Annotated in this window: 51 protein-coding genes and 1 pseudogene (2 of these 52 running past the window's edge); 29 read left to right on the top strand and 23 right to left on the bottom strand. The window is 68.9% G+C overall.

The window, feature by feature from the left end:
• Positions 1–142 carry the final stretch of a GNAT family N-acetyltransferase gene (locus NMI01S_RS07770; protein WP_157126080.1) on the top strand. The gene continues 683 nt to the left of window position 1, outside the view, so the window shows 142 of its 825 coding nt (coding positions 684–825); the start codon falls outside the window, past its left edge; it ends in the stop codon at positions 140–142.
• A 6-nt stretch (positions 143–148) separates the two neighbouring features.
• Here the strand turns inward: NMI01S_RS07770 and NMI01S_RS07765 are convergent, their stop codons facing one another.
• Together NMI01S_RS07765 and NMI01S_RS07760 are read right to left on the bottom strand one after the other, a co-directional pair.
• Positions 149–583, bottom strand: a complete 435-nt coding sequence (locus tag NMI01S_RS07765; protein ID WP_062995297.1) for a hypothetical protein — start codon at positions 581–583, stop codon at positions 149–151.
• A 54-nt stretch (positions 584–637) separates the two neighbouring features.
• Positions 638–2,206, bottom strand: a complete 1,569-nt coding sequence (locus NMI01S_RS07760) for an FAD-dependent monooxygenase (protein ID WP_245716757.1) — start codon at positions 2,204–2,206, stop codon at positions 638–640.
• 48 nt (positions 2,207–2,254) lie between these two features.
• Here NMI01S_RS07760 and NMI01S_RS07755 point away from each other — a divergent pair, with 48 nt between their 5' ends.
• Positions 2,255–3,004 (top strand): TetR/AcrR family transcriptional regulator, encoded by a 750-nt coding sequence (locus NMI01S_RS07755; protein ID WP_245716756.1) that lies wholly within the window; start codon positions 2,255–2,257, stop codon positions 3,002–3,004.
• A 12-nt stretch (positions 3,005–3,016) separates the two neighbouring features.
• Here NMI01S_RS07755 and NMI01S_RS07750 read toward each other — a convergent pair whose 3' ends face one another.
• The 4 genes from NMI01S_RS07750 to NMI01S_RS07735 all read right to left on the bottom strand — a co-directional run bounded on the left by NMI01S_RS07750 (position 3,017) and on the right by NMI01S_RS07735 (position 7,027).
• Positions 3,017–3,958: a hydroxymethylglutaryl-CoA lyase-like TIM-barrel protein gene (locus NMI01S_RS07750; protein WP_062995296.1), complete on the bottom strand. Its 942-nt coding sequence runs from the start codon at positions 3,956–3,958 to the stop codon at positions 3,017–3,019.
• The gene (locus NMI01S_RS07745) at positions 3,958–5,172 is read right to left on the bottom strand and encodes a CaiB/BaiF CoA transferase family protein (RefSeq protein WP_062995295.1); all 1,215 of its coding nucleotides are present in this window, start codon (positions 5,170–5,172) and stop codon (positions 3,958–3,960) included. The genes NMI01S_RS07750 and NMI01S_RS07745 overlap by 1 nt, the downstream gene beginning before the upstream one ends.
• Positions 5,173–5,205: 33 nt before the next feature.
• Positions 5,206–6,135, bottom strand: a complete 930-nt coding sequence (locus NMI01S_RS07740; protein ID WP_062995294.1) for a TauD/TfdA dioxygenase family protein — start codon at positions 6,133–6,135, stop codon at positions 5,206–5,208.
• 121 nt (positions 6,136–6,256) lie between these two features.
• Positions 6,257–7,027, bottom strand: a complete 771-nt coding sequence (locus NMI01S_RS07735; RefSeq protein ID WP_062995293.1) for a deoxyribonuclease IV — start codon at positions 7,025–7,027, stop codon at positions 6,257–6,259.
• A 151-nt stretch (positions 7,028–7,178) separates the two neighbouring features.
• Here NMI01S_RS07735 and NMI01S_RS07730 point away from each other — a divergent pair, with 151 nt between their 5' ends.
• The gene (locus tag NMI01S_RS07730; protein WP_062995292.1) at positions 7,179–8,411 is read left to right on the top strand and encodes a serine/threonine-protein kinase; all 1,233 of its coding nucleotides are present in this window, start codon (positions 7,179–7,181) and stop codon (positions 8,409–8,411) included.
• Here the strand turns inward: NMI01S_RS07730 and NMI01S_RS07725 are convergent.
• The gene (locus NMI01S_RS07725; RefSeq protein WP_062995291.1) at positions 8,347–9,105 is read right to left on the bottom strand and encodes a phosphatase PAP2 family protein; all 759 of its coding nucleotides are present in this window, start codon (positions 9,103–9,105) and stop codon (positions 8,347–8,349) included. The genes NMI01S_RS07730 and NMI01S_RS07725 overlap by 65 nt on opposite strands.
• Before the next feature lie 124 nt (positions 9,106–9,229).
• Between NMI01S_RS07725 and NMI01S_RS07720 the strand changes: the two genes are divergently transcribed.
• Positions 9,230–9,994 (top strand): ABC transporter ATP-binding protein, encoded by a 765-nt coding sequence (locus tag NMI01S_RS07720; RefSeq protein ID WP_051043039.1) that lies wholly within the window; start codon positions 9,230–9,232, stop codon positions 9,992–9,994.
• Between the two features lie 4 nt (positions 9,995–9,998).
• The gene (locus NMI01S_RS07715; protein WP_062995290.1) at positions 9,999–12,518 is read left to right on the top strand and encodes an ABC transporter permease; all 2,520 of its coding nucleotides are present in this window, start codon (positions 9,999–10,001) and stop codon (positions 12,516–12,518) included.
• 68 nt (positions 12,519–12,586) lie between these two features.
• Here the strand turns inward: NMI01S_RS07715 and NMI01S_RS07710 are convergent, their stop codons facing one another.
• From NMI01S_RS07710 to NMI01S_RS07690, 5 genes are all read right to left on the bottom strand, one after another.
• Positions 12,587–13,129 carry a hypothetical protein gene (locus NMI01S_RS07710; protein WP_036524139.1) on the bottom strand — a complete coding sequence of 181 codons (543 nt, stop codon included), beginning with the start codon at positions 13,127–13,129 and terminating at the stop codon, positions 12,587–12,589.
• A gap of 251 nt (positions 13,130–13,380) precedes the next feature.
• Positions 13,381–14,550 carry a VWA domain-containing protein gene (locus NMI01S_RS07705; protein WP_062995289.1) on the bottom strand — a complete coding sequence of 390 codons (1,170 nt, stop codon included), beginning with the start codon at positions 14,548–14,550 and terminating at the stop codon, positions 13,381–13,383.
• Between the two features lie 22 nt (positions 14,551–14,572).
• A complete protein-coding gene (locus tag NMI01S_RS07700) occupies positions 14,573–16,942 on the bottom strand; it encodes a DUF5682 family protein (RefSeq protein ID WP_062995288.1) in 2,370 nt (789 codons plus the stop codon).
• Positions 16,939–18,042, bottom strand: a complete 1,104-nt coding sequence (locus tag NMI01S_RS07695; RefSeq protein ID WP_062995287.1) for an ATP-binding protein — start codon at positions 18,040–18,042, stop codon at positions 16,939–16,941. The genes NMI01S_RS07700 and NMI01S_RS07695 overlap by 4 nt, the downstream gene beginning before the upstream one ends.
• Complete coding sequence (locus tag NMI01S_RS07690; RefSeq protein WP_063920675.1) at positions 18,039–20,903, bottom strand: SWIM zinc finger family protein; 2,865 nt, start codon at positions 20,901–20,903, stop codon at positions 18,039–18,041. The genes NMI01S_RS07695 and NMI01S_RS07690 overlap by 4 nt, the downstream gene beginning before the upstream one ends.
• A 370-nt stretch (positions 20,904–21,273) precedes the next feature.
• Here NMI01S_RS07690 and NMI01S_RS07685 point away from each other — a divergent pair, with 370 nt between their 5' ends.
• The 5 genes from NMI01S_RS07685 (at position 21,274) to NMI01S_RS07665 (ending at position 26,565) form a co-directional block, all read left to right on the top strand.
• Positions 21,274–23,679 (top strand): AAA family ATPase, encoded by a 2,406-nt coding sequence (locus tag NMI01S_RS07685; protein WP_062995587.1) that lies wholly within the window; start codon positions 21,274–21,276, stop codon positions 23,677–23,679.
• On the top strand, positions 23,664–24,083 hold the full coding sequence (locus NMI01S_RS07680) for a hypothetical protein (RefSeq protein ID WP_062995286.1): 420 nt from the start codon (positions 23,664–23,666) through the stop codon (positions 24,081–24,083). The genes NMI01S_RS07685 and NMI01S_RS07680 overlap by 16 nt, the downstream gene beginning before the upstream one ends.
• Before the next feature lie 24 nt (positions 24,084–24,107).
• The gene (locus NMI01S_RS07675; protein ID WP_062995285.1) at positions 24,108–24,521 is read left to right on the top strand and encodes a YchJ family protein; all 414 of its coding nucleotides are present in this window, start codon (positions 24,108–24,110) and stop codon (positions 24,519–24,521) included.
• Between the two features lie 144 nt (positions 24,522–24,665).
• Positions 24,666–24,938 carry an Rdx family protein gene (locus tag NMI01S_RS07670; protein ID WP_062995284.1) on the top strand — a complete coding sequence of 91 codons (273 nt, stop codon included), beginning with the start codon at positions 24,666–24,668 and terminating at the stop codon, positions 24,936–24,938.
• Positions 24,939–24,996: 58 nt separating this feature from the next.
• Entirely contained in the window at positions 24,997–26,565 is a 1,569-nt protein-coding gene (locus NMI01S_RS07665; RefSeq protein WP_062995283.1) for a carboxylesterase/lipase family protein, read from the top strand.
• A 6-nt stretch (positions 26,566–26,571) separates the two neighbouring features.
• Here NMI01S_RS07665 and NMI01S_RS07660 read toward each other — a convergent pair whose 3' ends face one another.
• The 3 genes from NMI01S_RS07660 to NMI01S_RS07650 all read right to left on the bottom strand — a co-directional run bounded on the left by NMI01S_RS07660 (position 26,572) and on the right by NMI01S_RS07650 (position 30,126).
• Positions 26,572–27,870, bottom strand: a complete 1,299-nt coding sequence (locus tag NMI01S_RS07660) for a cytochrome P450 (protein ID WP_062995585.1) — start codon at positions 27,868–27,870, stop codon at positions 26,572–26,574.
• 106 nt (positions 27,871–27,976) lie between these two features.
• On the bottom strand, positions 27,977–28,693 hold the full coding sequence (locus NMI01S_RS07655; RefSeq protein WP_062995583.1) for a TIGR03089 family protein: 717 nt from the start codon (positions 28,691–28,693) through the stop codon (positions 27,977–27,979).
• Complete coding sequence (locus NMI01S_RS07650) at positions 28,681–30,126, bottom strand: LCP family protein (RefSeq protein ID WP_157126078.1); 1,446 nt, start codon at positions 30,124–30,126, stop codon at positions 28,681–28,683. Before NMI01S_RS07650 ends, NMI01S_RS07655 begins: the two co-directional genes overlap by 13 nt.
• A gap of 275 nt (positions 30,127–30,401) precedes the next feature.
• On the opposite strand from NMI01S_RS07650, the gene rfbD reads away from it, so the two are divergent.
• From rfbD to NMI01S_RS07625, 5 genes are all read left to right on the top strand, one after another.
• Positions 30,402–31,265 (top strand): dTDP-4-dehydrorhamnose reductase, encoded by an 864-nt coding sequence (gene rfbD / locus NMI01S_RS07645; RefSeq protein WP_062995281.1) that lies wholly within the window; start codon positions 30,402–30,404, stop codon positions 31,263–31,265.
• Positions 31,266–31,394: 129 nt separating this feature from the next.
• Positions 31,395–32,306, top strand: coding sequence for a glycosyltransferase family 2 protein (locus NMI01S_RS07640; protein WP_062995280.1), 912 nt, complete (start codon positions 31,395–31,397; stop codon positions 32,304–32,306).
• Positions 32,307–32,367: 61 nt separating this feature from the next.
• Positions 32,368–33,441 (top strand): mannose-1-phosphate guanylyltransferase, encoded by a 1,074-nt coding sequence (manB, locus tag NMI01S_RS07635; RefSeq protein WP_062995279.1) that lies wholly within the window; start codon positions 32,368–32,370, stop codon positions 33,439–33,441.
• Positions 33,442–33,528: 87 nt separating this feature from the next.
• Positions 33,529–34,101 carry a TetR/AcrR family transcriptional regulator gene (locus tag NMI01S_RS07630; protein ID WP_062995278.1) on the top strand — a complete coding sequence of 191 codons (573 nt, stop codon included), beginning with the start codon at positions 33,529–33,531 and terminating at the stop codon, positions 34,099–34,101.
• 41 nt (positions 34,102–34,142) lie between these two features.
• Positions 34,143–35,594 (top strand): phytoene desaturase family protein, encoded by a 1,452-nt coding sequence (locus NMI01S_RS07625; RefSeq protein WP_062995581.1) that lies wholly within the window; start codon positions 34,143–34,145, stop codon positions 35,592–35,594.
• A 67-nt stretch (positions 35,595–35,661) separates the two neighbouring features.
• Here NMI01S_RS07625 and NMI01S_RS07620 read toward each other — a convergent pair whose 3' ends face one another.
• The 5 genes from NMI01S_RS07620 to NMI01S_RS07600 form a co-directional block, all read right to left on the bottom strand.
• The gene (locus NMI01S_RS07620; RefSeq protein WP_062995277.1) at positions 35,662–36,582 is read right to left on the bottom strand and encodes a cation diffusion facilitator family transporter; all 921 of its coding nucleotides are present in this window, start codon (positions 36,580–36,582) and stop codon (positions 35,662–35,664) included.
• Between the two features lie 92 nt (positions 36,583–36,674).
• Complete coding sequence (gene manA / locus NMI01S_RS07615; protein WP_062995276.1) at positions 36,675–37,910, bottom strand: mannose-6-phosphate isomerase, class I; 1,236 nt, start codon at positions 37,908–37,910, stop codon at positions 36,675–36,677.
• Positions 37,910–39,109 (bottom strand): amino acid adenylation domain-containing protein, encoded by a 1,200-nt coding sequence (locus NMI01S_RS07610; RefSeq protein WP_062995275.1) that lies wholly within the window; start codon positions 39,107–39,109, stop codon positions 37,910–37,912. The genes manA and NMI01S_RS07610 overlap by 1 nt, the downstream gene beginning before the upstream one ends.
• 92 nt (positions 39,110–39,201) lie before the next feature.
• Positions 39,202–40,584, bottom strand: a complete 1,383-nt coding sequence (locus tag NMI01S_RS07605) for a phosphomannomutase/phosphoglucomutase (RefSeq protein ID WP_062995274.1) — start codon at positions 40,582–40,584, stop codon at positions 39,202–39,204.
• Positions 40,585–40,659: 75 nt separating this feature from the next.
• Positions 40,660–41,049, bottom strand: a complete 390-nt coding sequence (locus NMI01S_RS07600) for a DUF3499 domain-containing protein (protein WP_040721378.1) — start codon at positions 41,047–41,049, stop codon at positions 40,660–40,662.
• 149 nt (positions 41,050–41,198) lie between these two features.
• Between NMI01S_RS07600 and NMI01S_RS07595 the strand changes: the two genes are divergently transcribed.
• Entirely contained in the window at positions 41,199–41,675 is a 477-nt protein-coding gene (locus tag NMI01S_RS07595) for a metallopeptidase family protein (protein WP_167354218.1), read from the top strand.
• 316 nt (positions 41,676–41,991) lie between these two features.
• On the opposite strand, the gene NMI01S_RS07590 is transcribed toward NMI01S_RS07595, so the two are convergent.
• Complete coding sequence (locus NMI01S_RS07590; RefSeq protein ID WP_030515006.1) at positions 41,992–42,225, bottom strand: WhiB family transcriptional regulator; 234 nt, start codon at positions 42,223–42,225, stop codon at positions 41,992–41,994.
• Between the two features lie 615 nt (positions 42,226–42,840).
• On the opposite strand from NMI01S_RS07590, the gene cofD reads away from it, so the two are divergent.
• From cofD to NMI01S_RS07555, 8 genes and pseudogenes are all read left to right on the top strand, one after another.
• Positions 42,841–43,821 (top strand): 2-phospho-L-lactate transferase, encoded by a 981-nt coding sequence (cofD, locus tag NMI01S_RS07585; protein ID WP_218020947.1) that lies wholly within the window; start codon positions 42,841–42,843, stop codon positions 43,819–43,821.
• 71 nt (positions 43,822–43,892) lie between these two features.
• Entirely contained in the window at positions 43,893–45,245 is a 1,353-nt protein-coding gene (locus NMI01S_RS07580; RefSeq protein WP_062995273.1) for a coenzyme F420-0:L-glutamate ligase, read from the top strand.
• Entirely contained in the window at positions 45,242–45,760 is a 519-nt protein-coding gene (locus NMI01S_RS07575; protein WP_062995272.1) for an NUDIX hydrolase, read from the top strand. The genes NMI01S_RS07580 and NMI01S_RS07575 overlap by 4 nt, the downstream gene beginning before the upstream one ends.
• Before the next feature lie 185 nt (positions 45,761–45,945).
• Entirely contained in the window at positions 45,946–47,172 is a 1,227-nt protein-coding gene (locus NMI01S_RS07570) for an alkane 1-monooxygenase (RefSeq protein ID WP_062995271.1), read from the top strand.
• A gap of 67 nt (positions 47,173–47,239) precedes the next feature.
• A pseudogene (locus tag NMI01S_RS33965) lies at positions 47,240–47,371 on the top strand (rubredoxin); the annotation flags it as partial.
• Entirely contained in the window at positions 47,362–47,550 is a 189-nt protein-coding gene (locus NMI01S_RS07565) for a rubredoxin (RefSeq protein ID WP_062995575.1), read from the top strand. The pseudogene NMI01S_RS33965 and the gene NMI01S_RS07565, both read left to right, overlap by 10 nt.
• Before the next feature lie 42 nt (positions 47,551–47,592).
• Positions 47,593–48,222, top strand: coding sequence for a TetR/AcrR family transcriptional regulator (locus NMI01S_RS07560; RefSeq protein WP_062995573.1), 630 nt, complete (start codon positions 47,593–47,595; stop codon positions 48,220–48,222).
• Between the two features lie 358 nt (positions 48,223–48,580).
• Positions 48,581–49,684, top strand: coding sequence for an alkane 1-monooxygenase (locus tag NMI01S_RS07555; protein ID WP_062995571.1), 1,104 nt, complete (start codon positions 48,581–48,583; stop codon positions 49,682–49,684).
• 8 nt (positions 49,685–49,692) lie between these two features.
• On the opposite strand, the gene NMI01S_RS07550 is transcribed toward NMI01S_RS07555, so the two are convergent.
• On the bottom strand, positions 49,693–51,051 hold the full coding sequence (locus tag NMI01S_RS07550) for a cation:dicarboxylate symporter family transporter (RefSeq protein WP_062995270.1): 1,359 nt from the start codon (positions 51,049–51,051) through the stop codon (positions 49,693–49,695).
• 158 nt (positions 51,052–51,209) lie between these two features.
• On the opposite strand from NMI01S_RS07550, the gene NMI01S_RS07545 reads away from it, so the two are divergent.
• From NMI01S_RS07545 to ahcY, 3 genes are all read left to right on the top strand, one after another.
• A complete protein-coding gene (locus NMI01S_RS07545) occupies positions 51,210–52,742 on the top strand; it encodes a sensor histidine kinase (RefSeq protein WP_062995269.1) in 1,533 nt (510 codons plus the stop codon).
• Entirely contained in the window at positions 52,739–53,443 is a 705-nt protein-coding gene (locus NMI01S_RS07540; protein ID WP_062995268.1) for a response regulator, read from the top strand. Before NMI01S_RS07545 ends, NMI01S_RS07540 begins: the two co-directional genes overlap by 4 nt.
• Positions 53,444–53,589: 146 nt before the next feature.
• A complete protein-coding gene (gene ahcY / locus NMI01S_RS07535; RefSeq protein ID WP_036504546.1) occupies positions 53,590–55,071 on the top strand; it encodes an adenosylhomocysteinase in 1,482 nt (493 codons plus the stop codon).
• Positions 55,072–55,140: 69 nt separating this feature from the next.
• On the opposite strand, the gene NMI01S_RS07530 is transcribed toward ahcY, so the two are convergent.
• Positions 55,141–55,350: a hypothetical protein gene (locus tag NMI01S_RS07530; RefSeq protein ID WP_062995267.1), complete on the bottom strand. Its 210-nt coding sequence runs from the start codon at positions 55,348–55,350 to the stop codon at positions 55,141–55,143.
• A gap of 164 nt (positions 55,351–55,514) precedes the next feature.
• Between NMI01S_RS07530 and NMI01S_RS07525 the strand changes: the two genes are divergently transcribed.
• Entirely contained in the window at positions 55,515–56,162 is a 648-nt protein-coding gene (locus NMI01S_RS07525; RefSeq protein ID WP_062995266.1) for a dTMP kinase, read from the top strand.
• 79 nt (positions 56,163–56,241) lie between these two features.
• Positions 56,242–56,894, top strand: the 5' portion of a protein-coding gene (gene mtrA / locus NMI01S_RS07520) for an MtrAB system response regulator MtrA (RefSeq protein ID WP_062995265.1). It continues 25 nt past the right edge of the window; 653 of the gene's 678 nt are visible here — the first part of the coding sequence; its start codon is at positions 56,242–56,244; the stop codon falls past the right edge of the window.

The following is a 56,894-nucleotide window of genomic DNA, read 5'->3' as shown; positions in this document are numbered from 1 at the left end:
GTCGAAAGCGCTGCGCGGCAGCGGCTCCCAGGTATGTCTGTACGCCGATCTCGACAACCCGACCTCGAACAAGATCTATCGGGACATCGGTTTCGAGCCGGTCGGCGATTTCCGGCGGTTCGTATTCGACGTGGCGGAATGACGGCGGCTAGGCGGTGCGCCGCAATGCCGACTTCTCCGGCTCGAACGGGGTGTTCTGAGCCGCCGCCAGCCACCACCGCCCGTCGCGTTCCACCAGCACATACATCGCCGTCTCGGAGAAACCGGCGGGATCGGCTGCCTGCCTGCGGATCTGGGCCACCACCACGCCCGGCGCCGGCGTGGTCGCGGCGACCACCTCGAAGGTCGAGGGCGGTGCCACCTGTCCGCTCATCAGGCGGTGGTGGATCGGATTGAGCCGGTCGTAGCCGACGACGGTGGCGCCGAACGGGCTGCCCCACAGCACATCCGCGGCGAAGGAGTGGTCGTAGAGATCGGCATCGCCGGTCTCGCCCGCGCGTTGCAGCTCCGCGGCGAAATCGGCGGCCACCCGCTGTGCCGTGGTGCGGGCCTCTGGGTCGTCGAGGGTGGGGCGCTGTGTCATGGCTGGCTCCTGTGTCGTCGGGTGCTCGGGCTACAGCCAACCTAGAAGCTCAACTCAACTCGAGGTCAAGTCGGCCGCACGGACCGCTGCCGGATCGATGGCGTGGTCGGTGCCGTCCAGGATTCGGGACCGAGCGCGGCGGAAGGCCGCGGCGGGATCGTCCGGTGCGACCGGGACCCGCCACGCGATCACCTGGTCCGGGCGGACCAGAAGCGCGCCCGTCGGTGTCGATCCGACGGTGTCGCACCACGATCGGTCCATGTGAACGATGTCGACGGGCTGATCGTCGAGTTTCCAGTCCGGCGACTCCGGTCCGACGAGCAGTGTGAACGTCGTTCCGATCAGATCGAGAGTGGAGCGGCCGTCGGCGAGGTAGCGGTGGGGCAGCCGGGTGCCCGGCTGCCCGGTCAGGTCCAGGTGGTCCATGGTGTGTGGACTGTCGTCGTCGATGAACGCGCCCGCGGAGTAACGGGTGCCGAGAATCAGGGCGATCGGGTCGGCGAGCGGCGTGCCGTCGGTGGATTCGCGAGTCATGGTGCGCAGGTTCGCGGTTCGGATACTGGATTGATCGGCGATGTACCGGCCGAGGGGGCGGCGCTCGCTGTCGTAGCTGTCGAGCAGGCGTGACGATGCCTCGCCACGCAGCACCAGCGCCAGTTTCCAGGCCAGATTGTGGCCGTCCTGGATGCCGGTATTGGCGCCCGCGGCCGCGTACGGCGGCATCACGTGCGCCGCGTCGCCGGCCAGGAACACCCGGCCCGACCGGAACGTGTCGGCGACGAACATCCCCGGCTCCCAGGGCAGGACGCTCAGCACCTCCACGTCGATATCGGGGACTCCGATGGCCTCTCGCAGCAGTTCGGGCCAGCGATCGGCGGAACGGTCCACCTCTGCCGAACTGGTGAAGATCCAGCGCTGTGCGCCGTCCACCGAGGCGAAAGCGCCGGGGATGCGGTCGTTCTCGATCTGGCAGAGGTTGAATTCGCGCCCGCGCACCAACTCCGCCAGATCCGCGCGGAAATACACGTTCACCGCGCGGCCGAGGGTGCCGCGGCCGTGGCGACCGATATTGAGCCGCTCGCGGAGCGGGCTGCGCGCGCCGTCCGCCGCGACGAGGTACGACGCTCGCACGGTGTCGACGCGTTCCGGCCCGGTGCGCAGTGTCGCGGTGAGACCCGCGTCGTCCTCGGCGATGTCGACGCATTCGACACCGAAGCGGATATCGCAACCGCGTGCCCGTGCCAGATCGCGCAGGACGGGCTCCAGCTGATCCTGCGCGCACAGGCAGGCCGACGCGGGCGTGATCGCATCCCAGTCCGGCAGACCGCCCGGAAATGTGAACGGCAGCCGCTCGGCCCGGGCCAGTGTGGGGCCCGCCGCCATCGCCTGATGCGCCGAGAGTCCACGGGCCGCGTCCTCGACCGCCTCGGCGATGCCGATGCGGCGGAACAGTTCCATCGTGCGGATATTGATCCGGCGTGCTTTCGGCTGGGCCGAGGTGGTGGTCCGGCGTTCGACCACTATCACCGGAACGCCCTGATGCCTCAGGAACAGTGCGGCGGTCAGGCCGGTCAATCCGCCGCCGACGATCAGGACCGGATTTTCGTGTACGTCGTACATCATGTGTACGTTGTACACCGATGGTTGAATTCCGGCAAGGAGGTGTGCACGGTGACCGAGGAAGTGCCCGGACCGCTCATCTGGTCCCTGCCGGAACCGCCCGGCCGGCCGACGACGAACCTGAGCCGGGCCGAAATTCTGCGCGCGGGAATGGCGATCGCCGATGCCGAGGGCGCGCGGGCGCTGACGATGCGCCGGGTGGCCCAAGCCGTCGGCGCGTCCACGCCGATGTCGCTGTATCGCTACGTGGGCAGCAAGGACGGGCTGGTCGACCTGATGATCGACGCTGTCTACGGCGAAGTACCGTTATCGGTGGGTTCGGACTCGGCAAGCACCGCGCAGTGGCGCGACGCGCTGGAGCATCTGGCGCTGGACACCTGGGCCGCGATCCGACGGCACCTGTGGTTCGGTGAACTCGTCCACACCCGCCCGCCTCTGGGCCCGAATGCGCTGCGCTACTTCGACTTCCGCTTCGCCATGCTCGAACCCCTGGGCCTGCCGGCCGACGATCTGTCACTGCTGACCGGTGCGGTGGACGGTCATCTGTTCGGCGCCGCCCTGCAAGCGGCGGAGGAGCAACGCATGCGAACCCGCGCGGGACTGGCCACCGACGACCAGCTCGCCCGGGCCGCGAAACCACTGGTGGAGCCGCTCTTGGAAGAGGGTCGCTATCCCGCCTTCGCGCGGTGGTTCCACGGCCGCACCGGCTCCGGCCCCGACGACCCCGTGGTGTGGACACTGCGGTGCCTGCTCGACGGCATCATCGCCCGCATGGGGCTCGACGAACCGGGTGGCCGATAGGGCCGTGCGCGCCTAATCCGGCAGGGGGACAACCCATTCGAAGGCGCGAGCCTCGGAACGAGCGCCTTCGGCGGTGCGGGAGCGATTGGGTTCGCCCAGGTCGGTCAGCAGCCGTTCGGTGAGGTCGACCATGGTCGCCAGGGTCGCGGGGGTGAACCAGCCGGGGCGGGTGGCGAACAGGATGTCCTCGCTGGCGGTGTTGCCACTCGCACCCGGCGCGAAGGGGCAGCCACCCAGACCGCCCAGAGAACCGTCCACCGCATCCGCGCCCGCCGCCAGCGCCGCCAGGGAGTTGGCGACACCCATGCCCCAGGTGTCGTGGCCGTGAAAGAGGATGCGGCGCCGCGGAGTTCCCGATCGCACCGCGGCGATCAGGGCGTGCACCTGCGCCGGATACGCCTGGCCCAGCGTATCGGCGATTACGACGTCGGCGGCGCCGTCGGTGCGTGGATCGGCGGCGATCGCCAGCACCCGCTCCGGATCCACCGGCCCGTCGAACGGGCAGGTGAAAGACGTTGCCAGACAGAGCTGAATCGACCCGCCGACCTCCTCGGTCAGCCGGATCGCCTCGGGCATCGCGGCCACGCTGTCCTCCGCCGTGCGGCCGATATTGGCCTTGTTGTGGGCATCCGACACCGACAGGCAGTACTGGAACTTCCGTACCCCCGCCTCGGCGGCACGCGCGACCTGCCGCGGTGTGGCCACCCACACCCAACAGCGTTGCAGCTCTTCGGGAGTCAGCGCGGCCACGACCTCCATGGTGTTGGCCATCGGCGGCACCAGATCCGGGCGTGCCATCGAGCCGATCTCGAGTTCCGGCACGCCCAACGCGAGCAGGGTGCGGGCGATCTCCACCTTGTGCTCGGTCGGCAACACCTTGCCGGTCAACTGAAGTCCGTCCCGCAGAGTCACATCCCGCAACGCGCCCGCGGAGGGGGTCACAAAGTCGCTCATCACACCTCAGCCTCCAGGCCATCGATGTCGGCGTCCGACATTCCCAGCAGTTCCGATAGGACCTCGCGGGTGTGTTCGCCCAAGTCGGGGCCTATCGTGCGGATGGGGAGCGAACGCTCGCCGATCACCGGGACGATGCCGGTGAAGGCGACCTGTTTCGGTTCGGCGGCGCCGACGTCGACCGGGAAGTGCTGAATCATGTTGCGCGCCCGATACTGTTCGTCGGCGACGATATCGGCGGCGGTGTAGATCGGGCCGCACGGAATGCCCGCCTGCTCGAGGATCGCCAGCGCCTCGTCGCGGGTGTGGCGCACACTCCATTCGCCGATCGCGGCGTCGAGGCGGTCGCGGTGACGCCAGCGGCCGGCGTTGTCCTGCAATTGCGGATCATCGGCGAGATCGGGACGCTCGATCACCTGCATATACCGGCGGAAGATCGCGTCACCGTTCCCGCCGATGATGATGCTGGAGCCGTCGGCACACGGGTAGGCGTTACTCGGTGCGATCCCTTCCATCCGCCCGCCGACGCGCTGCCGGTTGATGCCGTACGCCTCGTAGTCGGGGACCAGCGACTCCATCACGGAGAGAATCGACTCGTTCAGCGCCACGTCGACAATGCGCTGCGGCAACGGGATTCGTTCCTCGGCGCCCTTGCGCTGGAACAGTGCCAGCACCGTGCCGAAGGCGGCGTAGATCCCCGCGATGGAATCCCCGATCGACACGCCCACCCGCACCGGCGGCCGATCCGGATCGCCGACCAGCTCGCGCAGTCCGCCGATCGCCTCCGCGACCGCGGCGAAACCCGGCCGCTGCGAGAGCGGTCCGGTCTGCCCGTAGGCGGAGATGCGGGTGATGACCAGGTCCGGATTGGCCTCGTCGAGCACCTCCGGCCCCAGCCCCCACTTCTCCAGCATGCCGGGCCGGAAATTCTCCAGCAGCACATCGCAGTGCCGGATCAGATCCAGCACGATCGCCCGGCCCGCGTCGGTGCGCAGATCGAGGGTGATCGACTTCTTGTTGCGGTTCACCGTGCGATACAGCATCGAGGTGTCGCCGCCGTAGAGGCGCCAATTGCGCAGCTCGTCACCGGTTTTCGGGCGCTCGACCTTGATCACCTCGGCGCCGAAGTCGCCGAGGATGCGCCCCGCGGTCGGCGCCGCGATGTAGTTGCCCAGTTCCAGTACCCGAACGCCGGCCAGCGGTCGAATCTCCATGTACCGATTCAACCACCGGCCGGCGCCGGCGGATCAAGCCACCTCGGCCAGATCCTCGATGATCGAGTAGTGGTCGGCGTTACCGGCGATGCTGAGGCTGGTCCGGCCGTCCACACCGACCGGGATGTCTCCGGCCAGTGTGATGCGGGTGAGCCGGCGGTGCTCGGCGCCGTCGTAGTCGTCGATCGCGTAGTGCTGAGTGGCACGGTTGTCCCAGATCGCCACGTCGCCGAGCGACCAGTTCCACCGGGTGGTGTGCTCGAGCCGGGTCACCCGATCCTGGAACAGGCGGAACAGGGCGTGCGACTCGTTGGTGGACAGACCGACGAACTGCTTCACGAAATGTCCCAGCAGCAGAGCGCGCTCACCGGTCTCGGGGTGAACCCGGACCACCGGATGCTCGGTCTCGTAGTAGGTCGACTGGAATTCCTCGCGATAGGCCTGCGCGTTGGGGTCCGGCTGCTCCTCCTGGCTGGCGGCGTAGTCGTACTTGTTGGTGTGCACGGCGCGCAACTCCTCGGCCAGCCGCTTCAGCGGCTCCGGCAGCGACGCGTACGCGGCCACGGTCGAGGCCCACGTGGTCGAGCCGCCGTAGCTGGGCAGGGTCACCGCCCGCAGAATCGAGGCCTTCGGGATGCGATCGACGAAGGTGACGTCGCTGTGCCAGCTGTTGGCGCGGCCGTGGTGGGAATCGATCGCCAGGCTCTTCACACCCTTGGACGTGACCGTCGGATGCGGCGTGGTCGGGCTGCCGAGCAGCTGAGCGAATTCGTGCTGACCGTCCTCGGTGAGATGGTGCTGGTCACGGAAGAAGATCACCTTGTGCTCGTTGAGGGCCGCGCGGATGGCCGCGACCGTCGCCGGAGTCAGATCCCCGCCGAGCCGGACGCCGTCGACGCGTGCGCCGATGTGGGTTCCGAGTTTCACCACGGACACGGACTCTGCTGCGTGATCGCTTGACATGGAGGGCCTTTCGCTCGGAACGTGCTGTGTTCCGAGCACACCATCGGGGCCCGCGCGCGACCAGGTTTACGGTCAGCGCGATCACAAAGCCGGTGCCGGCGCCGTGCCCAGCCGACGTGGCTCAGCCAACGTGTTCGCGCAGGTAGGCGAGGTCCTCGGCCACTCCTTCGGCCGGCGTTTCCAGCACTACGGGCGCATCGGCGGTACGGCACACCTCGGCGAGCAACTGCGGATCGATGGTGCCGTCGGCGAAGTTGGCGTGCCGGTCGGCGCCGGAGTTGAAGTCGTCGCGCGAGGAGTTCAGATGCACCAGATCGATGCGGCCGGTGATCGCGCGGATCCGGTCGACCACCCCGATCAGCTCCTCGCCGCCCGCCCAAGCGTGGCAGGTGTCGAGGCAGAAGCCCGCGCCGAAGTCGCCGACCGCGTCCCACAGCCGGGCGATCGAATCGAAATGACGCGCCATGGCGTGATTACCGCCCGCGGTGTTCTCGATGAGAATCGGCACCGCGAAGCCGCCCTTGTCCCGCTGACGCTCGAACAGCTTGCGCCAGTTGACGATTCCGGCCTCGATCTCGGCATCCGAGCGCACGTGCCCGCCGTGCACGACCAGGCCGAACGCGCCCAGATCGGCGGCGGCCTGCGCCTGCTGCGCGACCGCGTTGCGCGAGGGCATGCGCAGTCTGTTGTTCGTACTGGCCACGTTGATCTGATAGGAGGAATGCACCACCACGTCGATCGGGCTGGATTTGATCTCCTCCGTGCGCGGATGCGGCTGCGGTTTGTCCCAGCTCTGCGGATCCACCACGAACATCTGGATGACGTCGGCACCCAATCGCTCGCCGAAGCCGATCGGATCACTGTCTTGGCGGACGTGTGCTCCAATACGCATGGCAGAGAGCGTATCGGTAGGCACCGACACGCCGCAGCGGCAGGCGGGGACCGGGCGTTCGCGCGGGCCGGCGGCCCGATCGATCGAGGATGCCGGTTCCGGTGGACTGCTATGGTTTCGGTGATTCCGGCACGGGAAGTGGGAGCGGGGCATGCTGGCCAACGGTGATGTGTTCGCGGGCTACGTCATCGAACGACTGTTGGGCCGCGGCGGTATGGGGCAGGTCTATCTGGCCAAACATCCGCGGTTGCCGCGGATGACCGCGCTGAAACTGCTCAACCGGGAGATGGTCGCCGATCCGGAGATCCGGGCTCGCTTCGAGCGCGAGGCCGATCTGGTCGCGCAACTCGATCATCCCAAGGTCGTCACGGTCTACGATCGCGGCCTCGAGGACGGGCAGCTCTGGATCTCGATGCAGTACATCGACGGTATCGACGCCGCCAGCGTGGATCCGAAGAAGCTGCCGCCGGAGCGGGCCGTGCAGATCGTCGCCGAGGTGGCCGAGGCGCTGGATTACGCGCACGGCAACGGGGTCATGCACCGGGATGTGAAGCCGGGCAACATGTTGCTCGCGCGCTCCACCGGCGGCAAGGGCGAGCGGGTGTATCTCACCGACTTCGGCATCGCCCGCCTGCGCGACGACGGCGGTCATCTCACCCAGACCGGAACCTTCACCGCGACCCTGGCCTACGCCTCACCCGAACAACTCACCGGCGCGCCGCTGGATGGCAGTTCGGACCAGTACTCGCTGGCGTGCAGCCTGTTCTGGCTGTTCACCGGCCGGGGACCGTTCAACGCGCCGAATCCGGCGGCGGTGATCCGCGGCCATCTGCAGGGTCCGCCACCGGCGCTGAGCAGTGTGCGCCCCGGTCTGCCCCCGGGCCTGGACGCGGTTCTGCTGAAGGCGATGGCGAAGCGCGCGGGCGACCGGTTCGGCAGCTGTGCGGACTTCGCCGCCGCCGCCCGCCAGGCGGTCTCCCCGGCCAGTGCGCCACGCATGCCGACGGTCGGCCGCCCCTACACCGGTCCGCCGATGCCGACGACGGGCCGGCCGGGAACCGGGCCGGGCCAGCCGGTCGTGCACCGGCCCGCGACCGGGCCGTCGGTGCCGCACGCGGCCCGGCCGCAACCGATGCCGCCGCACGCAGCCGCGCCCCAGCCGTATCCCGCCACCGCCGCGCGGCCGGTGAATCAGCCGCAGCCCTACGGTGCGTCCGGCCAGTACAACCAGTACAACCAGCCCTACGGACACCGGCCGCCGATGAATCAGATCCGGCAGACCCCGCCGCAGAAATCGAATACCGGGGTGATCATCGGCATCATCGTCGGCGCGGTGGTGCTGCTGCTGGTGGTTCTGGTGCTGCTGGCCGCGCTGTCGAGCTGACCCGGGCCCGCCACCACAGATAGGGACCGAGGCACAGCGCGAGCCAGACCAGGCCGATCGCCCACCCCGCCAGCACATCGGTGGTCCAGTGCACGCCGAGATAGATCCGGGTCAGCCCGATCACCACGGCGAACAGCGTCGCGACCGCGACGGCCGCGACGCGCACCGCCCGCCCGCGCGACGACAGCACGACCATGGCGGCGAGCACGCCGACGACGGCGGTACTGCCCAGCGTGTGACCGGAGGGAAACGAGGGACTGGTCTCGGTGACCAGCTGATCGACCGCGGGTGGCCGGTGCCGCCCGATCGCCGACTTCAGCACGGAACCGATCACCGCCACGCCGATGCCCACCGCGGCCGTGGTCAGCAGGCGTGCCCACTGCCGCCGCACGCCGAACCAGGCGCAGGCAACGATGGTCAGGGTCGTCATCGCGGCGACGCCACCGGCATCGGTGAGGGTGCTGACCGCCGGATTCAACCAGCCGATGCGATGGCCGACCACCCAGTCGGTGATCGGCTCGTCGATACGGGTGACGCCGCCGCCGTCGACCACGTCGTCACCGAGTTGGGCGGCGCCGCCGAGCGCCGCGACCGGCAGGAGCGACAAGAACACCGGCATCCCTCGCAGAATGCCCTGCTGCACCAGCGCGATCCCACCGACGAGCATCAGCAGGACCGGGGTGAGCGCAGCCATGGCACGAGGATATGTGCGTCGACGCCCGGTTCTGCGGCATCCCGGCGGGGCGGGGGTGTGCGCCCCAGGTATTGGGGGGAAATCCTGATGGCGCCCGCACGCCGGTTTGACCAGACTGGAGACCATGACTGCCGATGCCCTGGGCACCGAACCCGCCGCGGCGACCACGCTCGCGGCCCGCGCCACCGACCTGATGAAACTGTACGGATCCGGAGACACCCAGGTCCGCGCCCTCGACGGGGTTTCGGCCGACTTCGCCCAGCGGGAGTTCACCGCGATCATGGGCCCGTCCGGCTCCGGAAAATCGACGTTGATGCACTGCCTGGCCGGGCTCGACAGCGCCACGTCCGGCACGGTGCACATCGGCGACACCGCGCTGACCGGACTGTCGGACAAACAGATGACGCGCCTGCGCCGCGACCGCATCGGCTTCGTCTTCCAGGCATTCAACCTGGTGCCGACGCTGACCGCGCTCGAGAACATCACCCTGCCGCTGGATATCGCGGGCCGCAAACCCGATCAGGAGTGGCTGGACACCGTGATCGGACGCCTCGGTCTGGGAGATCGCCTCGACCATCGGCCGAGTGAGCTGTCGGGCGGGCAGCAGCAGCGCGTCGCCTGTGCGCGGGCGCTGGTGGGCCGGCCCGACATCATCTTCGGCGACGAGCCGACCGGCAATCTCGACTCCCGCTCCTCCGGTGAGGTGCTGTCGATTCTGCGGGCGGCGGTCGACGAATTCGGTCAGACGGTCGTGATCGTGACGCACGAACCGCATGCCGCCTCCTACGCCGACCGCGTGATCTTCCTCGCCGACGGGCGCATCGTCGACGAATTGCGTGATCCGACAGCGGATTCGGTGCTGGACCGCATGAAGTCCCTGGAGGGATAGGACCATGGCTGGATCGCCGATGCGCAAGGTGGCCTTGCGCAATCTGGCCGCGCACAAGGTGCGGCTGGCGCTGACGTTGCTGTCGGTCGTGCTCGGAACCGCTTTCGTCGCAGGCTCTTTCGTCTTCACCGACACCCTGCAGCGCACCTTCGACGGCATCTTCGCCGACCAGGCGAAGGGTGTCGACGTGCGGGTGGAGCCGAAACACACGCAGTCGCTGGGTGTTCCGAACGAACTCGTCGCGAAGGTCGCCGCGACCGACGGCGTGCGCGCGGTCGCGCCGGCGGTACAGGGGCCCGTCGTGCTGCTGAAGGACGGGCATGCGGTCCAGACGGGCGGCGCGCCGAGCTGGGGGCGGTCGTATCTGCCGCCCGACAAGGCGATCGCCGACCCGGAGCATTTCGTCGACGGGGTCGCGCCGGTGGCACCGGGTCAGATCGCGATCAATTCCGGTGGGGCCGACCGAGCCGGATTGCACGTCGGGGACAAGGCCAAGGTGCTGATTCCCTCCAGCGGCACGATCGATATGACCGTCAGCGGCATCTACACCGTGTCCTCGGACACCGGCGGATTCATCGGGCTGCTCTTGGACGACGCGCAGGCCCGGGAACTGTTCACCGACGGAGCGCATGTCGCCTACGTGGATGTGGCCGCCGTGCCGGGAGTTTCCCCGGATACGTTGCGCGACCGGATCGCGAAGGTGGCGCCGGACTACAAGGTCATGGACGGTGATCAGGTGCGTGCCGACCTGAAGGCACAGGTCGGCAACGCGCTGAAATTCGTCAACTACTTCCTGCTCGCCTTCGGTGCGATCGCGCTGCTGGTCGGCACGTTCATCATCTACAACACCTTCTCGATGATCGTGGCGCAGCGGTTGCGGGAGCTGGCGCTGTTGCGGGCGGTGGGTGCCGGGCGGCGCCAAGTCGGATTGTCGGTGGTGGCGGAGGCCTTCGTGATCGGCCTGATCGGCAGCCTGCTCGGACTGGCCGGCGGCATCGGGCTGGCGTTCGGACTTTCCGCGCTGCTCAACGCCTTCGACCTCGGACTGCCCACCGGAACGATGCAGGTATTGCCGCGGACCGTGCTGGCGGCGATCGGCATCGGCCTGGTGGTGACCGTGGCCAGCGCCTACGCACCCGCGCGGCGGGCGGCGAAGATTCCGCCGGTGGAGGCGATGCGAGAGGAGTTCGCCTCGGTCGGTGAATCGCTGCGCGTGCGCACGGTGATCGGTGCGGTGCTGGCGGTGATCGGGGTGGTCCTGGTGGTACTCGGGGCGCGCAACACCGGCGGCAACGCCGCGGCCACGGTCGGAGTCGGTGCCGGGGCACTGATTTTCGCGGTGCTCTTCGCCTCACCCGCGCTGTCGCGGCCGGTGGTCGGAGCGCTGGGACTGCTGGTGCGTCCGTTCGGCGCGATCGGCGCGATGGCGCGCAACAACGCCGTGCGCAATCCGCGCCGCACCGCCGCCACCGCGTTCGCGCTCACCCTCGGGCTGATGCTGGTCTCGGCGATCGGCATGCTCGGCGCCTCGGCGAAGGCCAGTGTCGGCGAACTCGTCGACAAGGGTGTCAATGCCGACTACGTGCTGGCCGGGCCGCAGATGATCGGAGTGCCGCTGGGCGCCGCCGAGGCGACGCGCTCGGTTCCGGACGTGTCCGATGTGGTGGCCTTCCGCGGCGTCGCGCTGCGCGTGGGTGACGACCAGGTGACCGGCACCTCGCCGGACGCACCGATGGGGCAGGTCCTGCACTACGACATCCGCCAGGGCACCGACAACCTCACCGGCGCCTCGCTGCTGGTGTCGGAAACCGAAGCGGGCGAACGTCATTGGCATGCGGGCGACCGCGTCGAGATCACCAGTGTGGACAACAAGAAGTTCTCGGTGACCGTCTCCGGCATCTATGCCGACAGCCAGCTGCTCGGCCCCCTGGTGGTGGCACCGGACCTCTACAACCAGGTGATGCCGGTGGCGTTCCGGACCGACCTGATCGTGCTGGTCAAGGCCGCGCCGGGCGCCGACGTCGCCGCGATGCGGGGCAATCTGGAGAAGGCGACCGCGTCCTACGTGGTGGTGCAGGTGCAGGACCGCGAGGAATTCAAAGGCGCGCAGGGCAAACAGATCAACACCATGCTCGCCATCCTGTACGGGCTGCTGGCATTGGCGGTGGTGATCGCGATCCTGGGCATCGTGAACACGCTCGCCCTCTCGGTCGTCGAGCGACGGCGCGAGATCGGCATGCTTCGCGCGGTCGGCATGCAGCGACCACAGGTCCGGCGCACGATCTATCTCGAATCCATGCTGATCGCGATCTTCGGCGCCGTGGTCGGGGTGGTCCTGGGCCTGGGACTCGGCGTCGGATTCCTGCGCACGCTGTCGGATCTGGGCTTGAGCACGATCACCGTGCCGTGGGGTCAGATCGTGGGCATGCTGATCGGCTCGGCCGTAGTCGGTGTGCTGGCGGCGCTGTGGCCGGGTGTGCGCGCCGCCCGCACACCACCGCTGGCGGCGATCGCCGATCTGTGAGAGACGCCGATCCGTGCGGAACACGGCCGCTGGACGCAGGTGCGTTCAGCGGCCGGTCCGGATCGGGCTCAGACGCAGTACTGGCAGACGCCGCCGGCAGGCAGTTGGATGAAGCACTGCGAGCAGACCGCCGGCCGCGGCTCGGAGGTCTTCTCCTCCTGTGCCATCACGGTTTTGGTCGCGCTGCGACCGCGGCGGCGTGCGTCCACCTTCGGAGTCAGCGGCGGAACGCCGACCTCGGCGGGCATCTCCGCACCATAGTGCTGATAGCACTGCCAGCGGGCGTAGGCCGCGTGTAGTTCGAGATCATCGGGAATCGGCAGGCCGGCGAGTTCGAGCACGTATTTGTAGTCGTCGCCGACGGTGTGGTTCTGGCGTACGCACAGCGCGGTCAGCGGCGGCTCGCCGGCGCCGTGGCAGCGCCGCGCGACTTTCCGCAGAATCGCGGCCATCCAGGTGCGCGTCGGCGCCTCGGTGTGCACACCGGACACGTCCTGAATTCGTTCGGCCAACTCGTTCACAGTGATGAAATGCCCGTATCCGGTCGCGGTTTCGGCCAGTTCGGCATGTGCGGCCAACGCCCAGGCCACCGCCGCCTCGCGAAATGACACCGCAGTGCCGTCACCTACCCGCCATGCTCCTGCCGTCGTGGCCACGGAATTGTTCAACACCGGTCCAAGTTATCGCGTCGATTTCCGCGCCGACGCGCGGCCCGCCGATCCGCACGGCCCGCGCGGCGGCGAAAGGCCGGCCCGCGCCGAGAACAGCAGGTCGTCGCGCCGCGGTCCCGCGTGCAATGAGAACCACGGCCCGGCAACCTCTTTCGATGCCCGCACCTGCGGGCGTCCCCCGGGCACCGTACTCATCGGCCGCCCGCGTGCGATCGGGCCCACGTCGCCACATCGCCGCGGTCGAGGGCCACCGACAGCAGATCGGGAAAGCGGTCGGGCGTGCACGCGAAGGCGGGCACTCCCAGTGCGGCGAGCGCGGCGGCATTGTCGTGGTCGTAGGCCGGGGCACCCTCGTCGGAGAGCGCCAGCAGCACCAGGACCTGGACGCCGGCCTCCTTCATGGTCGCGACCCGTCGCAACATCTCGTCGCGGATTCCGCCCTCGTACAGGTCGGAGATCAGGACGAACAGGGTGTCGGCCGGGCGGGTGATCAGTTGCCCGCAGTAGGCGATGGCCCGGTTGATATCCGTCCCGCCACCGAGTTGTGTGCCGAACAGCACATCCACCGGATCCGACAGTCGCTCGGTGAGATCCACCACCGCCGTGTCGAAGACCACCAGTGAGGTCTTCAGTGAGCGCATCGACGCGAGTACCGCGCCGAAGACCGAGGCATAGACGACGCTGGCCGCCATGGACCCCGATTGGTCGATCGCGAGCACCACCTCCCGCCGCACCGCTTGCGCCTTGCGCCCGTATCCCACCAGCTGCTGCGGCACCACCGTGCGGTGTTCGGGCAGGTAGTGGGCGAGGTTACGGCGGATGGTGCGGTCCCAGTCGATATCGCGCAGCCGCGGACGAGACACCCTGGCCGCGCGATTCAGCGCACCGGACACCGCCGCGACCGTGCGCGCGGCGAGCCGGCGTTCGATATCGCGCACCACCTTCTCCACCACGACTCGTGCTGTGGCACGGGTGGTTTCGGGCATCACGCGGTTCAGGCTGAGCAGGGTGCCCACGAGCTGGACGTCGGGTTCGACCGCTTCGAGTAGTTCGGGCTCGAGCAGCAGTTGCGTGAGTTGCAGACGGTCGATGGCGTCGCGCTGCATGACCTCGACCACCGTCGACGGGAAGTAGGTGCGGATATCGCCCAGCCACCGGGCGACCTTCGGCGCCGAACCGCCCAGGCCGGCGGCGCGCTTGTCCGACGGGGTGTGTTCGTCGCCGTTGTAGAGCGCCGACAGCGCCCGGTCCATCGCCGCGTCCTCGGCCGCGCCGAGCCCGCCGAGCCCGGCCTCGGCGGGAGCGCCGAGGACCAGCCGCCAGCGCCGGGCCTGCGCCTCGTCCGAATCGATCCGTGTCATCGTCGGCTCCTCTTCGCTCGAATCATCGTGCGCCTACCAGGATTTCGGTCGCCGCGTGCAGTGCCAGGATGCCGCGAGCGGCGTCCGGCTCGGAGCGGTCACGCTGCGATGCGGCCACGGACGTCCCGTCCCGGACGGCTCGGGCGATGGCCTGGCGCTCTCCCGCCTCGAAGGCGCCGAAGGTCCGCCGCAACAGCGGCAGGGTCGCGACGAACTGCTCCTCGTCCAGCTCGCGCAGCCAGGAATCGATGCGCCGCAACAGGTCTCGGTCGTGAACGAGCAGCAGGCCGCGTCCGCCCAGGAAGCCGTCGATCCACGCGGCCTTCTCCGCCGGGCTGTGGCCGATCGACAGTGCCGCCGACAGCCGGCGCGCGGCCTCGGCGTCGGCGATGATTCCCGCGTCGCAGAGCAATCGGACCGCACGGCCCACCAGTGCCCCGTGCACATCGTCGCGGTCGGCCAGCAGGCCCAGTGCCGCGAGCCAGGATCGGGTGGCTTGCGCGTCGTCGCGGGTCGCGATCGCGACGTGAGCGGCATCGATCAGGCCGCGCAGCTGCGTGGCGGCATCGGTGTCGAGACCGGTGACGGCGCCGGGCAATCCGGCACAGATGCGCAGGAGCAGGCCGTCGGCGACCCGCGCCAGTGCGCCCACATCGGTGCTGCGGACGTCGCCGTAGCGCAGTGTGCGGATCAACCCGGGTAGCGCGGTGAGCAGGTGGGTGACGTCGTGATCCACCGCGGCCACCGCTTCCAGGCGAGCGACCAGACCGTCGACCGCGCCGCCGAGGTCGGCCAGCAGCGCGGTTTCCAGGGCCGCGCTGATATCGGCGACCGAGGCGTCGGCGGCGCCGGCTCGGTCGAGGATCTTCGCCTCGGCCGCGGTGCGGATGGTGGTACCCCAGCGCGACGCCTCGATTACCGCGACCGAGAGGCCGGGTTCCCACCGCAGCGCCCACGATTCACGGAAGGTGCCGGTATTGCGCACCTCGCCGGTCATCGGTGTGCCCCAGTCGATTCCGAGCAGACGCAGCCGATGCAGCAGATGCGACCGGGCCACATCGCGGTCCTTGCGCAGATCCAGGTCCACCTGCTGGGCCAGGGCCTGCTGTTTGATCCGCAGGGTGCGCGCCTGTGCGCGCAGGTCGGCATCCAGCGGGACGGTCGGCGTGGTGTCGGGCACCGAACCGAGCGCCTCGCCGACGACCAGTTCGCTGCTGACGAACCGCAGCATCGACTCGTCGCCGTCGCAGAGCACCGACCGCGTGGCATCGGTGACCTCCGACAATCCCGGTGCCGGGCGCCCGCGCAGCGCGGCCAGCGTCTCGGCCAGTCGCACCGATTCGATGATGTGCGCACTGGACACCGGCAGGTCGCGGGCGCGCAGCGCACCGGCGACCCGGGTGAACCAGCGCGCGATCGGTTCGTCGGTCCGGGTGAACAGATGGTGATACCAGCCCGGTGAGGTGATACCCGCGCCGTACCCGGACGAGCCGGCCAGCCGGGAGTGGGTCCACGGCACCCAGGTCAGTGTGGCCTTCACCTTCGGCAGACCCTTGAGCAGACGGGAATCGGCCGCTGCCGGACCGAGTTTGCCCGCCACCGCCGGGGCGTGCCATGCCCCGCAGACCACCGCGATCCGGCGCGCACCACTTTTGAGCGTCCGGCGTATGACCTGCCGCATATACGCTTCGCGCTGCAGGGTACGCAGGTCGATACCGCCGGGCAGGAGTTCGGCCGGGGTGAATGAATCCGGCTGTGGTGCATCACCTTCCGCGTCCTCGATCGCGCGTGCGGCGTCCCGATCCGGGGCGGACGGTGCGGGCGCCTCGGCTCCGGGATCCGTATTCGACGCCGCAGGGCCGTCCCCGGCCGCTGCCCGGAGTGCGCCCATGGCCTCGGTGATGGCATCGAAGATCTCGGTGCCGTTCCCGGTGGGAGTCGACGACGATTCGATGACGGCGTCCCACCACCGCTCCGGATCGTCGTATCCGCCCGCTGCGGCCAGCGCGGCCAGCGGGTCACCGCTGTCACCCGGCTCGGTGTCGAGGGCGAGGGTGTTGGCGGCCGGAAGATCGCAGAAGCTCACGGGCACAGCGTGTTCGGACGCGTACCGCAACGCCTGCCATTCCGGGGAGAACACCGCGAACGGCCAGAACGCCGCCCGCGAGGGCTCGTTCGGGGCGTAGGCCAGCAGTGCCACCGGTGGTGCCATTCCCTCGGCGGCCACATACGCGACCAGCGGATCGGCGTCGGCGGGGCCTTCGATCAGGATTGCATCGGGACGGAAGCGCTCCAGCGCCCACGACAGCGAGCGCGCCGACCCGGGGCCGTGGTGGCGGATCCCGAAGATCTGCGTCCGCGGCTCGTCGAGCGCGACGGATTCGCCGCTCATCCGTGCACCTCACGGCAGGCGCGGTAGAAATCGGACCACTCCGGGCGTTCCCGGACCACGGCCTCGAGGTACTCGGTCCACACGACCGCGTCGGCGACCGGATCCTTGATCACCGCGCCGAGTACCGCACCGGCGACGTCGCTCGCGCGTAACACCCCGTCCCCGAAATGGGCGGCGAGCGCGATGCCGTTGGTGAGCACCGAAATCGCCTCCGCCGTCGACAATGTGCCCGACGGCGACTTCAATTTGGTCCGGCCGTCCTCGGTGATGCCGGAACGCAGTTCACGGAAGACCCGCACCACGCGCCGTACTTCCTCGGCGGCGGCCGGGATCGGTGGCAATTGCAGTGCGGCGCCGAGTTGTTCGACCCGCCGGGTGACGATCGCGACCTCGTCGTCCTCGCCGGCGGGCAGCGGCAGCACCACGGTATTGAACCGGCGGCGCAGCGCGGAGGAGAGTTCGTTGACGCCGCGGTCGCGGTCGTTGGCGGTGGCGATGACGTTGAAGCCCTTGGCCGCCTGCACCTCGATACCGAGTTCCGGCACCGGCAGCGTTTTCTCCGACAGCACTGTGATCAGTGCGTCCTGCACATCGGAGGGGATGCGGGTGAGCTCCTCGACCCGGGCGATCGCACCGGTGCGCATCGCGGTCATGACCGGCGAGGGCACCAGGGCGCCGTCGCTGGGTCCTTCCGCGAGCAGGCGCGCATAGTTCCAGCCGTAGCGGATCGCCTCTTCGGCGGTTCCGGACGTGCCCTGCACCAACAGGGTGGATGCGCCGCTGACGGCCGCCGAAAGATGTTCCGACACCCAGGTTTTCGCGGTGCCGGGTACGCCGAGCAGCAGTAGCGCGCGATCGGTCGCCAGCGTCGCCACCGCCACCTCCATCAGGCGCCGCGGCCCGACGTACTTCGGTGTGATCACCGTGCCGTCGGCCAGGGTGTCGCCGAGCAGGTAGGTGACCACCGCCCAGGGCGACAGCCGCCACGACGGTGGACGCGGACGGTCGTCGACGGCGGCGAGGGCTCGGAGTTCGTCGGCGTAGGCCTGTTCGGCATGCGGGCGCAGCAGGTCGGCGGGCGGGTTCTGGGTCGTGGTCATGCCAGCTCCTCGAGCATCAGGGTGCGTTGGGTCAGATCGTCGGCGAGGCGGTCGAAGGCGCTCTGCCAGGAGGGGTCCGCGCAGCGGCGGGCGGCGACGGACACCGCCGCGACCGCGCGGACCGGGAAATTGATCGCGGCACTGCGCAGCAGCGTGCGATAGGAGGCGGGGGACAGCCCGGCCGCTCCGGGACGGGCGGCGGCCAGATGGGCCCGATCGAGCAGCAGCCGGACCAGATGTTCGGCCAGCGGTTGTGGCCACGGCCGCGGTAACGCCGAGACCAGCAGTTCCAGTTCGGCCAGCCAACTGCTGTCCAGACCGCACAGGTACCGCACCCGCCGGTCGACCGGTAGCAGCGCGAACAACTGCTGCCGCAGCCGCGGATCCGCGCCCAGGGTCGGCGTGGTGGTCAGCACCTCGAACAACGGCGTGGCCCAGCGGGAATCATGCTGCGCGAGAGCCGCTTCCGACCAGCCCGCAGCGACCGGTCCGAGGATGTCGTCGGGAAGCCGCAGCGCGGTGGCCGCCTCCGGAGAGCCGCACAGTTGTTCCCAATGGCGCAGCGGGGTGGCGGCCATCAGGCGGCGCAGCCGTTCGGCATCCACATCGGCCCCGCCGTCGCGGTGGTAGGCCACCGGGTCGAGCCGGTCGCCGAGTCCGTCGCGGCGGGCCGCGTCGTCGAGATCGTGCGGCAGCTGCGCCTCGAGCGTGCCGGACCGGATGCTCAGCCACCGGCTCGCGCGCTCGCGCATCCGTTCCGCGAAGGCCGAATCCGGCAGGTGCGCAAGGAGATCGGCAGCCGTACGGCGAACTTCGGGCCGCGCGTCGTCGAGGGCGGATTCGAGCAGTGGCTCGTCGTCGGGTCCGACTCCGGCGGCCAAAACCGCCAGCAGTTCGGCGCGGCCGCGGGCCGGTTCCCGGCTCCAGGTGTCGGCCAGGGCTCGCCGGGCCGCCGCGGCGTCGCGGGCGCGCAGGGCGGCCAGCCAGCTCCGGCGTTCGGCGGGCCGGCCGTGCGTCCACACCTCGGGATCGTCGTCGCCGGTCCGCAGCAGCGGTCGCCAGCGTGGATGTAGCGCCGCCAGCCAGCGACCTCGGGCGCCCGCCAGGCGCATCAACGGACCTCGCAGGGCGGCTTGGCTTCTCGCGGTCTCGAGCAGTGTGGCGCAGAGTGCTTCGGGTGCACGCGGATCGCCGGGTAGCGCCGCCTCGAACCATTCCGCGAGCATCGGCGAGCCGTCCGCCAGCAGATGTCGCAGCCGCTGCGCCGCCGCCCGCGGCAACCGGGCGCGATCGTCGTCGGCGGCCGGGGCGAGCAGCTCGGTCCGGGCCGGTCGCACCCCGCCGCGGTGGTACAGCTCCTGGAGCGCCACCGCGCCCAGCACGGCGTGTTCCGGAGTGTCGGCGCGAGCGGCCGCGGTGACCGCATCGGCCAGCCCGCCGGGATCGAGGGTGCGGCGGGCGGTGCCCAGCAGCGCGACCGGCACCACCGTCTCCGACGATGCCGGGACCGCGGTGCCGGGGGTCGGCACGTCCGTGAGCGATTCCGTCTCGACTCCGACGAGTTCGCCGGCCACCAGCGCGGAGAGGGGGATCAATCCGGCCGCGGTCCACTCACCGACCACCGTCACGGGGTGACCGCCCGACAAGCCGATCAACTGCCACGGCACCTCGGCCGTCGCGGCGAGCGGCACCGCCGTGCCGTCCGGTTCGGCGAGAAACCAGCCGGCCGAACCGGGGCTGGGGATCACATCCGCCAGCAGCATCGGCCATCCTCGTAACCACGGGTCGGCGCCCAGCGCCCGCGCGTGGATCTCGAGTTGGCCGGCGATGGACGCCGAGTCCGACACGATGGTGGTGAAGGGTTCGGGTTCGCCGTGGCGGACGCCCCAGACCGCGCGCAGCGGCATCGCCCCCGGATAGAAGTGCAGATCCGCCTCGACCATGGTGCCGGGAATCGGCAGCTCGCCCGGGAAACTCGCACTGCCGAAGCTGTGGTCGAGCGCATGCGCCCAGCGTTGTGTGGCCCGCCCGAGCAGCAGAGTCCGGCGGGTGAAGACCCGTTCCTCCTCGGTGATTCGCACCCCGAGCACCATCCAGCGGTCGCGGAGCGCGGGCTCGCCGCCGCGGACCTCCTCGGCCTTGGCGGGATAGCCGATATGGGTGCGCACCCCGGCCGCCAGCGCGGGCGGCAGTTCGTCGAGCCGCCGGTGGGCGCCGATCAGCAGATGCAATCGGGCGTATTCGCTGAGCAGAATCGCCGGCCACTGTTCGACTCCGAGCATGCGGCGCGGCAGTTGCCGCAGGGCTGCCGCCACCCCCGGCGCTTGCGAGTCGACCATCCGGGCGGCCACCGCCTCCAGCGCCGCAGCGGAATGGTCGGCCTGGGCCAAGCCGGTGCGGATCTGGTCGCCGAGCCAGATGTCGAGATCGTCGAGTCCGGTGGTGACCCGCGCCCGCCGCTGATCGAGCGTCGCCTGTTTCGTGCCGCGGGCCGCCGGCTCGGCCGGTTTCGCGGCCCGCGCGGCGCGGCCCGCCAGCCATTCGGCCGCGAAGTCGGCGGGAGCGTCGGCCGCCGGGACCGCGCCCTGCGACCAGAGCAGCAACAGCGACAGCGCATGTTTGCAGGGAAATTTCCGGCTGGGGCACGAACACCGGTAGGCGGGGCCCGACAGGTCGACGATCGTCTGGTACGGCTTGGCGCCGCTGCCGTTGCACCGCCCCCACAGCGCACCGCCGTGGGTGCCGGTGCCCAGCCACGCGGCGGTGAGCTTGCGGGCGGCGCTCACCGATGCGGTGTCGGGCGCCAGGGCCAGCACATTGTCGGCGGTGACGGTGTAGGTCGCGGCCGGAGAGGTCGTCACGTGTTCCCCCGTTCGTTCGGTACCCCGGATTTGTACCCGAGCCCACCGACAAGATCGCGCGGCCGGCCTTCCGGGTTATCGGCCGAACGACGGCGGCATGGTTCGCTAGTCGGTTGCGAGCGAATTTCTTTGGCGCGGAATGTCATTGCAGAATCAAGAACTATTGTGGTCGATCGTGATCTCTGGCATTCTGATCTGTTCGGTTGAACCGAACCACCCGTGAGGGGTGTAACCCGTGGAACTGCCCGGCCGGGACGGCCGAGGGGTGGACATCGGGCGGTTCGACCGTTCGATGGCCATGCGTCCCGCCCGGGCCGGTTCTCCGGTAGCGTTCGCCACGACGAGTCGTGCGCGAGTGCCGGGAGGGGCAGTGGGGCAAGAGCAGGGGGAGGTCGCGCCGCGCCTGCGTGAACTGGTTTCGGCACGGCTGCAGGCGGATCCGGCGGTGAGCCCGGAGGTAGCGCAGACGGTGCTGGCGGCGCTGGGGGAGACCGCCGAGGAGAGCGGCGCCGGGCCGCGGTCCGGAGTGTTCCTGCGCGCCGTCCGGGTTCGCGGCTTCCGCGGGATCGGCGGTCAGGCGGTCCTGCGTATCGCGCCCGGTCCCGGTCTGACACTCGTGGTCGGTCGCAACGGGTCGGGCAAATCGAGTTTCGCCGAGGCCGCGGAACTGGCACTCACCGGCGTAAATCGGCGCTGGGAGGGCAGATCCGCGGTCTGGCGCGACGGCTGGCGAAATATGCACTGCGACAAGCCCCCTCGGATCGCCGTCGACCTCGTCGCACAGGACCGGGGCCCGTTCACGATCACGCGTACGTGGGCGGAGGGCGAGGAACTGTCGGCCGGTAGCTGGACGGAGCGCGAAAACGACAGCGACAGTGCCGAATTCCGCCCGGAGGACTGGGCGCGTGCCCTGGAGCTGTATCGGCCGTTCCTGTCCTACAGCGAACTCGGCGCGGTGGTCGACGGCCGTCCCAGCGATCTGTTCGACGCCCTGCACCGGCTGCTCGGGCTCGACGACGTCAGCGCCGCACTGGATCGGACCCGCACGCGCCGAATCGAATTGGAGCGCGCCGCGAAACAGTCCCGGGACGGCCGGCAGGCCCTGCTGGACGAACTGCTCACCGTCGCCGACGAGCGTGCCGAGCGTGTGGCCGAGATGTTGCGCGCGCCCGCGCCGGACCTGTCCGCGGTCGCCCACGAACTCGCCGGCGCACGTCACGACCCCGGCGGTGTCGCGGCGCTGCAGGCCGTCGCACGCCTGCGTATCCCGGCTTCCGCCCAGGTCGAGGCGGCCGCCGAGGCGGTCGAGCGCGGCACCGCCGAACTGCTGGAGCTGGCGACCGGAGATCTGGAAGCCGAACTCCGCGTGGTCGACCTGCTGCGTGGTGCTCGCGAACACGCGGACGGCGGCGAATGTCCGTGCCCGGTGTGCGGCCACGGCCGTCTCGACGCGCGGTGGCAACGCGAGGCGACAGCTCGGATCGAGGCCGTCGAGCGGCGCGGCGCAGTGCTCACCACCGCCCGGGGCGCGCTGGGCGAGGCGATCGCCGCGGCCAGGGCGCTGATCGAACCCGTTCCGCCGGAACTGGAATCGACCATCGCCGCGCCCAATATCGATCCCGTGGACGTCCGTCGAGCCTGGACGACCTGGTCCGCCCTGCTCGAGGTCGAAGCGGGCGCGACCCTGGCGGCCCGGATGCGCGGCGCGCACGCCGAACTCGCGGTGCGGCTCGAGGTGTTGCAGCGGGCCGTGCACAAGGAACTCGATCGCATCGATGCGGTCTGGACGCCGCTGGTCCCGCGCATCGCCACCTGGCTGCACGAGGCCCGGCTGGTCGCCGCGGCCGATGCCGAGCTGCGTACCGTCCGCCGCGCCGAGGATTGGCTGAAGTCGGCCGCCGCCGGCCTGCGCGACGAACGCCTCGCCCCGCTGGCCGAGCACGCCCGGCGCATCTGGGGCGGGTTGCGTCAGCGCAGCAATGTGGATCTCGGCGCGATTCGCCTGCAGGGCAACGCCGGAGCCAGCCGCAAGGTGCTGCTCGACGTCACCGTGGACGACTCCGGCGCCGCCGCTCTCGGAGTGATGAGTCAGGGCGAATTGCATGCGCTGGGCCTGGCCCTGTTCCTGCCGCGAGCAACGGTGGCCGAAAGCCCGTTCGGATTCGTCATGATCGACGACCCGGTGCAGGCGATGGATCCGGCGAAGGTCGACGGACTCGCCCGGGTGCTGGCGGCGGTGGCGCGCAGCGGACGCCAGGTGATCGTGTTCACCCACGACGAGCGGCTGGCCGAGGCTGTGCGCCGATTGCGTTTGGACGCAACGGTTCTCGATGTGCAGCGGCGCGAGCATTCGCGGGTGGAGGTGCGCGCGGTCGAGGATCCGGTGCAGCGCTACCTCGGCGACGCGCGGGCTCTGCTGCGCACCAGGCAGCTGCCCACGGCGATCGCCACCGAACTGGTCATCACCTGCTGCCGATCGGCGATCGAGGCGGCCGCATTGGCCCGTGCCCGGCGTGAACTGCTGGAGGCCGGCATCGATCATCGTGAGGTGCAGCGCCGCGTGGATCGGGCGCGCACCACGTGGGAGACGGTCGCCCTGGCGGTCTTCGGTGTGCCGGACCGGGTCGACGATCTGAACGACTATCTCGACCGGGAGGCGCCCTGGGCCCGCGCGGTGGTGCGCGATGCCACGGCCGGTGCGCATATCCGCATCCAGCGCCGCTCGGGTGATCTGATCACGGGGACGAAGCGATTCGTGACATGGCTGAATCCGTGAGGCCGACCGTGGCGCAGCGGTTGGCGGCGGCCGCGGAACTGCTCGACGGCACGGTCACCGATGCGGGCGGCCTGTGGTCGCGGGCGACGGTGTGGATCCTGCGGATCGCGCTGGAACAGTCGGTGGACCGACTGTGGGCGCGGGTGTCCCCGCCGCTGGCCCGGTGCAGTATGCGTGCTCAGCTGCTGGCGCTGGACAGCTGCGCCGGTCCCGAACTCGCGGGCCGCGTTGGCGGACTGTGGGCGACGCTGTCGCGGGCCGGCCATCACTTCGACTCCGAACCCGCGCCGACCCTGCACGAACTGCGTGACTGGTACGACGAAACCGCCCGGCTGGCCGAGGAACTCGACCGCATCGGCCGAGCGGACGTACCCGCCGTGTTCGGCCGCCGCCGGAACAGGTGAGTTCCAGGCGGTGATAATCGTGCGATGGCCGACACCTTTCCCGATCGCCCGGACGACACCGACCGCTGTCCGTGCGGCAGCGGCGAGCAGTTCGGGCAGTGCTGCGGCCCGCGCCTGGACGGCACTCGCCCGGCGCCGACCGCCGAAGCGCTGATGCGGTCGCGCTATACCGCCTTCGCCGTCGGCGATCGTGACCATCTGCTGCGGACGTGGCATCCACGGACCCGGCCGCGGCGCCTGGCCCTGGATCCGGCGCAGCGCTGGATATCGCTGCAGGTCTTCGGCACCGAGGCGGGTGGCCTGTTCGACGACACCGGCGTGGTCGAGTTCCGGGCCACCTACCGGTACGACGGCAGGCGCGGCGTACTTTCCGAGTGCAGCAGATTTGCTCGTGTCGACGGTCAGTGGGTCTACGTCGACGGAGATATCGAATCGTAATCGGCCCGTAAAGAGTTGCCAGTGCTCTCCCACTAGTATTACGGCAATACATTTCTGATTAGAACAGATAGCGAAGGAGTTGCCGAAAACGTGGACAGTCGCGCGGTGACTACCGGGAATCCGGTCCCTCACTAGGGTCACCGCATGGCACGAATCGCGATCGAATATTGCACGCAATGCCGGTGGTTACTGCGGGCCGGATGGATGGCTCAGGAGTTGCTGAATACCTTCGGCACCGACCTCGACGAGGTGGCGCTGATCCCGGGAACCGGCGGAGTGTTCCGGATCACCGTGGACGATGAGCAGATCTGGGAGCGCAGAGCCGACGGTGGCTTCCCGGATATCGCCGGACTCAAACAGCGCGTGCGCGACCGCATCGATCCCGACCGCGACCTCGGCCACATCGATCGAGGCTGACGCGGTACGAATGATCTCGGACGTACTCTCGGTTACAGGGAGTACGAGGAGGTGCGAGATGAGCACTCAATTCTTCGAGGCGACTCCGGTCGAGGACACTGCCGGACCTGTCGCCCACACGACCAGCGGTGCGGTCCGCGGATTCCGGACGGGATCCGTCCACGTATGGCGCAGCATCCCGTATGCCGCGGCACCGGCGGGCCCGAAGCGGTTCGCGCGGCCGGAACCGCCCGAACCCTGGTCGGGAGTGCGTGACTGCACCGAATTCGGCGAGATCGCACCGCAGACCATGGGCGATATGGTGCCCGTGGACTCGGGGCTGCGCATGGGCGAGGACTGCCTGTGGGTCAATGTGTGGGCACCGGCCGCCGAACCGGTGCAACCGCGTCCGGTGATGGTCTGGCTGCACGGCGGCGCCTACTGTCTGGGCACGGCCGCGCAGGCGATCTACGACGGCCGCCGGATGGTCGAAGCGGGCGACGTGGTGATCGTCGCGGTCAACTATCGGCTCGGGGCGCTCGGCTTCCTCGATCTGTCCTCCCTGGGCGACGGGTTCGTCGCCAATCTCGGCCTGCACGACCAGATCGCGGCATTGGAATGGGTGCGCGACAATGCCGCCGCCTTCGGCGGTGATCCGGGCAACGTCACGGTCTTCGGCGAATCCTCCGGCGCGGGATGCGTGACGGCGCTGCTGACCTCGCCGCGGGCAGCGGGCCTGTTCCACCGCGCCATCGCGCAGAGTCCGCCGGCCACCACCGTCTTCGGCCCGGACCGTGCCGCCGGGGTGGCGAGCCGTTTCCTGGAATTGATGGACCTGCCGCCCGAGCGTGCCCGGGAACTGCTGGAATGCCCCATCGAGCGGATCGTGGACGCGGCCGGCGTCCTGCTCGACGAGGTGCCGCTGCAGTCGCCGGGTCGCCTGGCCGCGGCGCCGGTGGTGGACGGCGATCTGCTGCCCACCTATCCGACCGACCGCTTCCAGCAGGGCCGCTCGCATCGCGTGCCGCTGATCATCGGCACCAACAAGGACGAGGCGTCGCTGTTCCGGCTGTTCCGCTCGCCGATCATGCCGGTGACACCCGATGCGGTGAACGCGATGCTCAATGCCGTCGCCGGGGAACATCCCGGGCTCTCGCACGAGCGCATCGCCGAGATCACCTCCGCTTATCCGGATCTGGCCAAGACACGCGGCGCGCTGGCGATGTCGACCGATGCGGCGTTCCGGATGCCGGCGCACTGGGTCGCCGACGCGCATTCCCGGCACAGCCGTACCTGGATGTATCGCTTCGATCAGGCCACGCCGATGCTGAAGGCGGCGCGCGTCGGCGCCGGCCACGCCACCGAATTGCCGTACATCTTCGGCAATTTCGGGTCCTTCGACCACGATCCGACCTTCTGGCTGGGCGGCCGCAAGGTCGCGAGCGAGGTGTCGGGCCGGATGATGCGGCGCTGGCTGGCCTTCGCCGAACACGGGGTGCCCGCGGCGCTGGACGGCTCGAAACATTGGCCGCCCTACCGCGAATCCACCCGCACGACATTGGTCGTGGACGCCGTGGACCGGGTCCTCGACGATCCCGATCACGATCTGCACACCGCCTGGGGTGACCAGGCGGTCGGGTTCAGCTGAGCCGGCTCAGACGCTGCTGGACTGTTCGGCGCGCTGACCGAGCAGCACCGGCAACCGGCTGTAGCCGTGCAGGGTGAACAGCGGGCGGCGCTGCGGGCGACCGGCCAGCACGAGATTCGGGAAACGTTCGAACAGCGACCGCAGCGCGTAGGTACCCTCCATCCGGGCCAGGCTGGCGCCCAGGCAGGCATGGATGCCGCTGGAGAACGTCAGGTGATCCTTGGCGTTGGCGCGCGTGACGTCGAAGCGGTGCGGTTCGTCGAACACCTTCGGGTCGCGATTGGCGCCGGACAGCGACAACACCACCGTGCTGCCCTGGTGCACCGTGGTACCGGCCAGCTCCACCTCGCGCCCGGCGATGCGGCCGGTGTTCTGCACCGGTGCGTCGAAGCGCAGAATCTCCTCGATCGCGTTGGGCCACAGCTGCGGATCCTCGCGCAGCCGGTCCAGCTGATCGCGATGGGTCACCAGCTGGACGACGCCGTTGCTGATCAGATTGACCGTGGTCTCGAATCCGGCGCCCATCAGCAGTGTCGCCGAGGCCTTCAATTCGGTGTCGTCCAGCGCGCCGGAACTCACCAGACCGGACAGGATGTCCTCGCCCGGTTCGCGGCGCAGCCGCGCGATGTGCTCGTCGAGGTAGTGGTCCATCTCCAGGATGGCCGCCGACGCGCCGCGGGTGGTGCGCCAGCTGATGCCGATATCGAGCATCGGCGAGACGGCATCACCCCAGGCCAGGAATCGGTCGCGGTCCGCGTCGGGGAAGCCCAGCATTTCGGAGATGATCGCGATCGGCACCTGGGAGGCGAAGTCGGCGACCAGATCCGCCGAACCGCCGGAGGGCAGGGCGTCGAGCAGTTCCGTGGTCACCGATTCGACGCGGTCGCGCAGCCGGGCGATCGCGCGCGGCGTGAATGCCGAGGCCACCGGTTTACGCATTCGCGTGTGGTCGGGCGGATCGATCACCAGCATCGACGGCGGCTGCACCGGATTGGGCGGCAGCGTCGCCAGATCCATCAGCGGCCGCAGCGGTCCGGGCACGAAACCCTCGGCCGCCGCGACCTTGAAGGTGGTGTCGCGCAGTACGGTACGGACCAGCTCGTAATCGGCGGTCGCCCAGCCCAAGGGGGAGTGCACCAGCCGTCCCTGGGCGCGCAGGGATTCCAGCAGCGGTATCGGATCCTGGACCGCCTCGGGGCTGGACATCAGTTTCGCCAGGGTCTCGCCGCGCCGGGCATAGGTCTTCAAGACCAACCGCGGCGTGCCCTGTACCACCAACCACCGAAACCAGTACTGCGGCTTCATCGCCATCCCCGTTCGTCGTCCGGTTCGCTGACACCCACACTACGGAGTAGCGGGCGTGCCGAAAACGGACTGCGGGTGGATCGCCGTGCCCTACCCGGGTAGGAGATCAGGACCGGCGCGCGGTGACGCGTTCGGTGCCGATCCGGTGCTCGAGCCGATCCGGATCGGGGGCGGTGACCTGCACCAGCGAGGCTCCGGCCGCGTACACCGCGAGCAGTCCGTCGATCAGGTGGGTAGTGGTGTCCCAGTCGGTGGTCGACAGCACCCGGTCGCTCGCCCCGAACCCCTGCCGTTCGGCCGAGGCACGGGCCGCTGCCACGGTCTCGGCGACCGTGGCGCCGTCGAGGGCGGCGCCCGCGCCCGCCGGGTGGAACTGGTCACCGTGCCCACGCACCGACGTGGCGTAGTCGGTGATGCCGACCGGCAGATCGGCGACCGGCATACCCATCGGGTCCAGCGACAACGCGGCCACCTCGGCGATATCTCCGGCCTCGTCGATGCGCGCGGCCGAGACCAGCGCGAGTTCGGCGTCGGCGTCGGGCCGCAGCACCACCTCGGTGCCGGCCCACCAGCAGCCCAGCAGCACTGCGGCGGTCTGCCAGTGCGCGGGCAGTAGCACCGACACCCGCGCGCCCGGGGCGAGGCCGAATTCGTCGCGAATCATATTGGCGGTCTTGGCCGCCCAGTTCGCCAGCGTCAGCCCGGACAGTTCGATGCGGGCGCCGGTGCTGTCGTCGTAGTGGGTGATCCGCGGCGCCGCGGCGTCGCGGGCGAGGATCGGGCCGAGCAGGGCATCGGTGAGAGTGTCGTTCAGTTCACGCATTTCGGTCCGTTCTGGCCGGCGTCGATGGGAGGCGCGGGCGGCACCGGTGTCGCGGTGCCCGAGGCCGGCGAGGTTCCGGACATGTCGAACAGACTGCCGGCCGCCGAGCCCGGACCAGAGTAGTCATCGGCGAGCACCACGCGCACCGCACCCTCCGGCACATCTTGTTCGGCGACCACGGTCAGGCCGCCCAGCGCCTCGGCGACCGCCTTGGCCTTGGGATCGGAACTCGCGGCGGCGAGCACCCGGCTGCTGCGCACCGGCGCACCCGGCCAGTTTCCGACGGTTCCGGTGTGAAAACCCTTCCCGGTCAGCGCCTGTGCGACCTGGCCGGCCAAACCGCCGGTACTGCCTGCGTTGTAGACGTCGGCGGTGACCGAGCTCGGCGCCGCCGCGCGGTCGTCGTCGTGATCGTCGGTGGTGCCGCCGACCGCCGCCGCGACATACGACTTCACCGATTTCGGGTCGACCTTCACCACCGATTCGCCGTCGGCGGTGGTCCCGTCGAGATCCTGCACCGGAATGGTTTCGAAATTCACCTTTCCGCCCGACAGATCCTGCAGTTGATGCATGAACGCCACCACATCCCAGTCCTCGTCGAGCACGATCGTGCGCCCGACGGCATCGCCGAGTTCGCGCAACTTTCCGGGATTGGCGAGAATTCGGGCGTTGAGGGCCTTGTTCGCCAGCGAGGCCATGAACACCTGCTGGCGCACGATGCGATCCAGGTCGCCGCGCGGCAGATCGTGGCGCTGGCGCACGAAACTCAATGCCTGCGCCCCGTCGAGCCGTTGCTCTCCGGCGGGGAAATCCGCACCCGAGAGCGGTTCGTCCACCGCGTTGTTCAGGCAGACGTCCACCCCGCCGACGGCATTGGTGAGCAGCACGAATCCGAGCAGGCCCACCTCGGCGTAGTGATCGACGGTGACTCCGGTGAGATTGGCGACCGACTTGATGAGGGCCTGCCGGCCGGCCTGAGTGGACTTCTGCTCGATCTGGGAATCCGACAGGCCCTGCGCCGCGAATTTCTGCCGCGCGTTCTCCTTGGTCGCGCCGTAGGCGGAGTTGATCTTGCCCTTGCCGATACCGGGGATGTCGACGTAGGAGTCGCGGGGGATCGAGATCGCGGTCGCCGATCGGCCGTCATTGGGCACCCGGACCAGCACGATGGTGTCGGTGTTGGTGCCGACCTCGTCGCCGGCGTGCAGCATCGCCCGTTCCTGATCGCTGAGCGGATTGCCGTGCGCGTCGGTGCGACTGTCGATACCGACCATCAGGATGTCGACCGCTCCGTCGTGGCCACCGCCGAGGCCCAGGTTGCCGATCCGCTCGATGCCGGAGATCAAGGAATCCACGCTGTGCCAGCCGAAGCCGGTGACGATGAACACCACCGCCGCGGCGGCCACGGCGAGCAACCGCCCGGGACGATTCACCCCGGGACTCGAACTCGGGCGGACGCCGCGAGCTCGCGGGACGCGGCCGCCGGGCAGTGGTGCTCCGGCGCCGCGGGGCGGCGACGAGGCACTTCTGTTCTGCGGCACTCCATATTCCTTTTCCACGCTCGATCGACCCCCGTTCGAGAATCTGCCCGCGTAGCCCACCGCCTCCGATACCGGTGGCGTACCGGGGAGTTCCCGGATTCGAGGCTATCCAACCAGTGCGCCCGCACCGCTGAACCGCTGTTGGCGTGGCGTGCCAGACTTGCCGGATGAGTCCCGATTCCCAGTCCCGGCTCGTGATCACCGGCGCCGGCGGACAGCTCGGCCGGGCGTTGCGCACGGTGGCGCCCGCGGCCCTCGCCCTGGGGCGTGCCGATCTCGACATCACCGACGCCGAAGCCGTGCGCGCCGTCGTTCGTCCGGGTGATGTGGTGCTCAACTGTGCCGCCTACACCGCCGTCGACGCCGCCGAGTCCGAGCACGACGCGGCATACGCGGGCAACGTCACCGGGCCGGCGGTACTCGCCGCCGCCTGCCGCGTGGCCGACGCGCGACTGATCCACGTCTCCACCGATTACGTCTTCGACGGCACCGCGTCGGATCCGTACGAGCCGGACGATCCGACCGGTCCGACAAGTGTGTACGGCCGTACCAAACTGGCCGGCGAGCAGGCCGTGCTCGGCGAGTATCCGCAGGCCACGATCGTGCGCACGGCGTGGGTGTACACCGGCGACCGCGGCGACTTCGTGGCGACGATGCGACGGCTCGAGGCCGAACGCGAGACGATATCGGTCGTCGACGACCAGATCGGATCGCCTACCTACGCACCCGATCTGGCGCGAGGTCTGATGGAACTCGTTGCGCGGCAGCCGGTTCCGGGTGTGCTGCACGCGAGCAACGCGGGTGCGGTCAGTCGCTTCGGGCTGGCGCGGGCGGTGTTCGCCGAACTCGGGGCCGATCCCGAGCGGGTGCGGCCCTGCGGTACCGCCGATTTCCCGAGTCCCGCGCGGCGCCCGGCATATTCGGTGCTGTCGAATCGGGCATGGGCGCGGGCCGGTCTCACGCCGCTGCGGGAGTGGCGGGCGGCGCTGGCCGACGCGCTGGCTCGGCTGTCGGATCGGAGGGAACCGTGATCGTTGCTGCTCGCCGCCGCGAGAGCCGGCGCGCGTGAGCCGCGACGCCGGCCGTCAGTCTGATAAGGCACTGTGGGTGGTTGTGCTCGGGTGCCTACTCCGGCCGCTCACCCATTAGGCTGGCCTTCCGTGAGCGCTTCGGATTCAGCCCCTTCCGCGGACCGTACCCCTCAGCTGGCGGTGGTCACCGTAACCTATTCGCCGGGCGAGCATCTCGACCACTTCATCAGTACACTCGCGACCGCCACCGCGGAGAAACCGCAGGTGATCCTCGCCGACAACGGCTCGACCGACGGCGCTCCCGAGCTGGCCGCGGAGTCCAACGAACACGTCACACTGCTGCGCACCGGCGGCAACATCGGGTACGGGGGCGCGGTGAACCGGGCGGTCGCCGAACTCGATCCCGAGATCGAATACGTGATCATCGCCAATCCGGATGTGCGCTGGGGCACCGATTCCATCGATCAATTGCTGGCCGCCGCCCGGCGCTGGCCGCGCGCGGGTGCGCTCGGGCCGCTGATCCACGAGCCGGACGGCAGTATCTATCCCTCCGCGCGGCGGGTGCCCGGCCTGCTCGACGGCGCCGGCCACGCGATCCTCGGCACGATCTGGCCGGGTAATCCCTGGTCGCGGCGGTACCGGCAGGAGAACGAGGAGATCGCCGAGCGCACGGTCGGCTGGTTGTCGGGGTCGTGCCTGCTGGTCCGGCGCGACGCGTTCGACAGCATCGAGGGCTTCGACTCGCGCTACTTCATGTACATGGAGGATGTCGACTTCGGCGACCGGATGGGCAAAGCCGGCTGGCACAACGTCTTCGTGCCGACCGCCCAGGTCACCCATGCCAAGGGCCACGCGGCCGGGCGGCATCCGGAGACCATGTTGCCCGCCCATCACGCCTCCGCCTATCGTTTCCAGGCCGACCGCCATCCGCACTGGTGGCAGGCCCCGCTGCGATGGGCGTTGCGGGCCGGACTTGCGATTCGCTGCAAACTTGCGGTTCGATCTGCGCTGCGTGAGCGCGACCGCGAAGCACAGCGATAACGCGTGGACCGAACCTGAAAAAGGGGAAGACTGATGCCGGACAATTCGAGAGGGAGCGGGCGTGGACACCGCAACTGACGCCGTGATCCTGGTCGGTGGCCAGGGCACCCGGCTGCGCCCGCTGACGCTCTCGGCGCCGAAGCCCATGCTGCCGGTCGCCGGTCTGCCGTTCCTGCACCACCTGCTGGCCCGGATCGCCGATGCCGGTATCACCCACGTGGTGCTGGGCACATCGTTCAAGGCAGAGGTCTTCGAGGAACATTTCGGCGACGGCGCCGAACTCGGCCTCGACCTCGAATACGTCACCGAGACCGAACCGCTGGGGACCGGCGGCGGTATCCGCAACGTGCTCCCGAAGCTGCGCGCCGACAACGTGATGGTGTTCAACGGCGACGTTCTCGGCGGCGCCGATCTGGGTGCTGTGCTCGATACGCACGCCTCGACCCGTGCCGATGTGACCCTGCATCTGGTTCGCGTCGGTGATCCGCGCGCCTTCGGATGCGTGCCCACCGACGAGACCGGCCGGGTCACCGCCTTCCTGGAGAAGACCCAGGACCCGCCGACCGACCAGATCAACGCCGGCTGCTACGTCTTCCGCCGCGAATACATCGAGAAGATCCCGAGTGGCCGCCCGGTATCGGTCGAGCGCGAGGTGTTCCCGTCGCTGCTGGCCGAGGGCGCCCACATCCAGGGTCATGTCGATGCCTCGTACTGGCGCGATATGGGGACGCCCGAGGACTTCGTGCGTGGGTCCGCCGATCTCGTGCGGGGGATCGCGCCCTCGCCGGCGCTGCCGGGACAGCGCGGGGAATCGCTGGTCCACCCCGGTGCCGGTGTCGCGCCGGGTGCCCTGCTGATCGGCGGCACGGTCGTGGGGCGCGGCGCCGAGGTGGGCGCCGGTGCGCGACTCGACGGTGCGGTGCTGTTCGACGGCGCCCGCGTCGAGGCCGGGGCCACCGTGGAGCGCTCGATCATCGGATTCGGTGCGCGCATCGGGCCGCGGGCGCTGGTCCGCGATGCCGTGATCGGGGACGGCGCCAGCGTCGGCGCCCGCTGCGAACTGCTGCGCGGCGCCCGCATCTGGCCTGGCGTGGATCTGCCCGACGGCGGGATCCGCTTCTCCACCGACGTCTAGGTCCGGCGATCGCTCGTCGTCGCTGCCGGAACGCTCGTACCCGTGAGCGCTCGTCGCTAACTTGTCTAGCGTTGCTAGAATTTCGGTATGACGGTTCAGGAACGCAAGGAACGCGAACGCGCCCAGCGTCGGCAGGCGATCATCGACAGTGCGCGTGAACTGGCCGAATCCGATGGCTGGGATGCGGTGACCGTGCGCCGGCTCGCCGAGCGCATCGAATACAGCCAGCCCGTGCTCTACAGCCACTTCTCGGGAAAACGGGCAATCGTCTCGGCCGTGGCCGAGGAGGGCATCGGCCAGCTGCGGGATGTGCTCCGCGCCGCCCGCGAGCAGGCCGACGGTCCGGGTGCCGCGATGGAGGCGGTCGCCCGGGCCTATCTGAGTTTCGCGGCCGAGAACGCCGCCCTCTACGACGCCATTTCCGTCCTCGACACCGAACTGCCCTTCGGTCCCGACGCACCCCAGACCCTGCGCGACTGCTTCGAGGAGCTCGAGCGGCTGTTCCGCCCGCTGGTCCCCGAAGCCGACACGGGGGCCTACACCGAGGTGTTCTGGAGCACGCTGCACGGGATGGCGGCGCTGGACCGCAGCCATCGCCTTCGCCCGGACCTGCGGGAACAGCGCATGGACGTGCTGATCCGCTGGGCCACCCGGAGTTGATGCCCTGAGCCCCTGGGTTTTCGGGCCCTACAGTGGTGATCATGGCGGATGCGGTGGTGGTCGGCTCAGGGCCCAACGGTCTGGCCGCGGCGGTGCTGCTGGCCCGCGCGGGGCTCGAGGTGGAGGTGTTCGAAGCCGAGGATCGTGCCGGTGGCGGCTGCCGCACTGCGGAGCTCACCCTGCCCGGATATCACCACGATGTGTGCGCGGGCGCGCATCCGATGGCGCTGGCCTCCCCGTTCTTCCGCGCCTTCGATCTCGGTGCGCACGGGGTCGAACTGGGGACCCCCGCGATCTCCTACGGACATCCGCTCGACGGCGGGGTGGCCGCGTCGGCCTGGCGGGATCTGGACCGGACGGTCGAGGGACTGGGCGACGACGGTGCGACGTGGCGGCGCCTGTTCGCCCCGCTGGTGCGACAGTGGGAGGCGGTGGTGGAGCTGGGGATGTCGGACCTGCGCCATGTTCCTCGTGATCCGCTGTCCGCGGTGCGCTTCGGCCGCCGACTGCTCGAGCAGGCATCCCCGCTGTGGGGCCTGCGTTTTCGTGAGGAGCGTGCGGCGGCACTGTTCACCGGGGTGAGCGCGCACGCCATCACGCCGCCGCGGCAGTTCTCGGCGGCCGGTGTGGCGCTGCTGCTCGGCACCCTCGGCCATGTGGGCGGCTGGCCGATCCCGCGCGGCGGCTCACAGGCCATCGTCGATGCGCTCATCGCCGATCTGGAGCGGCACGGCGGGCGTATCCACACCGGGCACCGCGTCGATTCACTGGACGAATTCGCCGGTGTGCGATCGGTTCTGCTCGACACCGCGCCCACGGAACTGCTGCGGATCGCCCGAGTGCCCACGGCGTATCGAAACCGATTGCAGCGCTATCGATTCGGCGGCGCCGCATGCAAGGTGGATTTCGCCTTGTCGGGCCCGGTGCCGTGGCAGGCGACGGAACTGGCGGCCGCGGGCACCGTGCACGTCGTCGGCACGCGGGCCGAGGCGATGGCCGTCGAACGTCTCGTCGCGTCGGGCCGGCACGCCGATCGGCCGTACGTGCTGGTGATCCAGCCGGGCGTGGTCGATTCGTCCCGGGCTCCCGGCGACAATCACACGCTCTACGCTTATGCCCACGTACCCAACGGTTCCGGCCGCGACGTGAGTCCCGACGTCGTCGCGCAACTCGAACGCTTCGCCCCCGGCTTCCGTGATCTGATCCAGGCCAGCCATGTGCGTCCGGCGGCACGCATGCCCGCCCACAACGCCAACTATGTCGGCGGCGACATCGCGGCCGGCGCGATGACCCTCGCGCAGACCATCTTCCGCCCTACTCCGCGCTGGAACCCTTATGCCACACCACTTCCCGGTGTCTACCTGTGCTCCGCGGCGACGCCGCCCGGGCCCGGTGTGCACGGCATGTGCGGCATGCACGCCGCGACTCGTGCGCTGCGCGAGCGGTTCGGCATCCGCACCGACCCGGCCGTCCTGCTCGGTGCGACGGGCTGAGCCGCACGCCGCGCATCGCCCCCGGCCCGGGGCAGTGCTCCTCGGTGTTCAGGCATCCGCCGCGGGGCTACACCGGCTGGGTGCGGTACAGATCCGGCTCGATGTACATGACCCGGGCGGCGGGGACGGCCGCCCGCACCCGGGCTTCGGCGTCGTCGATCGCGGCGGCGATATCGGCTATCTCCAGTCCGGGCACGATCGACACCTTCGCCGCGACGAGCATCTCCTCCGGGCCGAGGTATTCGGTGCGCAGGTGGATGACCCGGTCGATGCGCTCGCCGTCGACCAGCTTCGCGCGGATCGCCGCGTCCTGGGCGGGGGTCGCCCCCTCACCGATCAGCAGGCTCTTCATCTCCACGATCAGCACCACCGCGATGACACCGAGCAGCAGGCCGATGCCGAGCGTGCCGATGCCGTCCCAGATGGCGTTGTCGGTCACCACCGTCAGAACCACCGCGGCCAGCGCGATCAGCAGACCGACGAGCGCGCCGGTGTCCTCGAGCAGCACCACGGGCAGTTCCGGGCTGCGCGAGTTGCGGATGAACCGCCACCAGCTCGCGCCCTCGCGCAGCGGTGCGGATTCCCGCATCGCGGTCATGAAGCTGTAGCCCTCGAGCGCCGCCGCGATAGCCAGGATCACGATCGCCACCACGGGGGAGGTCAACTCCTCCGGATGCTGGATCTTGTGCACACCCTCGTAGATCGCGTACATCGAGCCGAGGGAGAACAGCACCAGCGCCACGACGAACGAGTAGAAGTAGCGGTTGCGTCCGTAGCCGAACGGATGCAGATCGTCGGCCTCCTGCTCGGCACGCTTCTGCCCGAGCAACAGCAGTCCCTGATTACCGGTGTCGGCCACCGAGTGCACGGCCTCGGCCAGCATCGATCCGGAACCGGTGATCGCGGCGCCGACGAATTTCGCCACCGCGATACCGGCATTCGCGCTCAACGCCGCGAAGATCGCCTTCTTCCCGCCACCAGCAGACATGGTGCAGCCCCGGTCCTTCCGTCCCCGGCGCAGGCCGGTAGATGTCCGATTTGTTCGATCAATCTACTAAAGCGGCCGAACCGGCCGCGCGGTCACTCGCCCACACACGCGCAGAACAACTGCGCCGGGCCGCCGAGCGCCCGCGCGCGGATATCGGTATCGGTGGCCGAGATCCACGCGGCGCTACCGGCGGCGATCGGCAACTCGTTGCCGGCCTGCGACAGCATCACGGTGCCGGCGGTCACCAGCATGATGCCCGGCCCGACCCGCGGAATGTCGACCGCCGCGGCGTCCTCGTTCAATTCGAAGCGGCGTAGCGCGAATTCCGGTGCGGGCGTGGGATACCGGAACGAGTTCTCATCGACCGGTTCGGGGTCGATGATCGGCGTGCGCAGCGGTTCGAAATCCAGCACCCGCAGCAACTCGGGCACGTCGACGTGCTTGGGGGTGAGCCCCCCGCGCAGCACGTTGTCCGAATTGGCCATGATCTCGACGCCCATGCCGCGCAGATAGGCGTGCAGGCTGCCGGCGGCCAGGAACAGGCCCTGTCCGGGTTCCAGCGTCAACCGGTTCAGCAGCAGGGCCGCCAGCACCCCGGCATCACCGGGATACGCCTCGGCCAGCTCCAGCGTGGTGCGCGCTTCGGCCGCGAATTCCTTGGCCTGTCTGGGCGATTCGAGCGGGTCGACCTGTTTGAGATAGTGCACGCATCCGTCGAGGACCTTCGGCAGCAGGGTGGCCAGCATGGCCTGCGGCAGGGTGATCCAGGTGGTGAACAGGGTGCGCAGGCCGCCCGAATCCGGCTGGGCGGCAAGCAGTTCGGTGTACTGCCCCAATTCCGGCACGGCCAGCGAGTTCAGCAGGTCGACGGTGCGCAGCGGATCGCGGAAACCGGCCAGCGCCTCGAAGCGGTCGAGTGCCACCACCAGTTCGGGTTTGTGGGAGTCGTCGCGGTAGTTGCGCATGGGGGAATCCAGCGGCACCCGCGTACGGTTCTCCCGTTCGAATCCGTAGCGGGCCTGATCGGCGCTGGGATGCGCCTGCAGCGACAGCGGTTCCTCGGCGGCCAGGATCTTCAGCAGAAACGGCAGGCGGCCGCCGAATGCCGATGCGACCGCGCCCAACTCCCGGTTCGGCTCGGCCTCGAGCAGTTCCAGCAGCGAGCGGCCGGCGCCGTCGGCGAGGACCTTCGCCGGGTCGGCGGGGTGGGCGCCGAACCACAGTTCGGCCTCGGGATGGGGAGAGGGGACCTCCCGGCCGCACAGCTGAGCGAGTGCGGTGCGAGATCCCCAGGCGTAGGAGCGCAACGCACCAACGAGTTCGTGCACTAGTAGTGGCCCCCGTCGTAGTGGGCGGGACGGCTCGCGGCTGGGGGGCCGCCGAGCAGACGCAGATAGGCGGCGGCCATTTCCAGCCGCAGCACCAGCACCGCCAGTTGTTCGAGCTCGCTGCCGCGGCCGGCCGCCGGCGCCTGCGGTTCGCCGGCACCGGTATCGCGCGGCACACTCGCCTCGGTGCGCATCAGCTCGATGTCGACGTTGACCAGGTCGGCGTCGACGATGCCCGCGCCCGCGCCGAAGACGGCCAGCCGCCGCCGCGCGGCGACCTGATCGCCGTCGGCGCTCACCACGAACACCCGGGCCCGATCGACCGGGGCCGGTCCGTCCAGTTGCTCGTCGTGGAACAGCGGATCGTAACCGGGCGCGGTCGCCTCCGCGGATTCGATCAGCCGCGCGTTCGCGGCCACGGCCTCGGTGAGGTCGACGGCGGCCGCGATCTGTCCCGCGGTCTGCAACAGCACCTCGGCGCCGTGCTCGGCCACCACCGCGGCGGCGGGGGAATCGCCGGTCAGCACCAGCCGCCGTTCCCGCATCCGTGCGGCGAGGGTTTTGGCGGGGTTGTGGAAGACCTCGTGGTGCGGGCCGTCGCGCAGCGCCTCGGCGTCGAGCACGTCGGCGAGTTCGTCGAGGTTCGGGACCAGCGGCCCGATGTGCACGGGGTCGACGGCCTGCAGCACCGCGATGCCGACCGCGACGAATCGCAGCATCCGGTTGTGGTCGAGCACCCGGATCCGCGGCGGCAGCATGGCAGCGCGTCCGGCGGCCGCGGCTCGCATCGGCCCCTCGTCGGGCGCGGCGACCACGACTTCGGCGCCGCGGCGCAGCGCCCGGTCGACGGCGCCGGTCAGTCGCGGATCGGCCGAGTCGTCACCGGCGACGACCACCACGTCCAGCGAACCGACCCACTGCGGAATCGTGGTGGCGCTGATGATCGGCAATCCCGCGCGGTCGCCGAACGCGGCCTGCAGCAGAGTGGCCGCGCGTGCCGCGCGCCCGGTGCCGGACACCAGCACCAGACTTCGCGGCCGCAGACCGTCGAGCCGGCCGAGCGCGTTTTCGGCGACGGCGGCCGCGGTGGCACGCACCTGGGCGCCCCCGGAGGCGGCCGAACGTAAAATTCCCCCGGAATCCGCGGCCTCCAACGAGGCGACGTCATCGAGGTCGAGTACGGGTGTCCCTGCGATCATCGGGCGTTGCCACCTCCCCTCAATCGGGTCACCACGCCGGGGGATGTCGTTGTCCCCGGGCGAATCCAAGCCCTGTGATTCCACTATTCCAGTCAGCCGCGCACGATGCTCAGAATCTCGGTCACGAGTGCGTCTACTTCCTCCTGCGAACGGGCCTCGACGTTGAGTCGCAACAACGGCTCGGTGTTGGATGCGCGCAGATTGAACCACGCCTGTCCGGGCAGCCGCACGGTTACGCCGTCGAGTCGATCCACCGATTGCGCGCGCCCTTCGAATGCGGTGACCACCGCCAGGGTTCGCTCCTGCGCATCCGCCACTGTGGAATTGATCTCGCCGGAGGCCGCGTACGTCGCGTACGAGGACGCGAGCTCCGACATCGGCCGGTCCTTCTCGCCCAGGGCAGCCAGCACGTGCAGAGCGGCCAGCATACCGGAGTCGGCACCCCAGAAGTCGCGGAAGTAGTAGTGGGCGGAATGCTCGCCGCCGAAGATCGCGCCGGTCGAGGCCATCTGCTGTTTGATGAAGGAATGGCCGACGCGGGTGCGGACGGGCGTGCCGCCTAGTTCGGTGACCAGTTCGGGCACGGCCTGCGAGGTGATCAGGTTGTGAATGATCGTGGCGCCCGGCTCTTTCGCCAGTTCGCGCTCCGCGACCAGCGCGGTGACCGCGGAGGGGGAGACCGGTTCGCCGCGCTCGTCGACGACGAAGCAGCGGTCGGCGTCACCGTCGAACGCCAGACCGATGTCGGCGCCCGTCTCGCGGACGTACTTCTGCAGGTCGACCAGATTCTTCGGGTCCAGCGGGTTCGCCTCGTGATTGGGGAACGATCCGTCGAGTTCGAAGTAGAGCGGCACGATGGTCAGCTGCGGCACCGCGCCGAGCACGGCGGGGACCGTATAGCCGCCCATGCCGTTACCGGCGTCCACGGCGATCTTCAGCGGCCGGATCGCGCCGAGATCGACCAGCCCGCGCAGGAATTCGGCATAGGCCTCGAGCAAGTTCTGTTCGGTCGCGGTGCCGCGGGTGCCGGGTCCGGCCGGCACGCCCTCGACGAGTTCGTCGGCGATGGTCGCGAGCCCGGTCTCCTGGCCGACCGGCAGCGCGTTGGCCCGGCACAGCTTGATGCCGTTGTAGCGGGCGGGGTTGTGGCTGGCGGTGAACATGGCCCCGGGGCACTGCAGATGGCCGGAGGCGAAGTAGAGCTCGTCGGTGGAGGCGAGCCCGATGTGCACCACGTCGAGGCCCTGATCGAGGACGCCGTCGGCGAAGGCCGCGGCCAGTTCCGGAGAGGAGTCGCGCATATCGTGACCGATGACGATGCGCGTGGCGGGGGTGGCGTCGGTGCGCATCAGCCGGGCGAAGGCCGCACCGACGTCGCGGACGAATTCCGCGTCGATCTGCTCTCCGACAACCCCGCGAACGTCGTATGCCTTGACAACTGCGTGAACGGACTCGGCAGACCGGGCGACTGTCATGACCAACACCCTAATAGGGCGGCGGGCTCGGCCGGGCTTCAGGCCGGTCGCGCGTGTGCCGCGGGTGGTGCGGGCTCAGTTCGGGGGGTCGGGTAGTACCCGTAGATGGCCGCGGCGGCCGGTGCGGCCGGGCCGCTGGGGTCGCGCCGGGGGCGGGGCGTAGTCGCTGTAACCGCGCTGTTCGGGTTCCGGTGCGCGGCGCCGCATCCCGGCTTCGCGGACGGCTTCGGCCAGTGCGGTCAGGTCGTCGTCGTCCGGTGTGCTGGAGGAGAATCCACCTTCGTGCCGGACCAGTTCCCAGCCCTTGGGGGCGGTGATGCGGGAGCCGTGGGTTTCGCACAGATCCCAGGAGTGCGGTTCGGCGACGGTGGCGAGGGGGCCGACGACTGCCGTGGAGTCCGAGTAGACATAGGTGAGCGTCGCGACGGCCGGATTCTTGCAGCCTGGGCGGCAGCAACGACGCATGGGAATCACATCCAGCAGACTAACCCCCCACGCCGTGTGTCGCAGACAGACACGCGGGCCGGTCCCCGGCCACTTCGGGTCACGCGGGGCGCCGGCTCCGGGGAGATCACGTGGCCCCGCCGCCGGCGCGGTGACTACTGTCGCAAGGTATGACCCGATCGAAGAGGCGGCCGGTGACGACCCGTTCGGTGGTTCGCCGCGGCCGCGGCGTGCGCGGACCGATGCTGCCGCCGTCGGCGCCCGCGCGCCGCACCCGCGGCCAGCAGTTCGACCGCCTGGTGCTGGAGGCGTTCGCCCCGCTGGACGCCCGCTGGCACGATCGCCTGACCAAACTCGACATCGCGGTCGACGACGTCCCGAAGATCCGTCCGCTGCACCCGGATTCGGTCACCTGGCCCGACGAGGTGGTCGCCGACGGCCCGGTCCCGCTCTCCCGCCTGATCCCGGCCGGAGTGGACCGCCACAACGTAGCCACCCGAGCCCGGGTGGTCCTGTTCCGCAAACCCCTCGAACTCCGCGCCCACGACCCGGAAGACCTGCTGGACCTGTTGCGTGAAGTCCTGGTCCAGCAGCTAGCCACCTACCTGGGCGTAGATCCGGAGATCATCGACCCGACAGGGGAGTAGGCCCGGTACCCGCCTCGCTCCGCCGAAGCGAAGCGAGGCGAACCGGAACCGAGACAGCAGATTTCGCGAGCACATGGGTAACTCACCGGGCACGCCCAGAACCCGACCAGCCCCGCGACCGCCGCCCCGCAACGCAACTTCCGTGGCTCTCGCTGGTGCGCAGAGGCCCGGAGAGGCGGGGGAGATTTCGCGAGCACATGGGTAACTCACCGGGCACGCCCAGAACCCGACCAGCCCCGCGACCGCCGGCCCGAAGCGACACTCACCCGGCTCTCACGGCACGCAAGATTCCCGGAGAGGCGGGGGAGCGAGGCGGCTACGAGATGCCGCGCTTGAGGCGGCGGCGTTCGCGTTCGGACAAACCGCCCCAGATACCGAATCGCTCGTCGTGGGCGAGTGCGTATTCCAGGCACTCGTCGCGGACCTCGCAGCCCATGCAGATCCGTTTGGCTTCCCTTGTGGAGCCGCCTTTTTCGGGGAAGAAGGCTTCCGGATCGGTTTGGGCGCACAGCGCCCGTTCCTGCCACTGTTCTTCGATGGTGTCGAACATCGCATCGAAGTCGGTGACGATGAGACTCAGCTGCGGTGGTTCGGGTTTGCGCTGAGTGCGCGCCCACTGCCCTCCCTGCGGAGTTCTGTTGAGCGATCCCGATTCGTAGTTCACCGTGCTGCCCCCCTCTCGTTCGTCGTTCCGGCCGTCAGCGCAGTCGCTTGGTGCTGCGCATGCTGTGGAATCGGTTTGCGATACACCGCCCGGAATGCCCGACGGGGCCAGCTCCTCGGCCATCGCTCCGCCTCCTCACTGTGTGTTAGCGCAGAATGATTTTTCCGTCGGACCGGACCTGCCCACCGACGGTCCCACACCGCGACGTAGTCCCGCGGACATCCCCGAGCTTGTCGTTCCGATGCGAACATGCGTTCGAAACGCGGTCTGCGCCAAAGGCTCTCGCGCGGACCCGGAATGACATGTCTGTGATTAGACACGCCGGACGCGCCGATGGTCAAGCTGCCGACACAATTCCGTTACTATCCGAGGCCGCCTTCGACGCGGTTCGGTAACCTCGAAGTAGCAAATGACCAGCAAATACGCACTCGAACCCCCGCTTCCGGGCACCGCATAGGCTGTGCGGATGTGACTGGAGAACAAGCGGACATCGCGGCCGAGATCGAGCGGAGTGATCGTAAACCGCGCATTGCGGTGTTGGTCGGTGGAGTCGGCGGCGCGCGCTTCTTACAAGGTGTGCGGGAACTGCTGCCGGAAGCGGATGTAACGGCGCTGGTGAACGTCGGCGACGACGTCTGGATGCACGGTTTACGCATCTGTCCCGACCTGGACACCTGCATGTACACGCTGGGTGGGGGGATCGATACCGAACGCGGCTGGGGTCGCGTCGGAGAAACCTGGCACGCCAAGGAGGAACTGGCGAAATACCACGCGCAACCGGATTGGTTCGGACTCGGAGATCGCGATATCGCGACGCATCTGGTGCGCAGTGAAATGCTGCGCGCGGGATACCCGCTCTCGGCGGTTACCGAGGCTCTGTGCAATCGCTGGCAGCCGGGTGTGAAACTTCTCCCGGCGACCGACGATCGGTGCGAAACGCATGTTGTGATCAGTGACCCCGACAACCCTGGCGAACGCCGCGCGATTCATTTCCAGGAGTGGTGGGTACGGTACCGAGCAAACGTCGAGACCCATGGATTCGTCACAATCGGGGCGGATCAAGCCAAACCAGCCCCTGGTGTGACGGAAATCATAGAGGCTGCTGATGTGGTGCTGCTGGCCCCCTCGAACCCCGTGGTGAGCATCGGTGCGATCCTCGCCGTGCCGGGTATTCGGGGCGCGCTGCGGACCACTTCCGCCAAAGTCGTCGGTTTATCGCCCGTGATCGGGGGAAAACCCTTGCGCGGCATGGCCGATGAATGCCTCGAGGTGATCGGTGTGGAAACCTCGGCCGAGGCCATCGGACGGCACTTCGGCGCCCGATCGGACACCGGCATCCTCGACGGCTGGCTCATCCACTCGACCGACGAGGCCGATGTGCCGGGTGTGCAGGTACGCAGCGTGCCGCTGCTGATGAGCGATCCCGCCGCCACCGCCGCGATGGTGCGGGAGGCGCTCGATATCGCGGGGGTGCCGGCATGAGCGATCCGGCGCGGAGGCGGCAGCGAAGCGTAACCACGCAGCGCCCAGCTCATGCCGAGAATGAGCACAGCATGAGCGATCGAAACACCGATCATGCGCCCGGCGGGGAGATCAGGATCATCCCCGTGCCGGGGCTACCGGAATTCCGGCCGGGTGACGATGTCGCGGAACACATTGCGGCCCAGGCCCCCTGGCTGGTCGACGGGGACGTGCTGGTCGTGACGAGCAAGATCGTCGCCAAGGCCGAGGGGCGCATCGTCGAGGCGCCGCGGGACCCGGACGAACGCGATGCCGTGCGTCGCAAACTCGTCGATGCCGAGGCGGTGCGGGTGCTGGCGCGCAAGGGGCGCACCCTCATCACCGAGAATCACATCGGCATCGTGCAAGCGGCCTCCGGGGTCGACGGTTCGAATGTGGAGCAGGGCGAATTGGTCCTGCTGCCAACCGATCCCGATGCCAGTGCCGCAGCGCTGCGGGCGGCGCTGGCGCAGCGGCTGGGCGTCGACGTCGCGGTGGTCATCACCGACACGATGGGCCGGGCCTGGCGTATCGGCCAGACCGACGCCGCGATCGGTGCCGCCGGCCTGCGCGTCGTGCACGACTATGCCGGCGCGGTCGACGGGCAGGGAAACGAGCTGCAGGTCACCCAGGTGGCGGTGGCCGACGAACTCGCTGCCGCAGCGGATCTCGCTAAGGGCAAGCTGGGCGGGGTGCCGGTCGCGGTCGTGCGCGGGCTGACTCCGCACGACGACGGATCCACCGCCAGGGATCTGCTGCGCGGCGGTGAGGAGGATCTGTTCTGGCTCGGCACCGCCGAGGCGATCGAACGCGGCCGCCGGGAAGCGCTGCTGCTGCGCCGCTCGGTGCGGACCTTCGCCGACACCCCGGTCGATCCCGAGTTGATCCGCGCCGCGGTCGGCGACGCGCTCACCGCGCCCGCTCCTCATCACACCCGGCCGGTGCGGTTCGTCTGGGTGCGGCAGCCGCGGCTGCGCGCGCGCCTGCTGGATTCGATGGCGGCGCAATGGCGCAACGACCTCGGTGCCGACGGTCTCGATCCCGATCGGGTGGAGCGCCGGGTCGCGCGCGGCCGGATCCTGTTCGACGCTCCCGAGGTGATCATTCCGTTCTGTGTGCCCGACGGCGCGCACGACTATCCGGACGAGCGCCGCCGTTCCGCCGAGGCGACCATGTTCACCGTCGCGGTCGGTGCGGCCGTGCAGGGTCTGCTGGTCGGTCTGGCCACGCGCGGTGTCGGCAGTTGCTGGATCGGCTCGACCATCTTCGCTCCGGATGTGACTCGCGAGGTCTTGGGTCTGGCGCCGGACTGGAATCCGTTGGGCGCCATAGCCATCGGCTATCCGGAGGAGGAGCTTTCGCCGCGCCCGCCGCGCGAGGCGGGAACGGGTCTGGTCGAGCTGTGAGTACCGCGTCGTTACATGCCTCGGCCACCGAGCTGCTCGAGAACTGGAAGCCCGCAACGCATCCGGAACAGTCCGTGCGGGAGGCGATGCTGGCATTCCTCGGTTCGGCGCCACGCGGTTGTCTGCGTGAACACGCACCCGGTCACATCACCGCTTCGGCGGTGGTGTTCTCCCACGACGAGCGTGAGGTGCTGCTGACGCTGCACCCGCGGGTCGGGCGGTGGATCCAGCTGGGCGGTCACTGCGAGCCGGGCGACGAGACCGTGATCGATGCCGCGCTGCGGGAGGCGACCGAGGAGTCCGGGATCGCCGGACTGGAGGTCGAGCCCGGGCTGTACGGCGCGCAGGCCCACCCGATCACCTGCTCGCTCGGCGTGCCGACCCGTCATCTGGATCTGCTGTTCAAGATCCGCGCGCCGCGCGGCGCGGTTCCGGTGCGCAGCGCGGAGTCGACGGATCTGCGATGGTGGCCGGTCGATGCGCTGCCGGCCGATTCGGATGTGCTGCTGCGCTGAATCGATCATCGACGGCGGGACGGGTTGCGCGCCGCAGCCCGTCCCGGCCGGCCGAGACGCGCTGTCACAAAGTGTTTACAAATCAGCAAAAATGTATAGACACCCGACAGGTGTCGACATATTGTCCACGGTAATGGTTACCCACATCACAGTGAATGTGGCAGCTGTATCGAATGGAGACGACGATGTCGACCGAAGCCGGAACCGCCGACGGCCTGCTCGACTCGGGCTGGCGTGACCGTAAGCGCTATCTGTGGTTGTGGGGCCTGTTCGCCCCGACCGGCCTGTTCATCATCGGGCTACCGCTGATCTGGGGACTCGAAGAACTGGGCTGGCACACCCTCGCGAAGGTGCCGTTCTGGCTCGGCCCGATCCTCATCTATCTGGTCATTCCCGCCGCCGACCTGTTCTTCGGCCCCGACGGCGAGAATCCGCCGGACGAGGTCATGCAGTATCTGGAGAACGACCGGTACTACCGCTACCTCACCTACATCTACCTGCCGTTCCAATACGCGTCGCTGCTCATGGCGTGCTATCTGATCACCGCGGACAACCTGAGCTGGCTCGGCATCGACGGCGGCCTGACGGTCGTGGACAAGATCGGCCTGGCGCTGACGGTCGGCATGATCGGCGGCATCGGCATCAACACCGCCCACGAACTCGGGCACAAGAAGGTGCATCTGGAGCGGTGGCTGTCGCGGATCGCACTGGCGCAGACGTTCTACGGCCACTTCTACATCGAGCACAATCGCGGCCATCACGTGCGGGTCGCGACACCGGAGGATCCCGCGAGTTCCCGTGTGGGCGAGTCGTTCTGGGCGTTCTGGCCGCGCACGGTACGGGGCAGTCTGCGCTCCGCGTGGGGCCTCGAGCGGACCCGGCTGGAACGGCTCGGGAAGCGGCCGTGGAGCCTGCACAACGATGTGCTCAGCGCGTGGGCGATGTCGCTGGTGCTCTACGCGGCGCTGGTGGCCGGCTTCGGCGTCGAGGTACTGCCGTATCTGGTGTTGCAAGCGGTGGTCGGCTTCAGCCTGCTGGAGGCGGTCAACTATCTCGAGCACTACGGTCTGCTGCGGCAACGCACGGACCGCGGCCGGTACGAACGGCCGACACCGCGCCACAGCTGGAACAGCGACCACCTCGTCACCAACATCTTCCTGTACCACCTGCAGCGGCACAGCGATCACCACGCCTATCCGACTCGGCGCTATCAGACCCTGCGCAGCTGGGACGGGGCGCCGAATCTGCCGAGCGGCTACGCCAGCATGATCCTGCTCGCCTACTTCCCGCCGCTGTGGCGGCGCGTGATGGACAAGCGCGTCGTGGCCCACTACGACGGCGACCTCACTCAGGCGAATCTGCAGCCGAGCAAGCGGGACAAGATCCTCGCGCGCTACCAGGAGGCACGGTGAGCGACACCTGCGCAGCGGCCCGCTGTGCCGACCGGGCGCGGGTGTTCCGCATGACACTGGAGGCGTGATGAGTGCTTTTCGTTGCCCTGTCTGTGATTACGTCTACGACGAGGCGAAAGGCGCTCCGCGGGAAGGGTTTCCGGCGGGCACCCCGTGGGAGTCGGTGCCGGACGACTGGTGCTGCCCGGACTGCGGGGTCGGCCCTACCGGATTTTTCAGTGCATCCAGTGCGGCTTCGAATACGACGAGGAGCAGGGCTGGCCGGACGAGGGTATTGCGCCGGGGACGCGCTGGGAGGACATTCCCGACGACTGGACGTGTCCGGACTGCGGGGCGGCCAAGGCCGACTTCTTCATGGTCGAGATCGAACGTTCGTGAGTCGTTTTGACTGCGGAAGCCCCCCGTGACACCGTCGCGGGTATGCCGCGTAACGGATCCCGGGTCCCGTATCAGGAAGCGGCGCGCACCCTGCTGCGCACGTCGGTCCTCGATGCGATGCGGGAACTGCTGATCGAGCGGGACTGGGCCAAGATCACGCTCGGCGACGTCGCGACGCGGGCCGGGGTGAGCCGGCAGACGCTGTACAACGAATTCGGCTCCCGGACGGGGCTGGCGCAGGCCTATGCGCTGCGGCTGGCCGATCAGCTGGTGGACCATGTCGGAACGGCCATCGCGGACAACGTCGGTGATGCGCGGGCGGCATTCCGCGAAGGCCTGGCAAATTTCATCCTCGACAGTGCGGCCGATCCGCTGGTGCAGTCCCTGGTGGTCGGTGAGGCCAAGCTGGATCTGCTGCGGTTGATCACGCTCGACGCCGGGCCGCTCATCGAACATGCCGCCCGGCGCTTGGCCGCGGCCTTCGAAAACAGCTGGGTGGGGGCATCGGCGGCGGAGGCGGATGTGCTCGCCCACGCCCTGGTGCGCATCGCCATCAGCTACATCCCGACTCCGGCCGCACTGCATCGCGACGCCCCGGAGGAGTTGAGCAGGCTGCTCGCACCGTATGTGGAGGCGATTCTCGCCGCCCGGGACCGAACCGGCGGCCGGTAGTCCGAAATCCGCCCTGTGAAGGATAACGATTCAGTCCGGGGCCGACTGGGGTGCTGAACGACAACCGCGCCTGCCGCTGGCGGCCGGAACGACGGGTACGAACAGTCGCTGACCTGCGCGGTCTCGCTGGAAATGGTGGTTGCTCACTCGGTGCGGCGCAGCGGATTCGGGCCCACGCTGTCTGTGACTTCGGGTCCGCGTGTGTAACGGTTACCACTTTGCGGGTTTGAACCGGGCGTAACGGCCTCGGAGCCGCTACATATTTACCTGGCAGGAGTCCAGATACGTTCTAGTGGGGCAATGAGTGCAAACGGTCGGCAAACGCTCGGGTTCGGTTGATCCCAAGAAGCATCTGTGGATGTTGGGATTGATCGCCCCGGGCTGCGCATTGCTCCCTTCCCAGCTGGTCGCCCGGACCGGCATCGAGGCGTTCTGGTGGATCGGGCCGATCATCGTCCTGATCGTGATACCTCTGCTGGACTGGTTCGTCGGCGAGGACGGCACCAACCCGCGCGACGAGGATTACGAGCGGCTCTCCCGCGATCGCTACTACCGGTGGTGCACCTATCTGTTCCTGCCCATCCAGCTGGCCGGACTGGTGATCGCGGCCTACATGTGGTCCGGTCACGAACTCGGCGTGGTGGACAAGCTGGGGCTGGCGGCGACGCTCGGTTTCGTCAGCGGTATCGGCATCAACGCCGCGCACGAGCTGGGGCATCGGGTGGAACGGCTGGAGCGGTGGCTGGCCAAGCTCGCGCTGGCGCAGTCCGGATACGGGCATTTCTTCGTCGAACACAACAAGGGCCACCATGCGCGGGTGGCCACGCCGGACGATCCGGCCAGCGCCCGCTTGGGCGAATCGCTGTGGATGTTCCTGCCGCGCAGCATCTTCGGCGGACTGCGCTCGGCGATCCGGCTGGAACGTGACCGGCTGCACCGCAAGGGCTTCGGCTGGTGGAACGTGCGCAACAACATCCTGCAGGCGTGGTCGATGACGGTGGTGCTCTACGGCGCGCTGCTGGCGATGTTCGGCCCCCGCATGCTGCCGTATCTGCTGCTGCAGGCAGTGATCGGCTTCGGGTTGCTGGAAACCGTGAACTACGTCGAGCACTACGGCTTGCTGCGCCGCCGTCTGCCCGGTGGCCGCTGGGCGCGCTGCTCGCCGGCCGACAGCTGGAACTCCGATCGGCTGGTCACCAACATCTTCCTGTTCCACTTGCAGCGCCACAGCGACCACCACGCCAATCCGGGCCGCCGGTACCAAACGTTGCGTAGTACGCAGGAGGCCCCGCAACTTCCGGCGGGCTACGCGACGATGATCCTGCTGGCCACCGTCCCGCCGCTGTGGCGACGGGTCATGGATCCGAAGGTCGCCGCGCACTACGCGGGCGATCTCGGCAGAGCCAATATCGCGCCGCGCAAGCGGGAGCGCACCCCGGCCGTCTACCGGCTGGCGGGATAGTCGCGAGGTCAGACGGGGACCAATTCGGTTCGTTCGGCGGGAGTTCCGGATGTTTCGGCAGGTTCGCTGTCGACCATCGTCGTCTCGTCGAAGGGCAGTTCCCGGTCGAGTACGGCGCGCAGACGGACATCGTCGATGGTCTTGGTCCAGGTTCCGACGAGGACGGTGGCGACGGCATTGCCCGAGAAGTTGGTGATGGCGCGGGCCTCCGACATGAACCGGTCGATCCCGACGATCAGGCCCACACCGTCCAGCAGATCCGGGCGATGGCTCTGTAGACCACCGGCCAGGGTGGCCAGTCCCGCTCCGGTCACTCCGGCCGCGCCCTTGGACGCGACGATCATGAACACCAGCAGGCCGATCTGCTGCGCGAGCGAGAGCGGCTTACCCATCGCGTCGGCGATGAACAGCGAGGACATCGTCAGGTAGATCGCGGTGCCGTCGAGGTTGAACGAATATCCGGTCGGGACGACGATGCCCACGGTCGAGCGTTCGACACCGAGGTGTTCCATCTTCGCGATCAGCCGCGGCAGCGCCGATTCGGAGGACGAGGTGGAGAAGATCAGCAGATATTCGCGCGCCAGGTAGCGAACCAGCTTGACGATCGATACGCCCGAACTCACCCGCAGCAGCGCCCCCAGTACGCCGAAGACGAAGACCAGGCAGGTCAGATAGAACGCGAGCATCAACGCCGCGAGCTGTTTCACCGCATCCAGCCCGGTGGCCGCCACCACGTTCGCGATCGCGCCGAAGGCACCGATCGGCGCCAGCCACAGGATCATGGTCAAGATCTTGAACACCAGCTTCTGCGCCAGCCCCACCGCGCGCAGGATGGGTTCACCCTGCGTACCCATCGCCTGCACGGCGAAGCCGACGAGCAGGGCCACGAACAAGGTCTGCAGCACGCTGCCCGCGGTCAGCGACGACAGCAGCGATGTCGGGATGATGCTCTCCAGGAAGTGCCAGGTGCCGCCGCTGCCTTCGGCCTGCTTCACGTAGCCGGCGGCGGCGCCGACGTGTTCGTGGACGTTCAGCCCAGTGCCCGGCCGCAGCAGATTGCCGACCACTAGACCGATCGTCAGAGCCACCGTCGACATGATCAGGAAGTAGCCGAGCGCCAGACCGCCGATCTTGCCGACCCGCGCCGCGGCCCGCACCGAACCGATACCGAGCACGATCGTGCAGAAGATGACCGGCGAGATCATCATCTTGATCAGGTTGACGAACATGGTGCCCAGCTCGCCCACCGACTTCCCGAATCCGGGCGCGAGCCAGCCGACGAATACGCCGGCCACCACCGCCACGATGACGGCGAGATAGAGCCAATGGGTACGGTCGCGACGGTGCGTCCGTGTCGAGTCGCTCATGATGTGCCTCCGGTGCTGCCCGATCTGTGCCTCGGGTTCGTACTGTGATGATGGGGGTGACCGTGACCTCGGTCACCATTACGTACGTTTCGTTCACGGGAGGACCGTTGCGGGCGAAAGGCCGGACCCCTCGTTCGCCTGTGCGGCACGCCCGGGGCATGACGCTGGCCGGCCAGGTCTTCGTGGCGCAGCTGGTGGTCCTGGTGGTGGTGATCGCGGTCGGGTCGGCGCTGGCGGTGTGGGAGGTGCGCCGCGAACAGGACGATGCGACGGCTCGCCGGGTCACCGGCATCGCGGTGGCCCTCGCCCAGGCGCCGTCCACGGCGGCCGCGGTGCGTACGCCGGACCCCACGGCCGTGCTGCAGCCGGTGACCGAACGGATCCGGCAGCGGACCGGAGTCGATTTCATCGTGGTGATGGCCCCCGACCGCACCCGCTACACCCACACCGATGTCAGCCGGATCGGACAGCCGTTCAGCGGAAACATCGATCGGGCGCTGGCCGGTGACACGTTCACCGAGACCTATACCGGGACGCTGGGCCCCTCGATCCGGGCGGTCACACCCGTCCGCGACGAGACCGGCCGGGTCGTCGCGCTCGTCTCGGCGGGCGTGACCCGGGCCCGCATCGGCGATCAGGTGAGTGCGCAGCTGCCGCTGATTCTCGCGGCGGCCGGTGCGGGCCTGCTGCTGGCCGTGCTGGGCGCATTCGTGCTGCGCCGCCGGCTGCTACGCCAGACCCAGGGACTTGGTCCGGCCGAACTCCGGACGCTCTACGAACATCACGATGCCGTGCTGCACTCCGTGCACGAGGGGCTGATCGTGTTCGACCGCGATGACCCGGAGGCGGCGGTGGTCAACGACGAGGCCAGACGCTTGCTGGAACTGCCCGACGGCCCGGTGCGCCGCACCGATCTGCCGGTGTCGCTGCGGCACCTCGACGCCACCGTGGTCCGCGACGAGATGCATGTGACAGCCGCCCGCGTGCTGGTGGTCAACCAGGATGTCGTCTCCTGGGCGGGGCGGCGCCTCGGCACGGTCCTCACCATCCGCGACCACACCGAACTCCGCGACATCATGGGCGAGTTGGATTCCGCGCGCGGTCTGGCCGAATCACTGCGGGCGCAGGCGCACGAGGCGGCCAACCGGTTGCACGCGGTGATCACGATGGTCGAGCTGGGCCATGTCGATCGAGCCGTCGACTTCGCGACGGCCGAACTGCGGCTGTCCCAGGCACTCATCGACCGCCTGACCGATGCCGTCCACGAGCCGGTCCTGGTGGCGCTGCTGCTCGGCAAGGTCGACCGGGCCATCGAACGCGGCGTGGAATTGACCGTCGCCGAGGACACCGCGCTGGAGTCCGCCGCCCCGCTGACCGCGCAGGAAGTGGTCACCCTGGTCGGAAATCTCGTCGACAACGCGGTGGACGCGGTCGCGCAGGATCCTGATGCGTGGGTCGAGGTCTCCGTCCGCTCGGATGCGTCGGCGCTGGTGGTCAGGGTCGCCGACAGCGGGCCGGGAATGTCGGAGGAGGCCTTCGCCCGGGCGATGGAACGGGGATATACGACCAAGGCCGAACATCACGGACTGGGCCTGGCGCTGGTCTGGCGGCTGGTGACCCGATACGGCGGCACGCTGCGGGCCGAGCGCAGCCCGGAATCGGCTGTCGTGGTGAGGATTCCGGTGCGATGACGAGGCCGCCGATCCGGGTGCTGATCGTGGAGGACGAACCGCGCATCGCCGAGGCGCATCACTCGTATGTCGCGCGGGTGGCGGGATTCGAGCCGGTGGGCGTGGCCGCCACCGGCCGGGACGCGATCCGGACGGCAACCCACGCCGCCGCCGCGGGAACCCCGGTCGATCTGGTGCTGATGGATCTGGGGCTGCCGGATATCGGCGGGCTCGAGGTGACCGCCGCCCTGGCTCGCTTGCGGCCGCGACCCGATGTGATCGCCATAACCTCCGCGCGCGACCTCGAGATGGTGCGGGCCGCCGTCGCGCACGGGATAGCGCTGTATCTGCTGAAACCCTTCACCTTCGCGGCGTTCCGCGACAAGCTCGAGCGCTACCTGGAGTTCCGGGCCGCGTTGCCCGCCGGTGACGCGACGCTGACCCAGCACGACATCGATCGGGCGCTGAGCGCGCTGCGCACCGCCGATCCGAAAGCGGCCGCCCCGAAAGGTATTGCGCCGCAGACGCTCCAGGAGATATCCCGGGCGGTGCGCGAGGCGCCGGACGGGTTGTCGGCGACCGAAACCGGTCGTGCCGTGGGCGTTTCGCGTGTCACGGCATGGCGCTATCTGGAGCAGCTGGCGAGCGACGGCGTGGTGGAACGGCGGTCGGACTACGGCCGCGCGGGGCGTCCCCAGGTCCGCTACATCTGGCGCCGATGATGCGCGGCCGGGGCGGGCATCGGCGCGGCCGGGACCGGAATTCGATCCGGCCGGCCCAGCCGCACCCCGTCGGCGTACACCGAACGCGTGTGAGCGACTAGCCTGAGTTGTCGAACCGACATCCACCGAGAGGCTGATCCAGGCGCATGACGACCTCAGAACTTTCCGCTCAGACGAACCTGACTCCCGATGTCCGCAACGGCATCGACTACAAGGTGGCGGATCTGTCGCTGGCCGAGTTCGGCCGTAAGGAGATTCGACTCGCCGAACACGAGATGCCCGGTCTGATGGCGCTGCGGCGCGAGTACGCGGAGGTGCAGCCGCTGAAGGGTGCGCGCATCTCCGGTTCGCTGCATATGACGGTCCAGACCGCGGTGCTGATCGAGACCCTGGTCGAACTGGGCGCGCAGGTGCGCTGGGCGTCGTGCAACATCTTCTCCACCCAGGACCACGCGGCCGCCGCGGTCGTGGTGGGCCCGCACGGCACGATCGACGAGCCCAAGGGCACGCCGGTCTTCGCCTGGAAGGGCGAGACCCTGGAGGAGTACTGGTGGGCGGCCGAGCAGATGCTCACCTGGCCGAATGAGCCCGCCAACATGATCCTCGACGACGGTGGCGACGCGACCATGCTGGTGCTGCGCGGCGCCCAGTTCGAGAAGGCCGGAGTCGTTCCGCCCGAGGACGAGTCGCATTCCACCGAGTACAAGGTGTTCCTCAACCTGCTGCGCGCGAGCCTGGCCGCCGATGCGGGCAAGTGGAGTGCGATCGCCGAATCGGTGCAGGGCGTCACCGAGGAGACCACCACCGGCGTGCTGCGGCTGTACCAGTTCGCCGCGGCCGGTGAGCTGACCTTCCCGGCGATCAACGTCAACGACTCGGTCACCAAGTCCAAGTTCGACAACAAGTACGGCACCCGGCATTCGCTGATCGACGGCATCAACCGCGGCACCGATGTGCTGATCGGCGGTAAGAAGGTGCTGATCTGCGGTTACGGCGATGTGGGCAAGGGCTGCGCGGAGTCGATGGCCGGCCAGGGCGCGCGTGTTCAGGTCACCGAGATCGACCCGATCAACGCGCTGCAGGCGCTGATGGACGGCTTCGACGTCGTCACCGTCGAGCAGGCGATCGCCGATGCCGACATCGTGATCACCTCGACCGGCAACAAGGACATCATCGGCCTGGACCATATGAAGGCGATGAAGGATCAGGCGATCCTGGGCAATATCGGCCACTTCGACAACGAGATCGATATGGCGGCGCTGGAGAACTCCGGGGCCACCAAGCTGAACATCAAGCCGCAGGTCGACCTGTGGACCTTCGATTCCGGCAAGTCGATCATCGTGCTGTCCGAGGGCCGGCTGCTGAACCTGGGCAACGCCACCGGCCACCCCTCGTTCGTGATGAGCAACAGCTTCTCGAACCAGGTCATCGCGCAGATCGAGCTGTGGACCAAGCCGGAGCAGTACGACAACGAGGTCTACCGCCTGCCGAAGGTGCTGGACGAGAAGGTCGCGCGCATCCACGTCGAGGCGCTGGGCGGCACCCTCACCAAGCTGACCAAGGACCAGGCCGAGTACATCGGCGTGGACGTCGAGGGCCCGTTCAAGCCGGAGCACTACCGGTACTGAGTTCGGAAACGGTTGTCCCGCCGGTGCTTTCGAGCCCGGCGGGACATCGTTCGTGCCTGCGCTGACGCGTCAGAGCTGGCAGGTGGGGCTGGGGTGCAGCAGCCAGCACAGAATCGAGCCCGGCTCGTTCGATCCGCTCGCCGATCCCGACCCCAGCGGGGAGTCGGCGACGGGGGTGTTGGTGGCCGATGTCTGCGCGGCAGTCGCGGTTCCGGTGGCGAGGCCCGCCCCGAGCGCGAGAGTGACTGCGGCGGTGCGTAATACGCGAGAGGTGAACATGGGTGCCTTTCTGATTCGGGACGCATCCTTGATCACGTCCGGCCCCGGGGCCGTTATCCGAGACGCTGCCCCCAAAAGTAGCGTCTTTTGAAATGTGATCTTTTCGGATAGTGCACCGCGGGTACCTCGAACAGGGTGGACGCGGGAGTTGTAACCTGCACGTTATGGGTGCACTCATCGCGGTAGAGGGCCTCGACGGCGCGGGTAAGCGGACGTTGATCGACGCCGTCGTCGCGGGCCTGCGCGACCGCGGGCTGCGCGTGGACACGCTGGCCTTCCCGCGCTACGGCCGGTCGATCCACGCGGATCTGGCGGCCGAGGCGCTGCGTGGCCGGCACGGCGATGTGGCCGCATCCGTGAGCGCGATGGCGCTGCTGTTCGCGCTGGATCGCGCCGAGGCCCGCGACGAGTTGTCGAAACTGTTGGCGGACAACGATATTGTGCTGCTCGATCGGTACGTCGCCTCCAATGCCGCCTACAGCGCCGCGCGGGCGGGCGAGCAGGCCGACGGCGAAACGAGCTCGTGGGTAGCGGAATTGGAGTTCGGACGGTTCGAACTGCCGGTGCCCGATATCCAGGTGCTGCTCGACGTGCCGACCGAGCTGGCGATCGAACGCGCCCGGCGCCGAGGTGAACTCGACACCGCCCGCGCGCTCGACGCCTACGAACGAGATATATCGCTGCAGGAGCGTACGGCGGCGGTCTATCGTGGGTTGGCCGAATCGCGGTGGCACGGGCCGTGGTGGGTCCATGCGCCGCAGGACGATCCGGTCCGACTCACCGGACGACTGGCGGAAATGATTGGCCGATAGGGTGGCATGTACGTCGGTAATGTAACCAGTGTTGGCGTGGTTGCCCGTTCCGAGCCGGAGAGATGACAACATAGTAATTATGAAGCCGAAGATTCTGGTCGTCGACGACGATATGGCGCTCGCCGAGATGCTCACGATCGTCTTGCGCGGCGAGGGTTTCGATCCCCATGTGGTCGGCGACGGCACGCAGGCGCTCACCGCGGTCCGGGAATTACGCCCGGATCTGGTGCTGCTCGACCCCATGCTTCCGGGCATGAACGGTATCGACGTGTGCCGGGTGCTGCGCGCCGATTCCGGTGTGCCGATCGTGATGTTGACGGCCAAGACCGACACGGTCGACGTCGTCCTGGGCTTGGAATCGGGTGCCGACGACTACATCGTCAAACCCTTCAAGCCGAAGGAGCTGGTCGCGCGGGTGCGGGCGCGGTTGCGCCGTACCGACGACGAGCCGGCCGAACTCCTGTCGATCGCCGACATCGTCATCGACGTACCGGCCCACAAGGTGACCCGCAGCGGTCAGCAGATCTCGCTGACCCCGCTCGAGTTCGATCTGCTGGTGGCCCTGGCGCGCAAACCGCGGCAGGTCTTCACCCGCGAGGTGCTGCTCGAGCAGGTGTGGGGTTACCGGCACGCGGCCGACACGCGCCTGGTGAACGTGCATGTGCAGCGACTGCGGGCCAAGGTCGAGAAGGATCCCGAGAACCCTGAGATCGTGCTGACCGTTCGTGGCGT

It is taken from the genome of Nocardia mikamii NBRC 108933 (assembly GCF_001613505.1).
GTDB lineage: Bacteria > Actinomycetota > Actinomycetes > Mycobacteriales > Mycobacteriaceae > Nocardia > Nocardia mikamii.
Note: the sequence above shows the minus strand (reverse complement) of the source record. Positions and strands in the feature narration are given on the sequence as shown.

What these genes read in the sequence shown, in the direction of transcription:
- NMI01S_RS07765 (WP_062995297.1), bottom strand. Translation starts at nt 583, where the DNA reads ATGACACAGCGCCCCACCCTCGACGACCCAGAGGCCCGCACCACGGCA.
- NMI01S_RS07760 (WP_245716757.1), bottom strand. Translation starts at nt 2,206, where the DNA reads ATGATGTACGACGTACACGAAAATCCGGTCCTGATCGTCGGCGGCGGA.
- NMI01S_RS07750 (WP_062995296.1), bottom strand. Translation starts at nt 3,958, where the DNA reads ATGAGCGACTTTGTGACCCCCTCCGCGGGCGCGTTGCGGGATGTGACT.
- NMI01S_RS07745 (WP_062995295.1), bottom strand. Translation starts at nt 5,172, where the DNA reads ATGGAGATTCGACCGCTGGCCGGCGTTCGGGTACTGGAACTGGGCAAC.
- NMI01S_RS07740 (WP_062995294.1), bottom strand. Translation starts at nt 6,135, where the DNA reads ATGTCAAGCGATCACGCAGCAGAGTCCGTGTCCGTGGTGAAACTCGGA.
- NMI01S_RS07735 (WP_062995293.1), bottom strand. Translation starts at nt 7,027, where the DNA reads ATGCGTATTGGAGCACACGTCCGCCAAGACAGTGATCCGATCGGCTTC.
- NMI01S_RS07730 (WP_062995292.1), top strand. Translation starts at nt 7,179, where the DNA reads ATGCTGGCCAACGGTGATGTGTTCGCGGGCTACGTCATCGAACGACTG.
- NMI01S_RS07725 (WP_062995291.1), bottom strand. Translation starts at nt 9,105, where the DNA reads ATGGCTGCGCTCACCCCGGTCCTGCTGATGCTCGTCGGTGGGATCGCG.
- NMI01S_RS07720 (WP_051043039.1), top strand. Translation starts at nt 9,230, where the DNA reads ATGACTGCCGATGCCCTGGGCACCGAACCCGCCGCGGCGACCACGCTC.
- NMI01S_RS07715 (WP_062995290.1), top strand. Translation starts at nt 9,999, where the DNA reads ATGGCTGGATCGCCGATGCGCAAGGTGGCCTTGCGCAATCTGGCCGCG.
- NMI01S_RS07705 (WP_062995289.1), bottom strand. Translation starts at nt 14,550, where the DNA reads ATGACACGGATCGATTCGGACGAGGCGCAGGCCCGGCGCTGGCGGCTG.
- NMI01S_RS07700 (WP_062995288.1), bottom strand. Translation starts at nt 16,942, where the DNA reads ATGAGCGGCGAATCCGTCGCGCTCGACGAGCCGCGGACGCAGATCTTC.
- NMI01S_RS07695 (WP_062995287.1), bottom strand. Translation starts at nt 18,042, where the DNA reads ATGACCACGACCCAGAACCCGCCCGCCGACCTGCTGCGCCCGCATGCC.
- NMI01S_RS07680 (WP_062995286.1), top strand. Translation starts at nt 23,664, where the DNA reads ATGGCTGAATCCGTGAGGCCGACCGTGGCGCAGCGGTTGGCGGCGGCC.
- NMI01S_RS07675 (WP_062995285.1), top strand. Translation starts at nt 24,108, where the DNA reads ATGGCCGACACCTTTCCCGATCGCCCGGACGACACCGACCGCTGTCCG.
- NMI01S_RS07670 (WP_062995284.1), top strand. Translation starts at nt 24,666, where the DNA reads ATGGCACGAATCGCGATCGAATATTGCACGCAATGCCGGTGGTTACTG.
- NMI01S_RS07665 (WP_062995283.1), top strand. Translation starts at nt 24,997, where the DNA reads ATGAGCACTCAATTCTTCGAGGCGACTCCGGTCGAGGACACTGCCGGA.
- NMI01S_RS07660 (WP_062995585.1), bottom strand. Translation starts at nt 27,870, where the DNA reads ATGAAGCCGCAGTACTGGTTTCGGTGGTTGGTGGTACAGGGCACGCCG.
- NMI01S_RS07655 (WP_062995583.1), bottom strand. Translation starts at nt 28,693, where the DNA reads ATGCGTGAACTGAACGACACTCTCACCGATGCCCTGCTCGGCCCGATC.
- rfbD (WP_062995281.1), top strand. Translation starts at nt 30,402, where the DNA reads ATGAGTCCCGATTCCCAGTCCCGGCTCGTGATCACCGGCGCCGGCGGA.
- NMI01S_RS07630 (WP_062995278.1), top strand. Translation starts at nt 33,529, where the DNA reads ATGACGGTTCAGGAACGCAAGGAACGCGAACGCGCCCAGCGTCGGCAG.
- NMI01S_RS07625 (WP_062995581.1), top strand. Translation starts at nt 34,143, where the DNA reads ATGGCGGATGCGGTGGTGGTCGGCTCAGGGCCCAACGGTCTGGCCGCG.
- NMI01S_RS07620 (WP_062995277.1), bottom strand. Translation starts at nt 36,582, where the DNA reads ATGTCTGCTGGTGGCGGGAAGAAGGCGATCTTCGCGGCGTTGAGCGCG.
- NMI01S_RS07610 (WP_062995275.1), bottom strand. Translation starts at nt 39,109, where the DNA reads ATGATCGCAGGGACACCCGTACTCGACCTCGATGACGTCGCCTCGTTG.
- NMI01S_RS07605 (WP_062995274.1), bottom strand. Translation starts at nt 40,584, where the DNA reads ATGACAGTCGCCCGGTCTGCCGAGTCCGTTCACGCAGTTGTCAAGGCA.
- NMI01S_RS07600 (WP_040721378.1), bottom strand. Translation starts at nt 41,049, where the DNA reads ATGCGTCGTTGCTGCCGCCCAGGCTGCAAGAATCCGGCCGTCGCGACG.
- NMI01S_RS07595 (WP_167354218.1), top strand. Translation starts at nt 41,199, where the DNA reads ATGACCCGATCGAAGAGGCGGCCGGTGACGACCCGTTCGGTGGTTCGC.
- NMI01S_RS07590 (WP_030515006.1), bottom strand. Translation starts at nt 42,225, where the DNA reads ATGTTCGACACCATCGAAGAACAGTGGCAGGAACGGGCGCTGTGCGCC.
- NMI01S_RS07580 (WP_062995273.1), top strand. Translation starts at nt 43,893, where the DNA reads ATGAGCGATCGAAACACCGATCATGCGCCCGGCGGGGAGATCAGGATC.
- NMI01S_RS07570 (WP_062995271.1), top strand. Translation starts at nt 45,946, where the DNA reads ATGTCGACCGAAGCCGGAACCGCCGACGGCCTGCTCGACTCGGGCTGG.
- NMI01S_RS07560 (WP_062995573.1), top strand. Translation starts at nt 47,593, where the DNA reads ATGCCGCGTAACGGATCCCGGGTCCCGTATCAGGAAGCGGCGCGCACC.
- NMI01S_RS07555 (WP_062995571.1), top strand. Translation starts at nt 48,581, where the DNA reads ATGTTGGGATTGATCGCCCCGGGCTGCGCATTGCTCCCTTCCCAGCTG.
- NMI01S_RS07550 (WP_062995270.1), bottom strand. Translation starts at nt 51,051, where the DNA reads ATGAGCGACTCGACACGGACGCACCGTCGCGACCGTACCCATTGGCTC.
- NMI01S_RS07545 (WP_062995269.1), top strand. Translation starts at nt 51,210, where the DNA reads ATGACGCTGGCCGGCCAGGTCTTCGTGGCGCAGCTGGTGGTCCTGGTG.
- NMI01S_RS07540 (WP_062995268.1), top strand. Translation starts at nt 52,739, where the DNA reads ATGACGAGGCCGCCGATCCGGGTGCTGATCGTGGAGGACGAACCGCGC.
- ahcY (WP_036504546.1), top strand. Translation starts at nt 53,590, where the DNA reads ATGACGACCTCAGAACTTTCCGCTCAGACGAACCTGACTCCCGATGTC.
- NMI01S_RS07530 (WP_062995267.1), bottom strand. Translation starts at nt 55,350, where the DNA reads ATGTTCACCTCTCGCGTATTACGCACCGCCGCAGTCACTCTCGCGCTC.
- NMI01S_RS07525 (WP_062995266.1), top strand. Translation starts at nt 55,515, where the DNA reads ATGGGTGCACTCATCGCGGTAGAGGGCCTCGACGGCGCGGGTAAGCGG.